We start from the raw sequence: 53,540 nt of genomic DNA, 5'->3' as shown, positions 1-53,540 counted from the left end.
GCGCAGATACGCGTCGAACGTCGCTTTCCAGGCGATTTTGTGCACTTCCGCCGTGGGAGTGAGCACCCCGTCCAGATCGAACAGGCACGCCTTGATGTGGTCCGGCAGGCCAAGCATTGGACGACCTTAAGTCATCATCCGCGGCGGTGAGTCGCCGCGGTCGAATCCCGCGTGCCGCGCGGGCCGGCGAGTCAGGCGTCCTGCCCTTCGGAGGCCGCCTCGATGTCCAGCGGCAGCGGCGTGACCTGCACCGCGTCGTCGCCAGGACGGGCGCGCCAGCGCACCACGAGGTCGGCCACCCGGCCGTGCATCGGCTGGATCAGCAGCAGCTGTTCGGCGTGTCGCGGGCCGAACTCGCGCAGGTGGGTCTCGCCCTCGGTGACGGTGAGGTCACCGGTGTCGAGCTGGACGTCGTAGGCGGGCGTGCCGCCGTCGTTGCGCAGGACGTAGCGGTGCTGGCTGAGTCGCTCCAGCCGGAACAGCGGCGCCACGCGGATGCGGCGCCGGTACCGGCGGACGCGCCCGGTACCGGACGCCGGCTGCCGCGCATAGACGACCGTCACCGTGAGGATGAGCGCCACGACCAGCGCGATGAGCAGAACGATGACCGTCACATATCGACTGTAATGCGGCGCGGGTCAGCGGAACAGGTCCGCGTGGCGCACGGCCCAGTCGGCGAAGGTCGTGGCCGGTCGGCCGAGCACCTCGGCGACAGCAGTGGTGGGCTGCTGCGGGTGCTCGACCTGTTGGCCCTCGCCGTCGACGTACCACTCGGCGTACTCGCCCATCGACGCTGTGAGCTCGGCGATCGCATCGTCGCGGCTGAGTTCGACGTAGGGGACGTCGCGGCCGAGGGCCCGGCCGATGAGCGCGACCTTCTCGGCGCGCGTCAGCGTCTCGGGCCCGGTGAGCGGGTACGCCCGCCCGACGTGGCCGTTTTCGGTGAGCGTGACGGCGGCGACCGCGGCGACGTCGTCCATCGCGATGGCGGCGTTGGCGGAGGCCGCGTAGCCGTCGCGGACCTGGCTCGTGGTGCGGATCTGGTCGGTCCAGATCGTCGTGTTCTCCATGAACTCGCCCGGCCACAGGTGCGTCCACTCGAGCCCGGACGCCTCGACGTCGTCGACGATCGAGCCCCACCAGCTCTCCCGCTCGCCGGACAGGCTGACGACGTGGCGCACGCCGCCCTTCTTGGCGCGGGCGAGGACCTCCGCGGCGGTGTCGGTGTAGGACGTGAGGTACATGCGGTCGACGCCGTCGAAGGCGGCGTCCAGCGACTCGGGTTCGGCGACGTAGCCGGTCGCGACGTCGACGCCGGCGGGCAGTGTGGCCTTCGCGGGGTCGCGGACGAGGGCGCGCACGTCGGTGGCGCCGCGGGTGAGCAGGTGGTCGACGACGAGGCGGCCGACGCTTCCGGTCGCACCGGTGACGAGGATGGTCATGGCGACAGCGTACACCGTACGCGTACGTCGTACGCACATTGCGTTCTGGGCCGGCTTGGTGCATTGTCCCGATCTGGGCCGGTGCGGTCAGCGGAGCGCGAGGCGCATCGTCACCCGGGTCGGGGACCGGCGCACCACCTCGGTGAAGCCGGCCCGCTCGAACAGCGACCGCGAGCCGACGAACATGGAGTCGGGATGGCTGCGCTCCGGCTTGTCGACGGGGTACGCCTCGAGCATGCCGGCCCCGTGGTCGCGGGCGTGCTCGACGGCGGCCGCGAGCAACCGGTGCTGGACGCCCCGGCCGCGGAACGGCCTCGCGACGAACGTGCAGACCACCGACCAGACCGGGGTGTCGTCGACCTGCTTCATGACGCGGGACCGCTCCAGCCGCCGGAAGTCAGGCCGCGGGCCCAGGCTGATCCAGCCCGCCGGCCCGCCGTCGACGTACCCGACCAGGCCGGGCGTCACGCCGGGCGTGACGCCGTCGCCGTCGACCAGGGCGCGCAGGCCGGCCTTGCTGTCCGGGTCGGGACGCGGCGCGTCCTTGGCCGGCCGGGCTCGCCGGAAGAACATGCAGTAGCAGTCGCGCACGATCGCGTTGCCCCGGACCTCGAACAGCTCCTCGAGGTCGGGCCAGGTCGCGGCGGTGAGCGGCCGGGTCTCGAACGCGTACGCCATGGTCCTCAGGCTAGAACCGGGCACCGACAGGGTCAGTCGGTCAGGTGTTCGCCGAGGTCCGGGACCGCATGCAGCACCATGCTCGTCGGCGTCCGCTCGGCGCCGCCGTGTTCGGTCAGCTCGCGCAACTCGTCGTCGAGGTCGGCGACGTCGCGGCAGGCCAGGTGGACGACGTAGTCGGCGTCGCCGGCCAGCTGCCAGGCCGCCGTCACCGCCGAGCGGCCGCTGAGCCACTTCTCGAAGATCGGCCGCTCGGTCTCCGGCGCCAGCCCGACCCGCACGACCGCCTGCAGAGGCCGGCCGACGGCGTCGAGGTCGAGCTGGGCGCGGAAGCCGGCGATGACCCCGGCCTCCTCCAGCCGCCGGACCCGCACGGACATCGCCGAGACGCTCAGCCCGGCCCGTCGCGCCAGGATGTGCAGCGGGGACCGCCCGATCCGCAGCAGCTGGCCCAGGATCACCCGGTCAACGGCGTCCAGCTCACGCCGCATGACGGGCTCCCGCCAGCGCACGGCTCGTCGTCGCCGGCACCGGGGGCGCGACGAGGGCCGGGTCGACCTGGATGCGCGAAACACCGAGGGGGGCGAGCAGCGCGCGCTCGGCGGCAAGGCTCAGCCGGATCCACGGCTGACTGCGGCCCATGGCGGCGGCGAGCGCTTCGACGCTGGTGAAGGCCAGGCCGACGCGGCCGCCCTCCGGGAGCCGGGCGGTGACGACGGCGATACATGGTGACGGCGCCGGGCCGGCCGAGCGGACGGGGACGAACAATGGCTGTGAGTGCTCCATGGCTTCGACGCTAGGGTCGCGACGGCCGGACGGGACAGGATCTTCACGCGTTCTACACGGTGGGGGCCGCAATCTTTGCGTCCGCTTGACGATCAAGGGGTTGGTTGTGTCCGAGGAGCCTGTCACGATGATCGTCGTGACCCCGACACGCGCCCGTCGGCCGTCCTCAGCTCAGCTCGACCGCGCACGGTCGGCCGCGCTGGGAGCACTCGAGGACGCCGGCGCCGTCGAGAACCTCCGCCTCTTCTACGACCGCGACTCCAACTACGCCGGCCGCAGCTTCCTCGCCGTTGGCCCGGTGGAGTACGACTCCATCACCGCCGCGGACCTCTATGCCACGTCGCTGCTCGGCATCACCGTCGGGCCGCGGGCGGGGCGGCAGCTGCTGCAGGGCGGCCCGCACCGCAACGACGTCCTCAAGGCGCTGCGCATGGTGCCCGCCGAGACCGACCTCGCCGACGCCGACGACGCCGTCCTCGACGCCGCCGAGCACCTGCACCTGCAGCTCAAGAACGCCCTAGGCGGCAACAAGTGGGTGGCGGCGTCGAAGCTGTGCGCCCGCAAGCGGCCGCGGCTGTTCCCCGTCCGCGACTCCCTCGTCACCCGCGGCCTCCTCGGCGTCGGCCAGGACCGCCGCGTCGACTGGCTCGTCTACCAGCACCTCATCACCGACGCCGACGTGCAGGGGCGGCTCAAGGAGGTGACCCAGGAGTCCGCGATCCGCGAGTCCGACCTGCACGACCCGCCCCTGCGCATCCTCGACGTCGTCCTGTGGATGCACGTCAAGACCGCCGGCTGAATTCCGTTAGCCGAACGCGCGCTGCCGCATCAGTGAGAGGCGCTTCGTCACGTCCGCGCCGACGAGATCGATCGACTGGAGCTTGCCGAGGATCTCGGCCCGGTCGCTGTCGCCGGAGGCCTCCCCGGCTTGCTTCGTGAGGATCACCTTGCGCCGCTCGACCCCTGCGGCGGCGATGCGGTCGGCGGCGATCGCACGGTCCTCGACGGTCAGGTTGGGCTCGAATTCGACCTCGACGATCGCGACCCGGACCGCGCTGCCGGCGGCCGCGACGTCGTCGTCCGACACCGCTTTGGCCAGTTGGCTCAGGGCGTCCTTGACCACCTTGGGCATCGCCCCGAGCTGCCGCCAGCGGTCGGGATGGCTGCCGGTCGTCGCCACCTCGAGGACGAAGTAGTCGAACCCGGCGGCCGGCCGCCACACCTGGTCGTCGTGCAGGACCTCGAGGCGGGCGTCGGTGACGCGGAGCCGATCCAGGCCGCCGTTCGCCGCCGGCCAGTTGGTGGCGACGTAGTAGCCGTCGCGCAGGCCGTCCGCGTTGATCGACGTCTGCAACGCGAGCAGGCCGATCGTCTCGTCGGTGCCGAGCAGCTTGTCGACCCCGGCGGTGATCTTGGTCGCCACCCCGGCGGCGGCGGTCAGCTGCGGCACCCGTGTGAGCTCCGCGAGGTCGCCCAGGAACTCGGTCGCCTTGTCCAGCAGCCCTTCTCCGGGTGCCGCCAGCAGCCCGACGACGACGTCGACGTAGCCCTCGTTCATCGGCAGGTCGCCGGTCAACGCCACGTTGCTCTGCAGGAGCTGCGCGAAGCTGCCGTCATGGAGACCGGTGAAGCTGGACGGGCCGAGCGTGCGCGAGACGGGGATGCGCTCGTTCCCGTCTGGTCACGTGACCAGCGACTGGAGGACGGGACGGCGCTCGCCGAGCCGCTGGCGGTCGTATCTGATCGCGAGGTCGAGGCAGCTGACCTGCAGATAGCGCCGGCCGGTCTCGCCCACGCCGTACGTCGTGCCGGTGCCCGGCAGCCAGCCGTGCACCACGGCGGATGCGTCGCGCTGCCACAGGTCCAGCAGCTTGTCCTTGATGCCCATGTCGTTCCCCCCTGATGGTTCGACGGTGTGCGGCGTCAGGCCGGGGCAGGGGGGATGCCGTCGCGGCGCAGCACGGTGCTGGTGGAGATCACACCACGACCCCCGGACAGAACCGCGGGGGCACCGTCGGCCTTGGAGTGCCCGGTGCGGGAGAGGGGACTTGAACCCCTACGTCCGAAGACACGACGGCCTAAACGTCGCGCGTCTGCCAATTCCGCCACTCCCGCGCATCGGCCATCGTAGGGCACCCGGGCTCCGCGGCTGGGTCAGGGGAGCGACCAGGTCATGCCGATGGGCTGCATGCGCTGCCCGACCACCGTCGCGGATCCGTCGGTGTCGACGGAGAGGATGAAGGTGGCGTTCTGGGAGATCTCCGCCTGCGAGATCTGCGAACCGCCCGGAATGGTGCCCAGGCCGGCCTCCTCGATCACCACGGAGAAGCCGGGGTTCACCGTCACCGACTGCGTGCAGCTGATCGAGGCCAGCGCGACGGCGCCGTACTCGGTCTGCAGCCAGTGGACCTCTCCGGCGTTCTCGACGGCGCAGCTGCGCGACGCGGTGCCGAACTCGGGCGGGGCGGTGTCGAGCTGCAGGCCGTGTGCGGGCAGGTTGGTGAGGCCGTCGGCGAAGGCGAGGTCGATGCCCTCGGGCTCCTCGCCGGTCTCGCCGTAGGCGCGCAGCACCTCGAGCACCTCGTCGCCGCGGGCGGCGGCGGCATCGTCGGCGACGACGGCGGCACCGTCGGCCGTGAGCGGAGCGGTGACGGACGTGCCCTCGGCGGGGTGGACGGCGAGGGTGGCCAGCCACGGCGACGCGGCGTTCTCGCGGGTGAGGAGGTACCACGACGCCGCGCCGCCGGCCGAGGCCTCGCCGGTGACGACCGCCCACATCGGGTACTCGCCGACCTGCGGCGACAGCACGACCGACGGGGTGAGGTCGGTCGGCAGCGACTCAGGCGCGACGCCGGTGGCCTGCTGCTGCTCGGCCGCGAACTGCGACGTCGCCAGTAGCGCGCCGCCCTCGACCTCGGCCAGCGGGGCGTCGCCGGTGCCGCCGGCGGCCGCGCCGACGACCTCGTTGTACTGCTCGAAGAAGCTCTCGGCGCGGTCGGTCGTGATGGCCGGGATCAGCGCGTCGCGCGCGCCCTCGTCGACCTCGCCCGGCACCTGGGCGCAGGCGGTGACCAGCCCGGTCAGCCCGAGCACGACGGCGATGCGGGCGGACGGCTTCGGCGGCGGGGCGGGCGCCGGGGGCGGCGGGGTGCGCTCGGGCAGCGGCCGCTTCGGCAGCGGCGTGACGGTCGCGACCTTCTCCTTCTCCGGCTCCTCGGCGGGCTTCTTGAAGGGTGCGTGCGGGTCGCCCGGCGGCTCGTCCTTCTTCTCCTCGGGCGTCTTCTTCTCGTCGGGGACGGCGCGCAGCTTGCGCTTGCGCCGTCGCCGCCGCAGCCAGATCAGCAGGACGCCGCCGGCGATCAGCAGGAGCCCGCCGACCCCCACCAGCACCCCGGTCAGGAAGATCCCGTCGACCTCGGCGCCGAGGCTCAGCTCGACGTCCAGCGGCTCGCCGGACGCCGACGGCGACATGACGACGACGCGGACCGGCTCGTCGGTCAGCTCGTACGAGACGCCCTGCCAGCCCGGCCCGGAGGCACGGGACTCCCACCAGTCCAGGTCGCCGGGCGGCGCGGCCGGGGCTGCCTCACCGGGCTCCGACGACGACGTGACCTCGCCGCGCAGGTCCGCCGCCGTGACCGTCTGCTGCCCGACGCCGTCGAGGTAGGAGTCGACGTGGATGCGGTGCCCGACGCCGACGAACACGTCGCTGTCGTCGGCCATCCGCGCGCTGACGTGCAGGACCGGGCCGGTGACCGTCGCGATGTCCACCGCCGTGGCCGCGACGGAGCCCTCGCCGGAGACGTCGGCGCGCGCGTACTCGACGGTGTCGTCGGGGCCGACGTAGACGGCGGTGGCCGCGCCGGCGAGCAGCAGCGGCGTGCCGAGGACGATCAGCGCGACGGCGAGGACGGTGCGCAGGCGGGCACGTGTCACGCCGCGTCGAGCCCCAGGTCGCGACGGAGCTTTGCGACGTGCCCGGTCGCCTTGACGTTGTACATGGCCTTCTCGACCTTGCCGTCGGCGTCGATGACGAACGTCGACCGGATGACGCCCTGCACGACCTTGCCGTACAGCTTCTTCTCGCCGTATGCGCCGTAGGCCTCGAGCGTCGCGCGGCTCTCGTCGCCCAGCAGCGGGAAGGTGAGGTGGTCGCGCTCGCGGAACTGCGCCAGCTTGGCCGGCGCGTCGGGCGAGACGCCGAGGACGGTGTACCCGGCGCCCTGCAGCGAGGCGAGGTTGTCGCGGAAGTCGCAGGCCTGCGTGGTGCAGCCCGGGGTCATCGCGGCGGGATAGAAGTAGAGGACGACGCGCTGGCCCCGGTAGTCGGTGAGCGAGACGGGCTTGCCGTCGGCGTCGGGAAGAGTGAACTCGGGCGCGGCGTCGCCCGGGGAGAGTCGCGAGTCAGTCACGTTCACACCGTATCCATACGACTGGACAGTCGCATCGGTACGGTAGATCCGTGTCTGCCGCGGATCAGAGCCCGACCGAGCCCGTGCTGCCGGCGTCGCGCCAGCCGATGCCGATGGCGCCCGAGGTGCAGGCCGAGCTGGCCAAGCGCGGCCGCAGCGTGCGCCAGATCGAGACCGAGATCGCCGCCCGCACCGAGCGGCTGTCCGCCAACATCGACGAGCTGACGACGCGGCTGACGCCGTCGCGGCTGGTCAAGGACGGGACGGCGGGCCTGCGGGCGCGGCTCACGACGCCCGACGGCAGCCCGCGGCTCGAGGTGCTCGGCGCCGTCGCCGGTGCGGCGCTGGTGGTCGGGCTGCTGCTGTGGCGGGCGCGGCGGCACTGATCGCCGTCCGGACGTACCCTCTACAACTGTGACCGCCCAGGACCCCGAGAAGCTGCCCATCCGCATGCTGCACGACCGCGTGCTGGTCTCCCAGGACGGAGAGGACGGCGAACGCCGCTCGTCCGCCGGCATCGTCATCCCCGCCACGGCCGCGATGGGACGGCGGCTGGCGTGGGCCCGGGTCGTGGCGGTCGGCGCCAACGTGCGGACGGTCGAGGTCGGCGACCGCGCGCTGTTCGACCCCGAGGACAAGGCCGAGGTCGAGGTGCGCGGCGAGACCTACGTGCTGCTGCGCGAGCGCGACCTGCACGCCGTCGCGTCCGAGCGGTTGTCCGACGGCCAGACCGGCCTGTACCTGTAGCCGGTTAGGCATCGGCCAGTTCCTCGGTGAGGGTCTCGACGACAGCGGTCTGGCTCTCCTCGTCGACGACGCGGGTCCGGGTCAGCTGCATCGTCATCTGGCCGTCGCTGACCTCGGTCTGGCCGCCGCCGGACTGCTCGGCGTAGGCGATGACGATCCAGCGTCCGCCCTGCCCGAAGCTGTACCGCGGGTGCTCCCAGTCCAGGTCGGGGAAGGACTCCACCGGGCTGCACGGATCCGTGACGACGACGTCGACGGCGTTCTCGCCGGCGGCCGACTGGGCGGCGGTGGCGACCTTCGGGTTGTCCGCGGAGCACGGGCTCGGCTCGGGCGCCTCGCCGCGCACCACGACCTGACCGAACGACGTCGCGGCCCCCAGCTCGTCGAGCCAGGCCGCCGCCGCGTCCTCGTCGGCGAACTCGAGCAGGTCGAGCTCGACCCGCAGGCTCAGGTCGCCCTCCGGCGGGAGGCAGAAGTCGGCGACGTAGGCCGTGTCCGGCCGCGCGCCGGGGGCGTCCGGCTGCGCTTCGCCGTACCACTCGGCGCCGGTGAGCAGGCCCTCGCCGCTCACGTCGTAGATCTCGGGCGGCGTCTCGGCGGTGCAGGACGTCGCGCCCTCGAAGTCCGGCGACAGCGACTCGAGCGCGGCCAGCAGCGGGTCGTCCGGCTCGTCCTCGGCCGGCTCGGTGGACGCTCCCGAGGGAGCCGCGGACGGCGCCGCCGTCGAGCCCGCGTCGCCGCCGTCTCCGTCGTCGGACGATCCGCAGCCGGCCAGCACCAGCGCCAGCCCGGCCGCGGTCAGGCCGCTACGCCACACTTTGCTCGTCGTCACGGCGCCGGAGTCTACGTGTCACGAGCTGCGGGCGCTCTACGATCGGGGATGTGCCCGCCGCGCCCGAGAACCCGTCCTCGCAGTGGCGTGAGGAGGCGCTCGAGGCACTGGCGCAGCGGTCCAAGGAGAGCGCCGGCACGCGGTTGCGCCGGGTCCGGCTCACGGCGCTGCCGATCGTGCAGTCGGCGCTCGGCGCGGCGCTGGCCTGGTGGCTGGCGACGATCCCGCCGATCGACCACACCCAGCCGTTCTTCGCGCCGATCTCCGCGCTGATCGTCCTCGGCGGCGGGCTGGGGCAGCGGCTGCCGCGGGTGCTGGAGCTGGTCGGCGGCGTCGCGGTCGGCGTGCTGGTCGGCGACCTGCTGGTGTCGTGGATCGGCGGCGGCGTGGTCCAGCTGGCGCTCGTCGTCGCGCTGGCGATGATCGCGGCGCTGCTGGTCAACGGCGGCCCGCTGATCGTCACCCAGGCCGGCGCGTCCGCCGTCCTCGTCGTCGCGCTGGCGCCGGCCGACCCGACCGGCCTCAACCTCGACCGCTTCGTCGACGCCCTGGTCGGCTGCGGCGTCGGGCTGGCGATCAGCATCCTGCTGCTGCCGCTGAACCCGGTCTCCGCGGCGCGGCGGCAGATCGACCCGCTGCTCACCACCGTCGCCGAGGTGCTGGAGTCGGCCTCGCACGCGCTCGCCGACCGGGACCGGACGATGGCCACCGAGGCCCTGGAGCGCGCCCGCGACACCCAGACCGACGTCGACGCGATGCACTCGGCGCTGGAAGGTGCCAACGAGGTGGCCCGCATCGCACCGGTCCGCTGGCAGAAACGCGGTCACCTCGCCGCCTACCTCGACGTCGCCACGCCGCTGGACCACATGACCCGCAACACCCGCGTGCTGTGCCGGCACGTCATCAGCCTGCTGCAGCGCGACGAGCCGGTGCCGAAGGTGCTGCCGCAGTCGCTGCGCGCCCTGGCCGGCGCCGTTCGCCTGCTCCGCATCGACCTCGAACGCGGCGACGAGTCGCGCGAGGCCCGCGTCTCCGCCGTCGAGGCCGCCCGCATGGCGACCGAGGCGCTGGACCACACCGGCGGTTTCGCCGGGCAGATCGTGATCGCTCAGGTCCGCTCCCTCGCCGTCGACGTCCTGCTGGCGACCGGCCTGAGCCGCGACGAGATGCAGGGGCTGCTGCCCGGCCTCCCCGAAGGCCCCGTCACCTACGGCTGACGGACGGGTGGGCGGACGCCCCGCCCCGCGGCCCCGTTGATCATGGAGAAGGTCGGCTCAAAACCGTCGCCAGAGCCGACCTTCTCCATGATCAACTTAGGTGCGGGCAGGCGTCAGGCGTCGTCGGGGGCGGGGAGGGCGTACGCCTCGCTCAGCATCGGCTCGAGGAGGTCGCCGTCGTCGGAGAGGCGGCCGAGGACGTCGTCGATGTCGAACTGGAGCGGCAGCCGCTTCGTCGCCGTCGAGCGGGCGCCGGCCTCGACCTCGTCCCAGGTGAGCGGCGTCGAGACGGTCGGGCGGGCCCGGCCGCGGACGGAGTACGGCGCGACCGTCGTCTTGGCGGAGTTGTTCTGCGACCAGTCGATGAAGACCTTGTTGCCGCGCGCGGCCCGTTCCATCCGCGAGATCACCAGCTTCGGGTGCTCGCCCTCCAGCCGCTGCGCCAGCCCGCGCGCGTAGGCGCTGACCTGGTCGGACGTCGCCGAGCCGTCGAGCGCGACGTACATCTGCATGCCCTTGGACCCGCTGGTCTTGGGGTACGACGGCAGGCCGGCGTCGTCGAACAGCTCGCCGAGCAGCAGCGCGACCTGGCAGCACTGGATGACGTTGGCCGGCTCGCCGGGGTCGAGGTCGACGACCAGCCGGTCGGGGTTCGTCCCCACGCCATCGGCGGACACCGTCCACTGCGGCACGTGCAGCTCGAGCACGGCGAGGTTGGCCAGCCACACCAGCGTCGGGAGGTCGTCGGCCATGACGTAGACGACGGTCTCGCGGTCCATCGTCGAGCCCGGCGACGGCAGCTCGGCCGTCCGCACCCACGACGGCGTGCCGCGGGGGGCGTTCTTCTCGAAGAAGTTCGCCTCCTCGACGCCGTTGGGCCAGCGCTTGCGGGTGACCGGCCGGTCGCGCAGATGCGGCAGCAGCGCGGACGCCGCGTGCGTGTAGTACTGGATGATCTCGCCCTTGGTCGTCCCGGTCTCGGGGTAGAGCACCTTCTCGAGGTTGCTCAGACCCAGGGTGCGGCCCTCGACGTCGACGTTGACCTTGCTCGGCATGTCTTGCAGTCTCGCGGACGGCGGGTACGTTCGCCAGCATGCTCGACGACATCCGCGCGGCGCTCGCCCGCGAGTCGCCCCGCTACGCGGGCGCGCCGGTCGTTCCGCTCGGCGCCGGCCTGGACAACATCGCCTACGAGATCGGCGGCGAGCTGGTGCTGCGCCGGTCCCGCGACGACGGGCCCGGCGTGCGGCTCGCGGCGGCCCGGCACGAGGCGGCGCTGCTGACGGCGGTCGCGGCGGTGTCCAGCCTGCCGGTGCCGGAGCCGGTGTTCGTCGACGAGCCGACCGGCATCCTCGCGTACCGCAAGCTGCCGGGCGCGCCGCTGCTGTTCCACCCGGTCGCGGACCCCGCCGCACTGGCTGCTCCGCTGGCGGAGTTCCTCACCGGCCTGCACGACGCGGACAGCGCGTTGTCCGCGCTGGTCGAGGTCGACGACGCACCGGGCGCGGAGTGGCTGGCGGCCGCGGCGACGTCCTACGAGACGGCGGCCGCGGTCGTCGCGCCGGCCGACCGGCGCCGGGTCGAGGCGTTCCTCGCCGCGCCGCCGCCCGGTCCGCCGCCGCGGCTGACGTTCTGCCACAACGACCTCGGCGCGGAGCACGTGCTGGTCGGCGGCGGGGCGATCACCGGCGTCATCGACTGGACGGACGCGGCGATCGCCGATCCCGCCGTCGACCTCGGCCGCCTGTACCGCGACCTCGGCCAGGACGTCGTCGAGCGGATCGTCGCCCGCTACGGCGGCGACGCGGACGCCGTCGGGCCGGAGCGGATCGCGTTCTACGCGCGGTGCGCGCTGCTCGAGGACATCGCCTACGGCGTCGAGAACAGCGGCGCCGCCGAGTACGCGCGGCTGGGCCTGGCCCACCTGGACCGGACGTTCGGCTGACCCCTCAGGGCTCCGGCGTCGCCTCGGGCGTCGGGGTGGGCGTGGGTGTCGGCAACGGCAGGTACGGCACCGGCGACGGGCTGGCCTGGCCGCCGCCGAGCAGGCAGAGCGCCAGCTCCAGCGGCGAGAGGTCGATCTCGAGGCAGATGCCCTCGTTCTCGTCGTCCTCGTCGTCGGACGGTTCGTCGTCGTCCTCGTTCGACGGCGTCTCCGTCGGCTTGCTGACGGTCGGCTTGTCGGTGGGCGTCGAGTCGTCGTCATCGGTCGGCGAGCCGGACGGCCGGTCGGTGGGGAAGTCGGTGCCGGGCACCTCGGTGGCGTCGTCGCTCGCCTCGTCGGACGGGTCGTTGCCGGACGGGGTGTCGCCGGGGCCGTCGGACTCGGTCTCGCCGGGGTCGTCGGACGGCTCGTCGTCGCCGGAGCCGGTGCCGTCGCCGCCACCCGGCTCGGCGTCGGGCTCGTCGGAGGAGTCGCCGCCGTCGTCGTCACCGGACTGGCCGTCGCCGCCGCCGCCGTCACCGTCGTCGTCGGGATCGGCGGAGGCGGAGTCACCGTCGGTGGGCGTCTCGTCCGGGTCGGCGCTGCCGGACGGCCGGTCGGACTCGTCGTCGGGCGAGGCGATGACCTGGTCGGCGGACGGGAACGGGCTGATGCCGAGCGCGTGGTCGATGCTGGGCACCAGCATGTTGCCGAGCGTGATGCCGAGGGTGGCCGCGAACGCGCACACGATGACGACCGGGTAGCGGCGGACCTTGTCGAACACCCAGCCGGACGGCGAGCGCCGGGACACGCCGAACCGGGGACCGCTGGACCTGGCTCCCTGGCCACGCCGGCGTCCCGTCGACTTCTCTTGCCGAGCCCTGCTGATCGACCGAGATCCCTTCTGGTTCCCGGAGGGAGATCTGGCGAAATTCGCACGAAGCCGCTACAGATCGCCCCCCAGTTGCGTAACCCTACTCAGGCGCGTGGAGGCGGCAAAAGCCGTTCGGGATATTTCGTCAGTTCAGTTCCCGAAGGTGGTCCGTTCGGACGGTAGACAGCATCGAAATGTTGCGGCAAGGGGCCTCTGGCCTGGGCAAACATAGTCTGCACGGTGCCCCCGATCAGTACCACCCGAGCTCGCGCAGCCGGGTCTCCTCGATGCCGAATGCATGCCCGATCTCGTGCCCCAGCACCTTGCGCACCCGCGCCTCGACGTCGTCGCGCGTCTGGCTGACCTTCAGGATCGGGACGCGGTACAGCTCGATGCGGTCCGGCAGGCTGCCCGGCACCCGGCCGCCGATGCGCGTCCGGGCCACCCCGTGGAACTGGCCGAGCAGCAGGCCACGGCCGTGCCAGTCGGCCGGCGGCTGGTCGTCGACCATGATCGCGATGCCGGCGACGGCGTCCTGCACCCAGTCGGGCAGTTCCTCCAGGGCCTGGTCGACCATACTCTCGAACTCGTCGAGGTCGACGGAGTCGGCGTCCACGCCGCGAGTGTACGTCCGCCCGCGCCTGCCCCGAACCTCCCGCCCCTACGGCCAAGTTGATCTTGGAGTTGTTCGGGTATCTACCGGACACTTCGCCCCGCGATTGCCGAACAACTCCAAGATCAACGCGGGAGGGCGCGTCGGAGTCGTGGGTTGGATTGTCCAACTCAGCAGTTAGAGTGGTGTCATGCGAGAAGCAGTCATCGTCGACGCAGTCCGTACGCCACTCGGCCGGGGCAAGCCGGGCGGAGCGCTGGCCGGCGTCCATCCCGTCGACCTCCATGCGACCGTCCTCCGCGCGCTCGCCGAGCGCACCGGCCTCGACCCGGCCGCCGTCGACGACGTCATCAGTGGCGCCGTCGGGCAGATCGGCGAGCAGAGCATGAACACCGCCCGCTGGGCCGTGCTGGCCGCCGGCTTCCCCGAGTCGGTGCCCGCCGTCACCGTCGACCGCCAGTGCGGCAGCAGCCAGCAGGCCGTCCACTTCGCGGCGCAGGGCGTCATCAGCGGCGCCTACGACGTCGCCATCGCGTCGGGTGTCGAGTCGATGAGCCGGGTCCCGATCGGTTCGCAGGCGGCCGGCCAGGACTTCCTCGGCGACGCCGTCGCCGCGCGGTATCCGGACGGGCTGGTGCCGCAGGGCGTCAGCGCCGAGCTGATCGCCGCCCGCTACGACCTGTCGCGCGAGCGGCTGGACGAGTTCGCGCTGGTCAGCCACCAGCGGGCGGCCGCCGCCTGGCGCGACGGCCGGTTCGCCGCCGAGGTCGTCCCCGTCCCCGGCGCCGACCTCGCCGTCGACCAGTCGGTCCGGCCGGACACCTCGGCCGAGGCGCTGGCCGGGCTGAAGCCGTCGTTCCGGGCCGACGTCTGGGAGCGGCGGTTCCCGGAGATCGGCTGGCACGTCACCGCCGGCAACTCGTCGCCGGTCAACGACGGCGCGGCGGCCGTCCTCATCGTCGAGCGCGAGACGGCGCGACGGCTCGGGCTGCGGCCGCGGGCCCGGCTGCACTCGTTCGCCGTCGTCGGCGACGACCCGCTGCTCATGCTGCTGGGCATCGTCCCGGCGACGGCGAAAGTGCTCGGCCGCGCCGGGCTGACGCCGGCCGACATCGACGCGTTCGAGGTGAACGAGGCGTTCACCAGCGTCGTGCTGGCCTGGCTGCACGAGACCGGCGCCGACCCGGCGAAGGTGAACGTCAACGGCGGCGCGACGGCGATCGGGCACCCGCTGGGCGCGAGCGGCGCCCGGCTGATGACGACCCTGCTGTCGGTGCTCGAGCAGACCGGCGGCCGGTACGGGCTGCAGACGATGTGCGAGGCCGGCGGCCTTGCCAACGCGACCATCATCGAACGATTGGACGGACCACAGTGACCCGCATCGAAGGAACCGTCGCCCTCGTCACGGGCGGCAACCGGGGCCTCGGCAAGGCGCTCGTGTCGGAGCTGCTGACGCGCGGCGCGGCGCGGGTGTACGCGGCGGCGCGCGACCCGCGGACCGTCGTCGCCGACGACCCGCGAGTGGTGCCATTGCGCCTGGACGTCACGTCGGACGACGACGCGCGCGCGGCAGTGGACGCCGCAGGCGACGTGCAGGTGCTGGTGAACAACGCCGGTGGACTGGTCAGCGCGTCGTTCCTCGACTCGCCGATCGACGACGTGCGCACCGAGTTCGAGACCAACTTCTACGGGCCGTTGCGCGTGACGCGGGCGTTCGTACCGGTCATCGAGGCCAATGGTGGCGGGCACCTGCTGAACGTGCACTCGGTGTTGTCGTGGCTGGCCATCTCGGGCTCGTACAGCGCGTCGAAGGCGGCGCTCTGGTCGCAGACGAACTCGCTGCGGCTGGAGCTGCGCGAGCGCGGCATCGGCGTCACCGGCCTGCACTCGGCCTACATCGACACCGACATGGCAGCGGAGGTGACCGCCCCGAAGTCCGCCCCGGGCGACGTGGCCCGGCTCGCCTTCGACGCCGTCGAGGCCGGCGAGTTCGAGGTGCTGGTCGACGACGTCAGCCGGCAGGTCAAGGCCGGACTGGCGGGCGACGTCGGCGCGCTCTACCCACAGCTGGCGGCGTCGTGACCGGCGCCGTCGCCGAGTGCTCGATCGCCAACGCGCTCGCCGTCGTCGGGGAACGGTGGAGCTTCCTCGTGCTGCGTGAGGTACTGCTCGGGCGGGTCCGGTTCGACGAGATCGTCGCGAACACCGGCGGCAGCCGCGACATCCTGGCCGCCCGCTTGCGCACCCTGGTCGACGCCGGCGTGCTGGAGAAGCGGCTCTACGACGAGCACCCGCGCCGCTTCGAGTACCTGCCGACGGAGTCCGGCCGCGCGCTGCGGCCGATCCTGCTGTCGCTGATGGAATGGGGCGACCGGTACGTGACGCAGGGTCCGCCGCCGACGGTGTGGGAGCACTCCTGCGGCGCGGAGCTGCACGTCGCGACCGTGTGCGCGGCGTGCGGCGCGCCGGTCGGAGGAGGCGGCACGGGCTCGTCCCGCCTGCTCCGACTCGGCGGCGTCGACGTCCCCGCCGGCTAGGCGACCGGCGTGACGCGAAGGGTGGACGTGCGGACGTCGCCGGTGATCATCATCCGCAACGAGCCGGAGTGGCCGTACTTGCTGCTGAACGCGTCGTCGACCGCGACGTTCGTCGCCTCGTCGTCGACCAGGTCGGCGGTGACGTCGTACCGGTTCCGGCCGTCGACGAACGCCGCCCGGCCGGCGCCGCGGATGCGGGGGTACCACTTCGAGGAGTCGCCGTAGCCGTTGCGGATGTACGCCTGTCCGTCGACCACGACGGCCCAGATCTTGGTGACGATCTCGCGTCCGTCCTCGGTCCGGGTGGCCAGGTGGACGGTGCCGGTGCGGGTCAGGTAGTCCAGTGCTGCACTGCTGTCGGTCATGGTGTGGTCAACCATCCGCGGGCCGCTCCTATGCCGAGGCGCGATATCTGCTGGCAGCTAAGTGCGGCGGCCGGCGGCGCGGCCGGCCGGTAGCTTGCCGCCATGCGATCGTTCAGCACCGCGGACGGCCGGACCCTCGCCGTCGAGGAGTGGGGTGTGCCTGACGGCACGCCGGTCGTCTATGCGCACGGCACGCCGATGAGCCGGCTGGCGCGGCACCCCGACGACGCGATGTTCGCCGATCTCGGGATCCGCCTGATCACCTTCGACCGGCCCGGTTTCGGCCACTCCACGCCGCGGCCGGACCGGCGGGTCGTCGACGCCGCCGACGACGTTGCCACCATCGCCGACGCGCTCGGGCTCGGCCGCTTCCCCGTCTTCGGGGTCTCCGGCGGCGGACCGCACGCGCTGGCCTTCGCCGCGCGGCACCCCGAGCGGACGACGAAGGTCGCGACCCTCGCGAGCACCGCGCCGTGCGACGCCGACGGCCTCGACTGGACCGACGGGATGATGGAGAGCAACCGGCTCAGCGCCGCCGCCGCGCTCCAGGGTCGGGCGGAGCTGGAGGCGTTCATCACCGAGAACGAGTCGGCGGACCTGCGCGAGCTGCTGCCGGCGGCGGAGCAGGCGGTGCTGGCCCGGCCCGACGTCCAGGGCATGCTGTCGGCCGCCTACACCGAGGCGCTGCGGCCCGGCCTCGCCGGCTGGGTCGACGACGAACGCGCGCTCTATGGTCTGCCGTGGGGCTTCGACCCCGCGGACATCGCCGTCCCGGTATCGCTCTGGCACGGCGAGCTGGACACCGTCGTCCCGGTCGCGCACTCCGCTTGGCTGGCCGAGCGCATCCCCGGCGCGGTGATCACCCGCGCGCCGGACGCCGCCCACGCCGGTCACTTCGACGCCACCCCGGCTACTCTCCGCTGGCTGCTGGACCGGAGCTGAGCCCGCGGGCGTAGTCGAGGACGCGAGCCAGCGCCGCGCCGGCGTCGCCCACGGCGGTGTCGAGGGCCAGGTGTTCGACGGTGAGCGGCGGGAACTCGGCGCGCATCCGCTCGACGTGCGCCCAGTCGACCTCGTGCCAGCCGGGGATCCCGCGCTTCCGCCCCTCGATGCGCCGCCGGTGGACGTCGACGTCGCCGCACCGGCACTCGACGACGGCGAGCCGCGCGCCGTGGTCGTCGGCGAGACCGCGCCACCGCGTGAGCAGCGCGTCGTCGGCCAGGCAGTCGACGACGGCGGACTGGCCGAGCAGCAACTGCCGCGTGACCAGCGTCCCCAGCAGATCGGCATAGACCCGCCGGTACGTCGCGCGGTCCAGGCCGGTCAGCACGCCGTGCGGTGCGAGCGCGCCGAGCAGCCAGTCGCCGGAGAAGGACGGCGCGCCGAGCACCCTCGCGGCCCCGTCGGCCAGCGTCGACTTGCCGGTGCCGGGCAGCCCGGTGAGGACGAGGACGGTCGGCGACGCGCACACCCGCCCCATTCTGCCCGCCGGCCGTCGTGCGCCGAGGGCGAGTCACTACCGCCGTAGCAGTAGCAACTCGCCCTCGACGCGAGCGACCTACGGACTCAGCTGGTCCCGCAGCGTCTCCGCCGCGGCCAGCAACCGGGCACGGGCGGTCGCGTCGATGACGGCGAGCGCCTCCGAGGCGAACCGCTGCACCGCCTGGTCGGCCTGCCGCACCTGCCCGCGCCCGGCCGCGGAATCGGCCGCGTTCAGGTGGGCGAGCAGCCGCAGCCGCTGACTGCCCAGCACGAGCCCGTCACCGGCATACCGCTCGACCAGCGCACTCACCGTGTCGAAGGAGACCATGACGGTGAACGCGGCGGCCGTCGTGGTCGTGTTGCCCGCGGCATCGACGGCCACGACGGCGACCTCGTGCTGTCCGGCGGTGAGGCCGGCGAGGTCCAGCGTCAGCGGCGAGTCGACGGGTTCGCCGTCGAGCCGCAGCTCCGACGACGCCAGGCCGGAGCCCGCGTCCTCGGCGGCCGCCGTCACCGTCAGCACCTCGTGCAGGCCGTGCGACGCTCCGGGCGTGACGCCGGTCAACGTGGCGGCGGGCGCCGTCGCGTCGACTTTCAGGTCGAGCGTCTTCTCCTCCTCGACGGCGCCACCGGCGTCCCGCGACCGGTACCGCACGACGTGGACGCCGTCCGGCACCGTCACCGGCCCGGCATACGTGGTCCACGCGCCGGAGCCGAACGCGTACTCCGTCGTGACGGCCCCGGAGCCGCCGGTCGCCGACAGCGTGACCGTCGGAGCGGTGACGTACCAGCCGTCGGCGCCGTCCGGAGCGGCCGGGGCCACGGTCGCGGTGGTGACCGGTGTGCCGGCCGGCTCGCCCTCGAACAGCTCCAGGACGTCGGCGTCGCTGAGCGCGTGCTCGTAGACGCGGACGTCGTCGACCAGCCCGTTGTACAGGCCGTCCGGGTAGTCGTTGTTGCCGAGGTAGTTGCTGCTGGTGACGCCGTTGACGCCGATGTCGTCGACACCCAGGGTGAAGTTGGTCCGGGTGCCCATCAGCTCGCCGTCGAAGTAGAGCTTCCCGGTCGACCCCGACATGGTGAACACGATGTGCGTCCACTCGCCGAGGGGCAGGTCGTTCGCCGCCCCCAGCGTCAGCCGTTCCTGCAGCGAGTTGCCCGGCGCCTTCAGCGTCGCCGCGAAGCCGGTCGCGCCGGCTGCCTGCGTCCGCGACTGCAGCAGCAGGAACGTGTCGGTGCCGTTGCCGACCTGGAACAGCGGCACCCAGTTGGGCAGCGCCGTCGGCCGGGCCCACAGCGACACGGTGACCTCGTCCTCCATGTTCGCGAACAGGTTGTTCGGCAGCCGGACGAAGTTGTCACTCGATCCGCCGCCGCCCGGCAGCGACACCACGCCGCCGCGCGGACCGCCGGTCGCCCACGACGTCGTGCCGCCCAGTGTCGCCGCGCCGATCGACGGGTCGTGGCCGGAGTTGGCCGCCGACGCGCCGGTGCCCTCGTCGAACGTGTAGTGGATCGGCACGCCCTCGCCCGGCGGAGGCCGCTCCACCGTGTGGGTGACGGACGCGTCGGACGCACGCCGCCCGTCGTCGCCGAGGTAGCGGACCTGGACGGTGTACTCGCCCCGGCCCAGCTCGGTCAGCGCCGGGAACGTCACCGTCCCGTCGGCGGCCAGCGGCACCGGGTCGCCCTGGCGGGCGTTGAGGTCCACTGGGTCGTCCGCGCGGACCGGCTCGAGCCACAGCTCGGCCCGCCCGGCGGCAGGAGCGCCGGACGCGTCCTCGACGGTCGCCGTAACCGTGACGGGCGCACCGAACGGCGACGGCGACGGGGTCACCGTCAGGCTCGTCGTGGTCGGGACGGCCGCGCCCTCGGTGTGCAGGACCTCGATCTCGGCCGCCGTGAGTGCGGTCTCGTAGGCGCGGACGTCGTCGAGCAGCCCGGCGAACGACGGGTCGGGCCAGTCGTTGTTGCCGAGGTAGTTGTCGGTCGTCGTCTCGCCGTTGCCGACGTCGGGCAGGCCGATCGAGAAGTCGTCCCTCGTTCCCGCCTCCTCGCCGTCGAGGTACAGCGTGCCGGTGCTGCCCCGCATGGTGAACGCGACGTGCGTCCACTCACCGGGTTCGAGGTCGACCCCGGCGCCGAGCGTCAGCCGCTCCTCGACTCCGTCGGCCTTGAACGTCGCGGCGAGGCCGGTCGAGCCGCCCGCCTGGGTCTGCGACTGCAGCAGGAAGTACGTGTCCGTGCCGTTGCCGATCTGGAACAGCGGCATCCAGTTCTTCAGCGTGTCGGCGTTGGCCCACAGCGACACCGTGAAGTCGGTCGCGTCGCCGAGCAGCCCGTCCGGCAGGTCGGCGTGGTCGCCGTCGCCGCCGGGCACGTCGAGCGCTGAGCCGAACACGCCGGACGACGTCCAGCCGGCCGCGCCGGTCAGCGTCGCGGCACCGGTCGTGTCGTCGTCGTGCCCGGTGTTCGCCGCCGAGGCGCCCTCGCCCTCGTCGAACGCGTAGTGGACGGGGACGTCGTCGGGCCCGGGGTCGACGCCGAGGATGGTGAGGTCGTCGACGATGACGCCGGCGCTGCTGCCCGACCCGGTCAGGGTCAGCGGCTCGGACGCCGCGGTCGCCGTGAACGTGCCGGTGTAGGTGGCGAACGTCGAGGGTCTGGGGATCCCGGAGATGCCGGACGGTTCGTCGCCGGTCGCCGTGATCGTGGTGTCCAGCGACCCGATGCTGAGATCGGCGCTGACGGTGTCGCCGTCACCCACCGACACCCTGCTGTCGCGGGCGTATCTCAGCGCGATCCGGTACTCCTTGCCCGGCACCAGCCCGTCGATGGTCCGGGTGAGGCTGCCCGACTCGCCGAGGTCGAGGTGGTACCCGACGACGCCGAGCCCGCCCATGCCGGGCGCCAGGCCGCGCACCAGCTCGACCCCGTCGTCGACCGACCAGGGCGCCAGGCGCCCGTCGCCGGCCTCGACCTCGATGGTCATCGGCGGGTTCTCGCCGCGCCACTCGGCCGGCACCCGCGGGTACTCGAACTGGTCGACCAGCGGGGTGCGGGTGTCCATCGGCGTCTCGGGGTCGATCTCGAGCATCGCCGCGATCGACGGCGTGCCGTCGGCGTCGAGGACGAACAGCATGTACGACCCGGGCGGCGCGTAGGTGCCGTCGGCCGGCGCCTGGACGGTGAGCGTGCCCTCGGCCGTCCGCGCGAACTCCAGCTCCTCGAAGGTCTGCGCGTTGTTGAAGCCGTGCGTCACCGAGCCGTTGCGGACCAGCGCGACCTTGGAGATCTCGCCGGCCACGTCGACGTCGAAGGTGCCGTCGTAGCCGATCTTGTCCGGCGCGTTCATGATCGCCGGGCGCTGCGCGAGCTCGTCGCCGTCGAACAGGTACGCCGGCGAGTAGAACTCGGCGTCGGTGTAGTTGCGCGGGCCGGGCGCGCCGCCGCCGGCGATCATCACGCGGCCGTCGGGCAGCAGCAGCGCCGTCGAGTGATACAGGCGGGCGTGCGCGTACGGGGCCAGGTCGCTGGTCCACTCGCCGGTGTCCGGGTTCCAGACCTCCGGGATCGTCGCGACGCCCTGGGCGCCGTTGTTCTGCGTGCCGCCGCCGGTCACCAGCACCTCGCCGGTGGGCAGGACGGTCGAGTTGGCCCAGTGCCGCGGGTAGCGCATCGGCTCGGTCGCCTCGACGGCCGGCTCGGCGGTGCCGCCGTCGGTCATGAGGTCGACGGTGAACCCGGCGCGGGCGCCGGCCGGGCCGCCGCCGTTGCCCCACCAGCCGCCGCCGACCTGCAGGATCTGGCCGGGCCGGTACATGGTGGCGGTCGACGTGGCGCCGACGGGGTTGCCGAGCGCGCCCTGGTTGGCGACGTCGGCCGGCAGCGTGCCGCGCAGTGTCAGCGTGCCCTGGCCGGACGGGTCCAGCTCGAACATCTGGGTGCCGCTGATGTTGAACAGGTTGCCGTTCTCGGGTGCGACGAACGCCCGCGGGTACCACCAGCGGTTCTCGTCCGGACCGAGGTCGCCGCCGCCGTCACCGTAGGCGGCCGCGCTCTCCGCGCCGGTCAGCAGCGTCCAGCCGGAGCCCTCGTCGGGGCTGTACCGCTCGGGCATGAGGACGCCCGGGCCGGCGACGCCGCGCACGCTGCCGCCCTGGACGACGATGTCGCCGTTGGGCATCACCGTCCCGGTCGGGTACCAGCGCGGCTCGTTCATCGGCGCCTCGGTGCGCAGCCCTGTTCTCGTCGAGTAGCTGGTGACGCCGATGGAGCCGTTGACCGGGTCGTTGCGGACGCCGAGGTTGTCGTCGCCGCCGACCGTGAGCATGGCGCGGCGGTTCGGGTCGTGCACCTGCATCGAACAGAACAGGTCGGAGTAGGTGGCGTTCTCGACGATGCCGTCGTAGAGGTTGTCCATCGTCCGCGGCGTCGCCGGATCCCACACGTCGGTCTGGAACTGGCCGCCCTGCGCGACGCAGGAGTTGCCGGTCCAGTCGTACGGGGTGTTGTCGACGCAGCCGGTCGGCGTGCTGCCGAAGGACTGGATCTTGCCGTCGTGGGTGAGCGCCATGTTGATCGCCATCAGCGGCCAGGGCGTGACGGGGCTCCACTCGCCGGCGCTGTCCCTGGCCGGCGGGGAGCAGTCCGCGAGCACCAGCCCGGCGGTGTAGGCGAGGCCGTGACGCATCTGGTCGCGCATGACCGGCTCGGAGAAGTAGGCGCCGTCGTGGCCCATCGACGTGTACCAGGACCGGCCGCCGTCGTACTCCTGGCACCAGGTGACCGGGTGGATGCTGCCGTGCCGCCCGTCGGTGTACGTCGTCTCGTCGACCTCGAGCAGGGTGCGGACGTTCGCCGCCGGGTTGACGTTCCAGTCATACCACTCGTCGCTGCGGACGAACTCGTCCGGGATGCCCGCCGTGAGCGGGTGGTCCTCGGCGCTGACCCGGACCGTCGCCTGGCGGATAGCCGGGTTCTCCGGGTGTCCCTCGGAGACCGCGCCGACCAGCCCGAGGTACCACGGGTTGACGTCGTGCTCGCTGACGGTGCCCGCCGACCAGCCGGTGTAGTGGATGCCCATCCACCCGCCGCCGCCCTGGATGTACCCCTCGAGCGCGTCGCGCTGTGCGTCGTTGAACAGGACCCCGCCGGTCTGCGCGAACACCAGCGTGTCGTAGGTGGCCAGGTTCTCCGGCGTGAACACGGAGGGGTCGTCGGTGTCGGTGATCTCGACGGTCCGGCCGTACTGCGTCCCCAGCTCCGCGGCCAGGTCACGGATCGCCTGGCGGGCCTGCACGTGGGAGGCGTGGAAGTTGGGCTTGTAGAAGAGGAGGACCCGCAGGTCGGTGTCCAGCGGTTCGGCCTGCTCAGCGGGTTGGGTCGCTGCCGAACCCGGCAGTATGGCGACCACCGGGACGGCGATCACCAGCGCCAGGAACAGCGCGAGGCGACGCAGGATCCGGTGAGTGACGCCAGTTCGACGTGAGTGGGCAGACGCTCTGTGCTCGGTCATTCGCAAACCCCATCGTTCGAGAACGGCGACTCGTGGCCGGCCCCCGCACCGGGCACTCCCGCTGGACGATAGGGGTGGGAATTGTCCAGAGTCAAGAACTCTGTCCCGGATGTGGAACAAATTTGGTGGGTGTCCACAGATGTGAACTTCTGGCGTGCGGCCTTGGGGTTCGCGGGGGGTTTGCCGAGTTGGCCGTCCCCCTGCTGCCCATGGTCTTAGCCCCGGAGGCGCGCCTCAAGTCCGCGCCCGCTGTGGTGATTGTTCGCTGTGCTTGCGGGGCTTGGACTTGACCCGCGCCTCCGGGGTCTAAGAACTCGGCAGCTATCAGGGGGACGGGGGGAGTGTGGCGACGGTCCGGGGGTGCTTCCTGGGTGTGGGGCGCGTCCTGGGTGTGAGGCGCGGTTGCGGGCCCGGATTGGCCGTTTGGCGCGCCTGAGACCCAGGTCGCGCGTCAGACCCAGGACCTCGACGGTTGGCGTGCCGGCCTGGTGTCACGTCCTGGTCCTCCGTCACGCATGGATGCCTGGTAAGCGTTTGCCGGCGTAACGGTGGACCAGGACGTGACCTGAGACCAGGACGCCGGCGAGACCCGAGTTGATCATGGAGAAAGTCGGCTTCCGAGCGCCTCCGGGGCCGACCTTCTCCATGATCAACTCGGGTCTCGGGGGCTGTGCCCGGTTCTTCCCCGTCCCAGCAGGGGGACGGCCAACTCGGCAAAACCCCCGAAGAACGGTCAGCGGGCGAACGAGTACCGAGCCTCGAACAACAGCCGGACGATCGCCTCCTGGCGCTCGTCGTCGAGGCGGAAGATCGGGACCGAGATGCTGATGGCGTCGTGGGTGGGCGCCCGCTGCGGCAGCGCGATCGCGAAGCAGCGCAGGCCCTGCGTCGTCTCTTCGTCGTCGATCGAGTAGCCGCGGACGCGGGCGCGCCGGATGTCCTTGAGCAGCAGGTCGGGGTCGGTGATCGTCTTGTCGGTGGCCGGTTCCAGCTTCGCCGGCATGCGCGCCGCGATCTCCTCGTCGGACAGCCCCGCGAGCAGGCACTTGCCGAGCGCCGTCGAGTACGCCGAGAGCCGGCGGCCGACCGCCGAGAACATCCGCAGCGGATGCACCGATTCGCGTTTGGCCATGTAGACGACGTGGTCGCCCTCGAGGCGGCCGAGGTGGACGGTCTCGCCGGTGTTCTCGGCGAGGGTGTCGAGGATGGGGCTGGTGCGGGCCACGACGTCGTCGCCGTCGACGTAGGCGGAGCCGACGAGGAGGGCGTGAACGCCGAGGCCGTACTGCTTGCCGGTGGCGTCGAGCTCCAGCCAGCCGTAGTGCTGCATGGTCCTGAGCAGGGCGTGCATGCTGCTCTTCGGCACGCCGAGCTGGTCGGCGAGGTCGCGCATGGTGCGCGGGCCGGTACTGGCGAGGACCTCCAGGAGTTCGAGCACTCTGCCGGCGGACTTCACCGGCTGGAAGTCCCCCTCATCGCCCTCTGTGTCGGGCGAGACGTCCACATCGTCGACGCTCATCACGGACAAAGCTAGCAGACCCATCCTTGACAGGTCATTCACATGCTGGTTGAGTGCGGTCGCATACAAGGACAAGTGTCCGCATATGTGAACCGTCGCCCGACGTTCGATGGGAGCGCCCATGATGGAGGTCCGCCAGGCGACCGCCCCGGCCTCGGCCGAGACCGCGACCACCGCCGAGCTGCGTGAACGCTACCTCGTCGACGACCTGTTCGCCGATGGCGAGGTGCGCGCGGTCTACACGCACGAGGATCGCCTGGTCGTGGCGGGCGCGGTACCCACCGCGGACGAGAGCCTCGCACTGCCGGCGGCGGATCCGCTGCGGGCCGAGCACTTCCTCGAACGCCGCGAGCTCGGCGTCGTCAACGTCGGCGGGCCGGGCCGGCTCATCGTCGACGACGAGCCGTACGAACTGGGCACGCTCGACGGCGCGTACGTCGGGCGCGGGCGGCGGGTCGCGTTCCGCGGCGACGGCGCCCGGTTCTACCTGGTCTCCGCGACCGCGCACGCCGACCACGGCGTCGCGGTCTTCCGGCGCGCCGAGATCGAGCCGGTCGACCTCGGCGACCAGCGCGGCGCCAGCGTCCGCCGTCTGTACCGCTACGTCTGGGGCTCCGGCGGCCACCCGTCCTGCCAGCTCCAGCTCGGCGTCACCGTCATCGCCGAGGGGTCGGTGTGGAACACCATGCCGCCGCACCGGCACGACCGCCGCACCGAGGTCTACCTGTACACGCAGCTCGACGACGACGCCCGCGTGCTGCACGTGCTGGGCGAGCCCGGCCACACCCGGCACCTCTGGGTCCGCGACGGCGAGGCGGTCATCTCGCCGTCGTGGTCGGTGCACGCCGGGGCCGGCACCGGGCCGTACGCGTTCGTCTGGGCGATGGCCGGCGAGAACACCGACTACGGCGACCTCGACCCCGTAGCGCTGGAGGCCCTGTGAGCACCGACGGCCGCCAGGCCGCGGCCGCAGCGCCCGCCGTGCAGGCGCCCGAAGCCGACCTGCGGGCGTTCTCGCTGGTCGGACGGACGGCGCTGGTCACCGGCGTGAGCCGGGGCATCGGCCGGGCGATCGCCGTCGGGCTGGCCGGCGCGGGTGCGGACCTCGTGCTCGCCGGGAGGGCCGGCAGCTTCGACGCCACCAAGGCGGCGGTCGAGGAGCTGGGCCGGACGGCGACGACGCTCGACCTCGACCTGTCGCACCCGGAGCTGATCGCGAGCGGTGCACTGGACGAGCTCCTGCCGGCGGACGTGGACATCCTCGTCAACAACGCCGGCGTGATCCACCGGGAGGAGGCGCTGACGGTCGACGCGAGCTCCTGGAACGAGGTGCTCGACGTGAATCTGACGTCGCTGTTCTTCCTCACGCAGCGGATCGCCGGGCCGATGGTCGCCCGGGGCCGCGGCAAGATCATCAACATCGCCAGCCTGCTCTCGTTCGAGGGCGGCATCGGCGTCGCGTCGTACGCGGCGAGCAAGCACGCCGTCGCCGGCGTCACCCGCGCGCTGTCCAACGAGTGGGCGCCGCGCGGGGTGCAGGTCAACGCGATCGCGCCGGGCTACATCGTCACCGACAACACGGCCAGGCTCCGCACCGACCCGGCCCGCGCGACGAGCATCGGCGACCGCATCCCCGCCGGCCGGTGGGGGCTGCCGTCCGATCTCGTCGGCGCCGCGGTCTTCCTGGCCTCCCGTGCCTCGGACTACGTGACGGGGCACGTCCTGCTCGTGGACGGAGGCTGGAGCGCCCGGTAGCGGGCCCGTGTGTCGCAGTCAGGTCCTCGCGGTCCGCACCCGCGGGCCGTCCGAAGCCGAGAGGGAACTTCAATGAGGAAACCCACGCGTCATCGCTCGACGGTCGTCGCCGGCGTCCTCGCCGGCGGGCTCCTGCTCGCCGGCTGTTCGGACGACGGGGGCAGCACGAGCGCGGAAGGGGACGGCAGCTGCAGTCCCGACGAGATCACCTTGATCGGCCAGGTCCGCAACCAGACCAACCCGTACGAGGCGGCCTGGCTGACCGGCGGCGACACCTTCGCCGAGTCGGTCGACCTGGAACAGCAGCACCTCACGTACGACGGCGACTCGCAGCGCCAGCAGGAGCAGATCCGCCAGGCGCTGGCCGGCAGCGGCATCGAGTGCACCGTCTTCAACGTGCTCCCGAACGGCGACGCCGACACCGCGCCGATCGTCGCCGCCGCGAACGAGGCCGGCGCGTTCCTCGTCACCCAGTGGAACAAGCCGGTCGACCTGAACCCGTGGGACGGCTTCGACCGCTGGGTCGCGCACATCACCTACGACGGCGAGGAGTCCGGGTACCTCATCGCCAAGGCGCTGTTCGACCGGATGGGCGGCAGCGGCGGCGTCATCGCGCTGCAGGGCATCCTCGACACCTCCGCCGCGCAGGATCGCTTCGCCGGCCTGGAGCGCGCCCTGGCCGAGTACCCGGGCATCACCCTGCTCGACGAGCAGACCGCCAACTTCGATCGTGCCGAGGCGCTGACGGTGACCCGCACGCTGCTGACCGCGCACGCTGAGCACGTCGGCGGCGTCTGGGCGGCCAACGACGACATGGCGCTCGGCGCGGTGCAGGCGCTGGAGGCGGTCGGGCTGGACAACGTCGGTGTGGTCGGCATCGACGCGGTGCCGGAGGCGATCGCCGCGATCGAGGCGGGCACCATGACGGCGACGGTGTCCAGCGACGGGCCGTGGCAGGGCGCGATCGGCCTGGCCATGGGGTACTGCGCCGCGACGGGCGAGCTGGACCCGGCGTCGATCGAGAACGACGACCGCGCGTTCTTCGCCGAGCAGTTCCTCATCGACCAGAGCAACGCCGCGGAGTTCGCCGCGCCCGAGCTGGACCTGGCCGACTTCGAGTGCGGCAGCCTGTTCGATCGCGCCACCGGGCCGATCGGCTGATGACGTCGCCCGACACGGCTCAGCCGCGCGCCGCCGCCGGCCCGGCCCCCACGCGGGGACCGGCGCCGGCGGCGGGCGGACGCTCGCGTCTGAACTGGCGCCCGAGCGGGACCGACGCCGTCCAGACGACGGCGTCGCTGGCCGCGCTGGTGCTGATGATCCTGGTGTTCTCGGTCCTCGACGCGCAGTTCCGCAGCCTCGACAATCTGGTCGCGGTGGTCGACGCGGCCGCGGTGCTGGCCGTCATCACCGTCGGGCTGACGTTCGTGCTGCTGCTCGGCGCGATCGACCTGTCCGTCGAGGGGGTGGTGGGCGCCTGCGCGCTCACGGTCGCGCTGCTGGTGGCGAACTCGCGCACCGGGCTCGACCTCGGCGTGCTCGGGGTGGCCGCGACGGTGGCGCTGGGCGCGGTGTTCGGGCTGGCCAGCGGGCTGTTGTCGACGCGCCTGCGGATCCCGTCGTTCCTGACGACGTTGGGCGTCTACGCGATCGGGCTGGGCGTGGCGACGATCCTGTTCGCCGGCGAGCGGCCGATCGTCGAGGACGCGTGGCTGAGCGGCTGGGCGTCGTCGAAGTTCCTCGGGTTCGCCGTGGCCAGCTGGGTCGCGGCGGGCGCCGTCCTCGCCGGCTGGCTGATCCAGCGCTACACGCGGGTCGGCCGGTACGCGTACGCGATCGGCGGCGCCGAGGACATCGCGCGGTTGTCCGGCGTCCCGGTCGCGCGGTACAAGACCGCCGCGTTCGCCGTCGCCGGCGCGTTCTACGGACTCGGCGCCGTCATGGCGTCCGCGCAGCTGGGCTCCGGCGTCGTCACGGCGGGGAGCGGGCTGAACTTCTCCGCCATCGCGGCGGCGGTGATCGGCGGGACGCTGCTGGTCGGCGGGCGGGGCGGCGTCCTGCAGTCGATGATCGGCGTGTTCGTCCTCACGGTCCTGCAGAACGGGCTGATCCTCGCCGGCGTCAGCCCGTACGCGCAGCAGGCGGTCCAGGGCGTCATCGTCGTCGTCGCGGTGGCCGCCGCGACGTGGCCGGTCCGGCATCGGCTGGGGGTGGTGAAATGAGCGCTCCGGTGCTCTCCGTCGAGGGCCTCACCAAGCGCTTTCCGGGCGTGACGGCGCTCGACGGCATGAGCTTCGAGGTGCGCCCGCACGAGGTCGTCGGACTGATCGGCGAGAACGGCGCCGGCAAGTCGACGCTGCTGAAGTCGCTGGTCGGGCTGGTCGCGCCGGACGCCGGGACGATCCGGGTCGGCGGCGAGGCGGTCCGGCTGCGGGGCGTGGCGCACGCCGGTTCCGTCGGCATCGGCATGGTCTTCCAGGAGCAGTCGCTGGTGCCGAACCTCACCGTCGCCGAGAACATCCTGCTCGGCGCGGAGCGCTCGGCCGTGCGCGGCGGCGTCTACCGCTGGCGGACGCTGCGGGCGCTGGCCCAGGAGCAGCTGGACAAGATCGGCTCGACGATCGACCCGGGTGCGCGCACCGACACGCTGACGTTCGCGCAGCGTCAGCTGGTCGAGGTCGCGAAGGTTCTCACCATCGAGGAGCGCATCACCGGTGAGCCGGTCGTGCTGCTGGACGAGCCGACCAGCGTGCTCGAGCGCGACGAGATCGCGACGCTGTTCGCGCAGATCGAGCGGCTGCGCACGCGCGCGTCCGTCGTATTCGTCTCGCACCGGCTGGACGAGGTGCTGGAGGTGTCCGACCGCGTCTACGTGCTGCGCAACGGCAAGGTCGTGGCCGAGGTCGACCCGCATGAGGTCGACGCCACCGACCTGCACCACCTGCTGATCGGCCGCGAGTCCGGCGGCAGCCACTACCACGACGACGCGCAGCGCGACTGCGACGGCGCACCCGTCCGGCTGCGGGTGGACCGGCTCTCGACGGCCGGCTGCAAGGACGTCAGCCTCGACATCCGCGCCGGCGAGGTGCTCGGCGTCGCCGGCGTCCAGGGGTCCGGGCGCGAGGACGTCTGCCGCGCGCTGTTCGGCGCGATCCGGGCGTCCGGCGGCCGCGTCACGCTGGACGACCGGCCGTTCCGGCTCGGCTCGCCGCGGTCCGCCGTCCGCGCGGGCATCGGGTACGTCCCGTCCGAGCGGCGCACCGACGGCATCATCCCGCCGATGTCGGTGGCCGAGAACCTCTCGATGGCGCACGTCGGCGAGGTGTGCTCGGGGCCGGTGCTGCAGCCGCGGCGGGAGCGCGGCCTGGTCGAGCAGTGGGTCCGGCGGCTGGGCATCAAGACGCCGTCGCCGCAGACCCCGATCGGGACGCTGTCGGGCGGCAACCAGCAGAAGGTCGTGCTGGCCCGCTGGATGATCGACGACGACCTGCGGCTGCTGATCCTCGACCACCCGACCCGCGGGCTCGACGTCGGCGCCAAGTCTGACGTGTACGCCCTGATCAGAGACCTGGCCGCGGCCGGCTGCGCCGTGCTGCTGCTCTCCGACACGCTCGAGGAGACGATCGCGCTCAGCCACCGCGTCGTGGTGATGAAGGACGGTGCGGTCGTGACGACGGTCGAGACCCCGAAGGGCGCCAAGCCGGACCCCGTCGTGATCCTCGAGGAGATGGTATGAGCACCGACACCGCGCCCGAGGTCACGTCGGCGGGGCCGCCCGCGCCGGACGGGCCGAGCCGCGTGCGCCGCGAGCTGGTCCGGTTCATGCCGCTGCTGATCCTCGGCGCCCTGCTGGTCCTGCTGTCGCTGCGCAACCCCGACCTGCTGACCCAGCGCAGCCTGACCACCATGGCCGACTCCGCTGCGCCGTTGATGGTGCTGGCCATCGGGATCACCGTGGTGATCCTGTGCGGCGGCATCGACCTGTCCATCGGCGCGCTGGCGTCGCTGGCCTCGGTGCTGACCGCGCTGTGGGTGCCGACGATGTCCGGCGCAGTGGTCGTGCCGGTCGTGCTGGTGTGCGCGGCCGCGGGCGCCGTGCAGGGCTGGATCCACGTGGCCGCGCGGGTGCCGTCGTTCATCGTCACGCTCGGCGGGATGTCGCTGTGGACCGGGCTGGCGCTGGCGTTCTCGGGCGCCAGCACCATCGCCGTCACCGACCTCGGCGCGCTGCGCTGGGCGTTCACCCGGGTCGGTGGCGTGCCCAGCGCGATCCTCGTCGCGCTCGGCGTCGTCGCCGTGCTGGGTGCGGTGCTGAAGTTCACCCCGTTCGGCCGCTGGGTGTCCTCGATCGGGCACGCGGAGCCGGCGGCGCGGCTGGCCGGACTGCCGGTGAGCCAGGTGAAGATCGCGGCGTTCGCGATCTCCGGCGCCTGCGCCGGGCTGGCCGGCGTCCTGCTCGTCGCGCGCACGTTCAGTGGTGCGCCGACGCTCGGCGACAGCCTGCTGCTGCCCGCCGTCGCGGCGGTGATCGTGGGCGGGACGGCGATCACCGGCGGCCACGGCGGCCTGTTCCGCACCGTCGTCGGCGCGCTGATCGTCGTGCTGCTGCGCGTCGGCCTCTCGCTGATCGGCGTCGACGCCGGCTTCGAACCGATCTTCTACGGCCTGCTGATCATCGTCGCCGTCACCGTGACGATCGACCGCTCGAAGGTGGCGGTCCTGAAATGACTCTCTCCTGTGCAGAAAGGCGCCCTCGATGACCACGACCGATGCCACCCGCGACCACCTGCTGCCCGCCGTCGCCGAGTTCATCGCGGCCGAGCGCCCGTTGCTGATCGGGGGCGTCTGGACGGCCGCGGCGTCCGGCCGCACCTTCGAGACGCTCGACCCGGCGACCGGCACCGTCCTGGCCCGGGTCGCCCACGGCGGCGAGGAGGACGTCGACCGTGCGGTGGCCGCCGCCCGGGCGGCGTTCGAGCCGGGGTCGGCGTGGCGGCGCACCACACCTCGTCAGCGGGCCCGGCTGCTGTGGCGGATGGCCGAGCTGATCGACCAGCACGCCGACGAGCTGGCCCAGCTGGAGACGCTGGACAACGGCAAGCCGTTCGCCGGAGCCCGGGACGGTGACGTCGCGACGGCCGCCGAGCTGTTCCGCTACTTCGCCGGCTGGGCGACGAAGATCGAGGGCACGACCATCCCGATGTCGGCCGACGCCCCGTACTTCGCCTACACCGTGCGCGAGCCGGTCGGCGTCGTCGCCGGGATCGTGCCGTGGAACTTCCCGCTGCTCATGGCCTGCTTCAAGGTGATCCCGTCGGTCACCGCCGGCAACACCGTCGTGCTGAAGCCGGCCGAGCAGACCCCGCTGTCCGCGCTGCGGCTGGGCGAGCTGTTCCTGGAGGCCGGGTTCCCGCCCGGCGTGCTCAACGTCGTCCCCGGCTACGGCGACGCGGGCGCCGCGCTGGTGCGTCACCCCGGCGTCGACAAGGTCGCCTTCACCGGCTCGACCGCGGTCGGCAAGAAGATCGTCGAGGCCGCGGCCGGCAACCTCAAGAAGGTGTCGCTGGAGCTGGGCGGCAAGGCGCCGAACATCATCTTCGCCGACGCCGACCTGCCCGCGGCGATCGCGGGGTCCGCGCACGCCGGCTTCTTCAACCAGGGCCAGTGCTGCGTCAACGGCTCGCGCCTTTACGTCGAGCGGTCGGCGTTCGACGAGGTCGTCGCCGGCGTGGCCGCGATCGCCCGGGGCACCCGGCTCGGGAACGGCTTCGACCCGGCGACGGACATGGGGCCGCTGATCACCGAGGAGCAGCAGTCGATGGTGCTCGGCTTCGTCGAGGGTGGTCTGCGCGACGGGGCGCGCGCGCTCGCCGGGGGCGGGCGCGGGCTGGAGACCGGGTTCTTCATGCAGCCGACGCTGCTCACCGACGTCGCCGAGGACGCCGAGATCCAGCGCAACGAGGTGTTCGGCCCGGTCGTCACCGCCGTCCCGTTCGACTCCGAGGACGAGGTGTTCCGGCTGGCCAACGACACCCGCTACGGCCTCGCCGCCGGCGTCTGGACCCGGGACGTCGCGCGGGCGCACCGGGCCGGCTCGGCGCTGCGTGCGGGCACCGTCTGGCTCAACACCTGGCACGCCGACGACGTCGTGCTGCCGCGCGGCGGGTTCAAGGAGTCCGGCTGGGGCCGCGAGCTCGGCTCGTTCGGTCTGGACGACTTCACCGAGCTCAAGACCGTCATCACCGCTCTCTGAAGGGACTGATTCCGATGCCGAGCATCACCGTCCAGCTGCTGCGCGGGCGCACCGTGGAGCAGAAGCGCGCCTTCGCGGCCGCCGTCACCGAGGCCGCCGTCGCCGAGCTGGGGGCGCGGCCGGGCGACGTCCGCATCGCCTTCGAGCACATCGAGCCCGACGACGTCGCCAACGGCGGCGTGCTGGCGTCGGAGGACTCCAGCCGCTCGTCCGTCCTGTCGAATCTGGGGCACGAGCCGGCCGCCGTCGTCGATTAGACGTCTCGGACGCCGTCGTCGTCGAGGAGAGCGCGGACGGCGGCTCGGGACGCGAGCAGGGCCAGGACGAGCAACGTCACCGGGATGAAGCCGCCCAGGCTCACGGCGTCGCCGAAGACGAGGTCGACCAGCTCGAGGACGACGAGCTTGCTCCCGGCCGCGACCACCCACAACGACAACGCGGCGACGACCTTGCCGCGCCGCGTCGTCGCCGCGTGGAACCTGGCGACGATGCTCCCCTTGACGGCGATGACGACTTCCAGGGCGAGCTTGAGCAGGACCGCGGTCAGCAGGGAGAGCGTGAAGCCCTCGCTGATGACCGAGGGGACGTATTCGATCGCGAGGTTGAGGACGACGACGTAGACGAAGAGATCGATGATGTGGCCCGGACGCGCACGAATCCATCGGACCGCGGCCTGCCCTGCAGCGGGGAGCACGCCACCATCATGGCGAGCCGAACGCCGTCAGGTCGAGCCGGCCCAGGCGAGCGGGGTCGGCGAGGACGTCGATCTGGGTGATCCGGCCGCCCCGGACGGTGAACGCCATGACCGACAGTGGCTGCCCGTCCGGGGCGGTGACCAGCCCCGGCACGCCGTTGACCAGCACCGGGCGGGAGTGCAGAGCGGCCTCGGCGAAACGGACCGCGCCCTCGGCGACGTTGCGGGCGCCGCGGATCAGCTCGGACGGCCGCAAGTCGCCGAAGTCGCCGCGGAGCACGACATCCGGGTCGAGGACGGCGACGAGCGCGTCGAAGTCGCCGCCGCGGGCTGCGGCGAGGAAGGCGTCGGCGGCCCGACGCTGGCGGGGGAGGTCGGTGTCGGGGACCGCGTTGGCGTCCTCGACGCGTCGGCGGGCGCGGCTGGCCAGCATCTTCGCCGCGTCCTTCGAGCGGCCCACGATCGGGCCGATCTCGTCGAACGGCACCGCGAACATGTCGTGCAGCACGTAGGCGAGCCGCTCGGCGGGCGACAGCGTGTCCATGACCACCAGCAGCGCCAGCCCGACCGAGTCGGTCCGCACCGCCTCCTGCTCGGGGTCGGTTCCGTCGGCCGAGGCGATGATCGGGTCGGGGATGCGGACGTCCAGCGGCTCCTCCCGCCGCGACGCGCGTGAGCGCAGCAGGTCCAGGCAGATCCGGCCGATGACCGTGGTCAGCCAGCCGCCGAGGTTGCGCACGTCGCTCACGTCGGAGCGACTGAGGCGCAGCCAGGTCTCCTGCACGGCGTCGTCGGCCTCGCTCAGCGACCCCAGCATGCGGTACGCCACCGCCCGCAGGTGCCCGCGGTGCGCCTCGAACCGCCCGGTCAGATCCTCCACCGTTACCTTCCTCCGTCGCGCTCCGTCAACGCTACGTACCCGCATCGAAGGAGCAGACATGAGGATCGCAGTCGCCGGCGGCACGGGCCGCCTCGGCCAGCACATCGTCGACGTCCTGAAGGCGTCCGGGCACGACCCGGTGCCGCTCTCGCGCGGCACGGGCGTGGACGTCATCACCGGCGACGGTCTCGCCGCGGCGCTGGCGGGGGCGGACGTCCTCGTCGACGCCGCCACCGGGCCGTCGCCGGACCGCGAGCAGGCCGCCGCCTTCTTCCGGACGTCGGTGGCCAACCTGCGGCGCGAGGCCGAACAGGCCGGCGTGCGCCGCGTCGTGGTGGTGTCGATCATCGGCGTGGACCGGCTCACCACCGGCTACGGCGCCGCCAAGTTCGAGCAGGAGAGGGCCTGGCAGGCCGGGCCGATCCCCGTCAGCGTCGTGCGCTCGGACCTCTTCCACGAGTTCGTCGAGCCGATGATGGGCTGGGGCCGCCAGGGCGACGTCGTCCATGTCGCGAGGACCGTCCGCCGGCCGGTCGCCGCCCGCGCCGCCGCCGAGACCGTCGCCCGCCTGGCGACCGCGGACGAGGCGCCCGCCATGACGGAGGTCGCCGGCCCGCGCGTGGAGAAGGTCGTCGACCTCGCCGCGTTGGTCGCGGCCCGCAACGGCTCCGCCGTCCGCATCGAGGGCGTCAGCTCTCCTGACGCGGACGACGTGCTGTACGAGGCAGGCGCGATCCTGCCCGGCCCGGACGCCGTCCTCGCCGGCCCGTCCTTCGCCGACTGGCTGTCGGGGGAGTCGCGATGAGCGACCTCCATGCGGCCGCCGACCGGGTCGAGATCGAGGCGCTGCGCGGCGAGTTCACCGACGCCGGCATGATGCGCGACTACGACCGCTTCGCCGCACTGTTCACCGACGACGCCGTCTGGCGCGTCCCCGCCGTCGGCGTCGAGTTCGCCGGGCGCGCGGAGATCCGCGCCGGCATCGAGCGGCTGCTCGGGGAGCTGTGGAACTACCTGCTGCAGGCCACCCACCCCGGCATCGTGCGGCTCGACGGCGACACGGCGACCGGGCGCGCGTACGTCCTGAGCTTCGGCGGCCTGCGCGACGGCGCATCGCACCTCAACTACTCCGTCTACCACGACCGTTACCGCCGCACCCCCGATGGCTGGCGCTTCGCCGAGCGCGTCGACGAGGTGAAGTACCTGGACACCGCGCCGCTGACGGGCGCGCCGCCCGATCACTCAGGCGATGTGCCGCCGGCGGGTACCGAGCCGGCGAGCGCGTCGAGGATGAGGTCGAGCCCGAACTCGAACTCGTCGCCGAAGTCGTAGCCGGGCTGGAGGACGAACTCGGTCGCCATCTCGGTGAGGTGGGGATACTCCCCGGTGGGAAACCGCTGCATCATCGGTTCGGCGACCTCGGCGACGGTCTCCTGGCCGTCGAAGGGCAACGACGCCTCCTGCAGCGCGAACCCGTACACGTAGCTGTCGAGCAGGGCGTAGATGTGGGCGGTCAGCTCGACCGAGAAGCCGGCCCGGCGCAGAGTGCCGATGGTCACGTCGTGGTGGCGCAACGTCGCGGGGCCGGGACTGGTGCGCGACTCCATGAGCCCGATCGCCCAGGGGTGGCGCCTGAGTACCCGGCGGGCGGAGTGCGCGCGCCGGCGCATCTCCGAACGCCAGTCGTTGCCCGGTATCGGCAGGTCGATCTCGCCGTGGACGACGTCGACGATGCCGTCCAGGATCTCGTCCTTGTTGGCGACGTAGTGGTAGACCGTCATCGGTTTGACGCCGAGCTCCTGGGCGAGCGATCGGATCGTCAGCGATCTGACCCCCGCCGCGTCGGCGACCGCCACGGCGCTGCGCAACACGCGTTCACGGGTGAGCCGGGCGGATCGCTGCCGGCGATCGTCGAGCGGTACGGACATATCTCTCCTGGCCATCGTAATTTCGTACTTAGTACGGTAGCGTACCCGTACTAAGTACGAAGGCGCTGCCGGGCACACGGGAACGCCACCTCGTCAGAGAGGCGCACCCATGTCCACCACCGCAACGACGCACCGGGCGATCGTGCAGGACGGCTACGGCTCCACCGACGTCTTCCATCTCGCCCAGGTCGCGCGGCCCGAGATCGCCGCCCACGAGGTACTGGTGCAGGTGCACGCCGCCGGCCTGGACCGAGGGACCTGGCACCTGATGACGGGCAAGCCGTACGCCGTGCGGCTCGCCGTCGGGCTCCGCCGGCCCCGGAACCCCGTGCCCGGGCTCGACGTCGCCGGCACCGTCGTCGACGTCGGTCCCGAGGTCACCAGGTTCGCCCCGGGGGACGACGTGTTCGGCATCGCCAAGGGCTCGTTCGCCGAGGTCGCCGCCGCCCGCGAGGACAAGCTCGCCCACAAGCCGGCCGGCCTCTCCTTCGACCAGGCCGCGGTCGTGCCGGTGTCCGCGCTCACCGCCCTGCAGGGCCTGACCGATGTCGGCCACCTCGCGGCCGGGCAGCGGGTGCTGATCACCGGCGCGTCCGGCGGCGTCGGCAGCTATGCCGTGCAGTTCGCCAAGGCGCTCGGTGCGGAGGTCACGGGCGTGTGCAGCGCCTCGAAGGCCGACCTCGTGCGCAGCCTCGGCGCCGACCGCGTCCTCGACTACACCCGGCAGGACTTCGCCGACGACGCGCACCGCTACGACCTCATCCTCGACATCGCCGGCGGCGCCTCGCTGTCGCGGCTGCGCCGAGCGCTCACCCCCACCGGCACGGCCGTCCTCGCCGGCGGCGAAGAGGGCGGCAGCATCATCGGCATCGGCCGCTCCCTGCGGGCGACCGCCCTCTCGCCGTTCGTCCGTCAACGCCTGACCTTCTACGTCTCCAAGGAGCGCGCCAGCGACCTCGAGCGGATCACCGAGTTCCTCGAGGCGGGCACCGTGACACCGAGCCTCGACCGGACCTACCCGCTCGACCAGGTCCAGGACGCGATGCGCCGCCTCGAAGCCGGCGAGGTGCGCGGAAAGATCGCCATCACCATCTGATCGACTCGCCGTATCGCTCGTTGCTGCCTTATGCGCCCTGAGGCGGGTTCCCCTCCTCGTGCAGGCTGGTGAAGACCAGCCACGGCCAGGAGCCGGCGACCTGCCCGTGGCCCAGGATCGAGCTGGTGGTGTTCTTCAGGAACGCCATCGAGTAGGCGTAGGCCGATGACGTGTCGTGGTCGATGCCGACCAGGACGTTGGTCGAGCCTTCGCTGCAGTCCGCCACTGCGAGGTGCTCGAACCCTTGCCAGGTGCGGGTCCTGATCACGGTCCGGGTGGCGGTCATCGTCGACGTCGTCGGGATCTTGATCACGACGAGCTGACCCGAGGTGGTGTTGGCCAGGAGTGCGTGGTAACTCGAGGTGACACCGATCAACGCGATGGTCTTCAGGTCGGAGAATCCGGCGACGGATCCGGCGCCGGTGACCACTCGCTGTCCGCCTGCGCCGGCGGCGACCCGGTAGCGGTAGATCGATCCGTTGTCGTGCAGACCGTAGAGGCTCACGGGGCTGGTGGATTCCACGGCCTCCCCAGAGGACACCAGGCGTCGGAAGCCGCCCCAGCCGCGACCCATGGACGTGACGGTGATCTCTTTGCTGTCCTCGTCGTCGCGAGCGGAGAGGCTGAACAGTGAGGTCGAGGTGTTGCCCAAGTGGTAGCGGAGCTTGAAGCCGAAGTCGGCGTGGAAGTGGCCGGTGGCCAACGAGCGGACCGAGCGTCCGCCGGGCACCTCGCCGAAGTCGGTGACGGTGCGCGGGCTTGTCGTGTCGCTCACGCGGATCTCTCGGTACCTTCCGGCGCCGATGATCGACATTTCGATGCTGCAGGGCAAGGTCGACGACGCGGCGGCGCGGACCTCGGGGATGTCCGGGGTGGCCGGCGTCGAGCTCGCGGCCGGTGCCGCGGCGACGCCTGCGCCGACGAAGACGCTGGCGGCGATGATGGCGAATCGTGGTTTCACATGATCACGCTCCCCGTGGGATGGTGTCGAAGGGAAAGCTGTTGGAGCTGTGGCGGTCATGGTGGCCGTCGTGGTGAATGTGGTGCCCCTCACAGCCATGACGCTCCCGCAGCGCGCACGGTTGCCTCGGAGCAAGGTGCCGCTGGCCGACGTTGGGGCCGAAGACGACGAAGCGGCGGGCCCGCCGGGCTCCGCCGCTGATCAGGGAGTGTTGAGGAAGTGCGCCATCAGGGACTCGAACCCCGAACCCGCTGATTAAGAGTCAGCTGCTCTGCCAATTGAGCTAATGGCGCAACGACGCTGAAGATTACCATCCCCACGTGGGGAAGCTGAAATCGTGAACCGATGCGGCCCCGGCGTGCGTCTTCAACTGATGTGACGGCTGGAGAGGGCTCCGACGACGAGCTGCTGCGCTCGCCGGGCTCGTTCTCTGTGCGCGCAACGGCGCGCGGGTGACGGCCGACACGGAGGCCTGAACGGGCGGTCGCCCTGTGGCAGGGTAGAACGCATGGCCAACCCGCCCGAACGCCGTGAGTACGACATCGACATCCCGGCCGAGGTGGAGCCCGGCACGTACGCCGACTTCGCCTCCATCTGGCACACCGCCGACTCCTTCGTCCTCGACTTCGCCGTCCTCAAGCGCCCACCGAAACCGTCCGTCGGAGAGGACGGCAGCCGGGTGCTGAAGGTGCCGACCCGCGTCGTGACGCGCGTGCGGGTGCCACCGAGCCAGGTCTTCGAGATCATGAAGGGTCTGGAGAAGCAACTGTCCATGTGGGAGCGCAGCCACGGCGTCAAGCGCCGGTCGCCGGAAGACACCTAGCGCGTATGGGCAACATCCTGCGCATCGTCATCGGCCTGGCCGGACTGGCCGCGGCGGCGTGGTCGATGTCGCGCACCATGCGCCTACGCCGCGACGGGCGGCTCGCCGACGCCGTCGTCACGGAGTCGACGCTGAAGCATCGCACCGGCGGGCAGGGCGAGCGGAGCAGCCGCTGGGTCTCGACGGTCGCGTTCCTCGACGAGGACGGCGCCGAGCGGACGTCGTCGCTCCCCGGGCGGTTCACCGTCGGCCAGACGGTCCCGATCCGCTACCTGCCGGACGGCTCGGAGCGGGTCGCGCGCGCCGGCAAGGGCTCCTTCGCCGAGATGTTCGCGATCCTGGGCGCCACGGCCGGCGGCATCGCCCTCACCCTGCTGATCTGAGACCCGCGCCGAGACCGGCGCCCGCCCCCGCCGGGCGTGCGTAGCGGGGGCGGACGTGTCTCGCGCGGCGTCGCGGTGTCAGCGCTTGAAGGCGTCCTTCACCTTCTCGCCGGCCTGCTTCAGATCGGCCTTCGACTGGTCGGTCTTGCCCTCGGCCTCGGTCCGCTCGTCGTCCGTGACCTTGCCGAGTGCCTCCTTGGCCTTGCCGGTGGCCTTCTCGGCGGCGTTGCTCATCTTGTCGTCCGCACCCATCGGTACTCCCTCCCTCGTGTGTTCTCTTCGGCCCGTACCCAGGGCCGGGCGAACTACTCGGAGGGGCAGGTGTCGGTCGCCTCGACGCGGGCGATGACGCGGCCGGCGATCGAAGTCAGCGCCTTGACGTCGTCGTCGGTGAGGACGTCGAAGAAATGCCGGCGGACGGCGTCGACGTGCGACGGCGCGGCGGCCTCGATGGCGGCCCGGCCCTCGGGGGTCAGGACGATGAACGCGCCGCGGCCGTCGGACGAGCACTCCTCACGGCCGATGAGGCCGCGCTTCTCCATGCGGCTGAGGTGGTGCGAGAGCCGGCTCTTCTCCCAGCGCATCGCCCTGGCCAGCTCGGACACCCGCAGCCGGGCGTCGTCGACGTCGGTGAGATGCACGAGGACCTCGAAGTCCTGCATCGAGAGCATCGACTCGGTCTGCATCTGACGGCTGAGGGCGGCGCCGAGGACGGTGTTCATGCGCAGATAGGCGCGCCAGGCGCCCTGCTCGTGGTCGTCGAGCCACCGTGTCTCTGCCATGCCGCCAAGTCTACGGAATAGTTGACACGTCATCCAAGTTCGATAATCTGTGATGCGTCAACAAAGTTAGTTGACCACAGACCCCCCGGCAAGGAGCAGACATGACCACGACGACCGACCTGACCCAGCTGACCGGCGACTACGTGCTGGACCTGGCGCACACGCGGCTCGGTTTCGTCGCCCGGCACGCGATGGTGACCAAGGTGCGCGGCGCCTTCAACGAGTTCGAGGGCACGGCCCGCATCGACGGCGGCGACCCGAGCCAGTCCTCGGTGAACATCGTCATCAAGACCGCCAGCGTCGACACCCGCAACGAGCAGCGCGACGGCCACCTGCGGACCAACGACTTCTTCGAGATCGAGACCTACCCCGAGATCACCTTCGCGTCGACGGCGATCGGCCAGTCGGATGAGACGACGTTCCAGGTCACCGGCGACCTCACCATCAAGAACGTCACCAAGCCGGTCACCTTCGACCTCGAGTTCACCGGCGCGGCGACCGACCCGTTCGGCAACCAGCGCGTCGGCTTCGACGGCGCCCTGGTGATCAACCGCAAGGAGTGGAACGTCACGTGGAACGCCCCGCTCGAGGCGGGCGGCGTCCTCGTCAGCGAGAAGGTCACGCTGGAGTTCGAGATCTCGGCCATCAAGCAGGCCTGAGCTCGCCTTCCGCGGTTCCTCCGGCGCCGCGCCCGGTTCGTGCCGGACGCGGCGCCGTTTCACGTCCAGGGGTCGTTCCATTGACATGGAACGGTGTGCCGTATTGCATGATCGGCACCCTCGCCCTGGAGGAACCATGAGAACCGTTCCCGTCCTGTTGGCCGGCGTCGTCGCGCTCGGCCTGCTGAGCACCCCCGCGAGCAGCGCGCCTGACGTCGTCAGCGGCGGCCCGACGTGGTCACCCGGCACCCCGGACGTCGTGATCGCGCAGGCCGCGCCGGGCAAGAAGCTGCACTTCCCGAACGCCGAGCGGCTGGCCGACGGGTCCGTCGTCGCCGTCGCCCGCGAAGGCGCCGGCCACACCGGCCAGGACGGCCGGCTGCTGATGCTGACCAGCGACGACGGCGGCAGCACCTGGTCCGCGCCCGAGGTCGTCCACGACAGCCCGTACGACGACCGCGACCCGATGATCACGCAGCTGTCCTCCGGCCGGCTGTTGCTCAGCTGGTTCCAGAACGACTACTCCGTCACCCCGCCGGAGCCGATGGGCACGTTCGTGGCGCACAGCGACGACGGCGGCCAGACGTGGTCCGCGCCGGTCGCGGTGCAGTCGATGCTCAGCGGCGAGTCGGACATCGTCGACACCTATGAGCTGGGCTGGAACGCCAGCCACGGCCAGGTCAAGGAACTGCCGGGCGGGGACCTCATCGTCCCGCTCTACGGCACCGTCCCCGACGACAAGTGGCAGAAGGCGACCGTCGTCCGCAGCAGCGACGGCGGCGAGACCTGGTCGGCGGCGACGGAGTCGCTGATCGCCTCGGCGACCGGCACGCACTACCAGGAGCCGGTGCTGACGGTGCTGCCCGGCGGCGTCGTGCACGCGCTGCTGCGCATCGGCACCGCCGCGTCGACGATGGGCGCGGTGCACTCGCAGGAGTCGTGGTCGCGCGACGGCGGGCGGACGTGGTCCGCGCCGGCGGAGATCGACCTGGTGACGTCGTCGGCGCACACCGAGGTGCTGCGGGACGGTTCGGTGTTCCTCGCCTACGGCGACCTGTCCGGGCACTTCACCGACCGGCGGGGGACGGTGGGTGCGGTGATCCGGTCGCCGTTGTCGCCGTGGAGCGGGGCCGCGCGCGAGTTGGTGTGGGACTCCGGCACCGGTGACCAGGCCAACCCCGCCGTCGTCGAGGCGCGGCCCGGCCGGGTGCTCGTGATCGGCTTCGACTCGGCGGCCAGCCGGCTGGTCGGCACCTTCGTCGACGTGTCGGACGTGCGGCCGGACCGCCCCGATCCGCGGCGGGTGGACCTGGCCGCGCTGGTGGCGTCCGGCGCGGCGTCGGTGTCGACCGACATGACGCACGTGCAGGCGGGCCGGCCCGGGGTGGGCGTGCTGGGCGCGATCGACGGCGTGGTCGGCTACTGGGACGCCGCCTGGGCGCCGCGGGCCGCGCCGGCGTCGTACACCGTCGAGTTCGACCGCCCCCGCCGGCTGTCGTCGGTCGGGGTGGCGTTGAAGCCCGGCTATGCGTCGGCGGCCGTGGTGTCCGTGCGGTCGGCCTCTGGCGGGTGGCGCGACGTCGGCAGCTTGGACTCGGTCGTGCGCTGGGGCGACGACCTGACCTGGTTCCGCTCCGCCGGCCCGGTCGACGCCGTCCGCGTCTCCATCACGTCGTCGAGCGGCTGGGCCGTTCTCGCCGAACTCGGCGTCCGCGCCCCGGGCGGCTGAGACCTGACGGACGGAAGCGGCCCCGCCGGACCGGCGGGGCCGCTTCCGCGCGTCGATGTGTCCGAGGTCACTGCCACTATGACTCATCGGCCGCCGGCCGACGCCGACTCGGTCGCACGGGTGGGACTGCGCGATCGCCCGGCGAGTCCGGCGCGGCCTCATGCTGCCGCGCCGCAGGTGGGGGAGCAGAGTCATGAGCGATGTCCAGCAACCATTCGAGCCCGCGCCGCCGCGACGGCCCAGCCGCGCGCCGATCGTCCTCGGGCTGGTGTTCGCGCTCGCGGCCGGTGCCGGAATCGGTGGGGCCGTCGGCGTGAACGTCGCCTCCGACGACGGCGCCGACGATCTCGAGCAGCGCCTGAGCGAGGCCGAGGCGCAGCGCGACGATCTCGCCCGTCAGTTGGACGACGCTCGAGCCGCCGTCGACGAGGCGCCCGCCGACGATCCGTCGCCCGAGGAAGCGCCGTCCGAGGAGCCGCCTGCCGAGGAGCCGCCGGCGGACGAGCCTGCCGAGGAGCCGGCCGCCGAGGCGCCCGATGGCAGCCGTGACCATCCGTTCACGGTCGGGACCCCGGTCGGCAACGAGGACTGGGAGGTCGTGATCGGCCAGCCGCGCGAGGCGTGGGCAGAGATCCAGGACGAGAACGAGTTCAACGAGCCGCCGCCGGACGGCATGGAGTTCTACCTTCTGCCCGTCACCGCGACGTACACCGGCGACGAGAGCGGCCACGCCTGGGCGGACCTCACGATCCAGTTCGTCGGCAGCGACAGCGTCACCTACTCGGACTACTGCGGCGTGATCCCGGGCGACCTGTCCGACGTCGGCGAGTTGTACGCGGGCGGCGTCGCCGAGGGCAATGTCTGCGTGGTGGTGCCGGCCGGCGCCGACGGCTTGTGGACGGTCTCGACACTGTTCGGTGAGCCGCTGTTCCTCACGGCCGGGACGGCGGCCGCGGGCACCTGACGGACGGAAGCGGCCCCGCCGGACCGGCGGGGCCGCTTCTGACTGGGGTGAGTGACGGGACTTGAACCCGCGACTTCCTGGACCACAACCAGGTGCTCTACCAGCTGAGCTACACCCACCATGCGCGCCGGGAGCGGCGCGGCTGAACAAGTATACGGTGCCGGACGGAGTGGTCGGGAACGGGCTAGTCCGACGCGGTTTGGGCGGCGCGCGCCTCGTTCATGATGGCGACCGCCGCGGCCCGCGAGTTCGTGCTGTCCGGCCCCGGCAGCGGGACGAACACCGTGCGCCGGTAGTACCGCAGCTCGTCGATGGAGTCCTTGATGTCGCCGAGCGCGCGGTGGTTGCCGGTCTTCGTCGGGCTGGCGAAGTAGACGCGCGGGTACCAGCGGCGCACCAGCTCTTTGATCGACGACACGTCGATGTTGCGGTAGTGCAGCCAGCCCTCGACCTCGGGGAGGTCGCGAGCCAGGAACAACCGGTCCATGTGGACGGTGTTGCCGGCCAGCTGGGCCTTCGACGGCTCCGGCACGTGCGCCTTGATGTACTGCATGACCAGGGTGTTCGCCTCGTCCATGGTGACGCCGCCGGCCAGTTCGGTGAGCAGGCCGCTGGCGGTGTGCATCTGCCGCACGACGTCGTTCATCTGCTCCAGCGCGTCGTCGGGTGGGCGGATGACGACGTCGACGCCGTCGCCGAGGACGTTGAGCTCGGCGTCGGTCACGAGCACGGCCACCTCGACGAGCGCGTCGCGCTGGAGGTCGAGGCCGGTCATCTCGCAGTCGATCCACACCATTCGATCGTTGGTCACGCGGACCACCTTATGGGCACATCGGCGATTCCCCCTCTTCCTTGTGGAACTCGCCGCTGCCTTGAACCTTCGCGGTCGGCGCCCAGTTAGGGACGCCTGCGCCGACGCCCCGTGGAGCCCGGCCGTGTCGGGTCGCCGGGGTCGTCGTCGGTCCGCTCGGGCCGCGATCGGGCCGCCACGAACGACACCAGGACGATGACCGCGGCCGCCGCCGCGACCACCGCCGCGGCCTGCCAGTACGGCCGTCCGTTCACGATCATGACGGCGACGGCGACCGCGGTCGCCAGCGACCCGTAGACGGCCAGTTCGGCGACCGACGGGATCACGATCGGCAGCTGGCGGCGGGGCACGGGATCCGGCGGCGTGTCGGCGGCCGGGACGTGCCGGATGTCCCGCTGAGCCGGCGGCGCCGACGGGGTCGCCGGCGTGGCCGGCGGGGCGGACGGTCTGGGCGGCGGAGTCGATGGGGTGGACGGCGGGCGGGTGGCGCGGCGTGGCCGCGGGGGTGCGTCGGGGAAGGCCGACCACGGCTCGGCGCCGGGGCGCACCGTCGTGGTGTCCTGTCCCGGCGCGACGACCTCGGGCGCCGCCGGTGCGCTGTAGCCGGCCGCTTGCCGGCCGGCCGCGAGCCGCTGGGCCGCCCGTCCGGAGGCGGCGGCTCGTGCGGCCGCCGCGGCATCGAGCCGCCCCGCCTCGCCACCGCCGGCGGTGTCGTCGCTCGCAGCATCGTCGGGCGGCGTGTCGGGCGCGTCGAGGTCCGGGGCGTCCCCGGGTCGGCCCGCCCGCCGGCCTGCCTGACGGCGCTTCGCCACCGGTACTCCTCGCAGCGTGGAACGGACGATCGCGTGTGCCGAACACCCTAGTCCCGAACGATCGACTGAACCCACCCGAAGCGAACTTGAGTTTGAGAACCGTTCTCGAATAGGCTGGCGAGCCATGACCACACCACGCATCGCCGCCACTGCCACCGTCGCGCTGTCCGCGCTCCTGCTCACCGCCTGCGGGGGCGACGACCCGCCCACCCGCAGCCAGAGCACGTCCTCGCCGCGCGAGGACGGCGCGCAGGAGGTGCAGGAGGCCGAGTCCCGGCTGGTCGCGACCTACGACGGCGGCGTGATGGTGCTCGTCGGCGAGTCGCTGGAGGTCGTCGAGACGTTCGAGCTGGACGGCTTCACCCGGGTCAACCCGGCCGGCGACGGCCGGCACGTGCTCGTCTCCGCGGGCGACGCGTTCCAGGTGCTCGACACCGGCGCCTGGAGCACCGCGCACGGCGACCACGAGCACCACTACGTCGGCGACCCCGCGCTCACGGGAGTCGAGTTCGAGGCCGACCACCCCGGCCACGTCGTCCGGCACGCGGGCACGACCGTGCTGTTCAGCGACGGATCCGGGCGCATCGAGATCTTCCAGCCGGACGAGCTCGCCGACGGCGCGCCGGAGACCGAGGTCGTCACGGCCGATCTGCCGCACCACGGTGTCGCCGTGCAACTGGCGAACGACGAGCTCCTCGTCACGCTCGGCGACGAGACGACCCGCACCGGCGCCAAGGTCCTCGACGCCGGCCGCGCCGAGATCGCCCGCAGCGAGGACTGCCCCGGCGTGCACGGCGAGGCGGTCGCCGACGACGAGACCATCGTCGTCGGCTGCGAGAACGGCGTCCTCGTCTACCGCGACGGCGCGTTCACGAAGATCCCCAGCCCCGACCCGTACGGCCGCATCGGCAACCAGGCCGGCACCGACGACTCCACGGTCGTCCTCGGCGACTACAAGGTCGACCCCGACGCGGAGCTGGAGCGGCCCGAGCGGGTCTCGCTCATCGACACGGCGACGAACACGCTCCAGCTGGTCGACCTGGGCGTCAGCTACACGTTCCGGTCGCTCGCCCGCGGCCCGCAGGGCGTGGCACTGGTGCTCGGGACGGACGGCGCGATCCACGTCATCGACCCGGCGTCGGCGCAGGTCACCGGCTCGATCCCGGTGATCGGCGCATGGACGGAGCCGGCGGACTGGCAGCAGCCGCGACCGGCCCTCGTCGTCGACGGCGAGACCGCTTACGTCACCGACCCCGCGGCGAGTGAAGTGCATGCCGTCGACCTCGCCGCCGGAGCCGTCGTCGCCTCCGAAACTTTGCCGCAGATCCCGAACGAATTGGCCGGCGCGAAGGGGTAATATTTTGCGTCGATGAGCTTCCAGCCCCTGCCGCCGGCGCCGCCGCCACCCCCGCCGCCGGTCGAGCGCCGCCGGCGTGGGTGGGTGTGGCCGCTGGTGGCCGTGCTCGCGCTGATCGCGGGCGGCGGCGCCGGGGTGGCCGTCGGCATGGCCATCGACGACGACGAGTCCGACCCGGTCGCGCAGGAGACCTCCGCGCCTGACGAGACCGAGGGCGGCGACAGCGACGAGTTGGAGCAGCTGCGCGAGCGCCTCGAAGCGGTCGAGCAGCAGCGCGACGACCTCAAGCAGCGGCTCGACGAAGCCCGCGCTGAGCTCGACGAGCGCGAGACGGAGCCGCCGGCGGAGGAAGAGCCGTTGGAGTCCGAGCCCACGCCGTTCGAGGGCGAGTTCACCGACGGTGTCTTCACGTTCACGGACGTGCAGGTGCTGCGCGACTTCGCCGGCGACTTCGAGGTCCGGGCGACGGTGACGAACACCGGCGACGAGACCGTCGACTTCGCCTCCTGGACGGCGACCGTCCTCTACGAGGGCGAGCAGGTCTCGACGCTGACCACGACCGCCACGGAGTTGGCGGCCGGCGACTCCGTCGACGCCCAGTTCATCGGCTTCGACGACTACGGCGACTGGGACGCCGTCGAGTTCGCCGTCGACTCCGACACCGACCAGACGTAGGGCCCTGACGCAACCGTTCGCGTAGACGTCGTCCGGCGGTCGCGAACCAGACATTGACTCGTTGTCAATCGCCTCGACGGTAGCGGTCATGAGCGATCGGTCCCGTTTCCGTCGAATCGTCCGCGCCGTCGTGGCGGTCCCGCTGGCGGCCGCCCTCGGCGTCGCCGTCAGCGCCGCCGCACACGCCGTCACCGGCCCCCACGACCCCGCCCACGCCCACAACGACTACGAGCACGAGCGCCCGCTCCTGGACGCGCTCGACCACGGGTTCACCAGCGTCGAGGCCGACGTCTGGCTCGTCGACGGCGAGCTGCTGGTCGCGCACGACGCCTGGGAGGTACAGCCCGGCCGGACCCTGGAGTCGCTGTACCTGGACCCGCTGCGCGACATCGTCCACGCCAACGGCGGCTCGGTGTACCCGGAGTGGGACGGCTCGCTGCAACTGCTCATCGACATCAAGAACACCGGCGAGGCGACCTACGCGGAGATCGACTCCGTGCTGCGCCGGTACCAGGACATGATGACGCGGTTCATGGGCGACCGGGTCCAGACCGGCGCCGTCACCGCCGTCATCAGCGGCGACCGGCCGCGCGCGACCATGCAGGCCCAGCGGCTGCGGTTCGCCGGCTACGACGGCCGGCTCGGCGACCTGACGAGCGGCCTGCCGGCCAGCTTCATGCCGCTGCTCAGCGACAACTGGGGCAACCACTTCACCTGGCGCGGCGTCGGCCCGATCCCGGAGGCGGAACGGGCGAAGCTTCAGCAGATCGTCACGACGGCGCACGCCGCCGGCTATCGCGTCCGCTTCTGGGCGACGCCGGACACCCCCGGCCCGGCGCGTGACGCGATCTGGTCCGAGCTGCTCGCCGCCGGCGTCGACCACCTCAACACCGACGACCTCGCCGGGCTGGACGCGTTCCTGTCCGCGCGCTAGGCCCGACTGCGGGCACTAGTCCCGCTTCCGCGCGCTGACCTGCAGGGTCGGGCCGGCCCCGTCGATCGTGACGTCGGCCAGCCCGGCCGCGGCGCGCAGGGTGGCGGCGACCAGCGACCCGGTGTCGCGGCCGCTGCCCGCGCCGTCGCCCGGCCCGTAGCCGTAGAACAGCCGCAGCCGGCCGCCCGGCGCCAGCAGCGCCGCGAGCGCGTCGACGTTGGCCTTGCGCGGGTGCGTCCAGAACACGTTGACGTTCGACGCGAAGATCAGGTCGAACCGGCTGGGCGGCTCCGGCGCGAGCGTCGTCAGGTCCTGCTCGACGACGCTGACCCGGCCGGCGTCGACGAGGGCCTGGTTGCGCTCGCGGATCCGCCGGGCGCCGACGGCGGACCGGTCCAGCGCCGTGACGTGCCCGTCGCCGCTGAGGATCGGGCCGATCTCCGCGACCGCGACGCCCGGCGCCGCGCCCAGTTCGAGGATGCGCTCGGTCCCCGTCAGCTCGAGCCGGGGGATCAGCCGGGCGATGTGTGCCGGCGGCTGTTCGCTCATGGATGAGAGTGTCGCAGCCGATCACTGACAAGGGGCGTCAACAGCCCCGTTTCGCGATACGGTGCGCCCGAGTAGTTCCCGGTTGCCTCGTCATCCAGACTCCGGCACAGCGGGACCGTCGGGGGACGGGACCTCCCGGCAGGTTGCCGCCGGCGCCCCGGGAGGGATCGTGCCCGCACCACGTTCCGGCCCGTTCGCGTGGTCGTCGTTCGGCGACGGCTACTTGGTCGCGTCCGCCGGTGAGCCCGGCGAGCCGATCATCGACCTCCTCCTGCCGTCGTCGGACGGGACGCTGCGCTGGGTCACGGCGTTCGGCCGCGGCGAGGTGGAGTGGCTGGCCGACCTGACGTCGTCCGACTCGCCGGCGAGCGTGCGCGACGGCGTCGCCGCGCTGGAGGCCGCCCTGCGTGCGCTCGCGGACGGCGACGCCGCGGCCGCGGACGACGCCGTCGGCGCGGTCGACGACCTGATGCGGCGGCTCGCTCAGCTGCGTGGCGAGCTGGCCATGGGCAGCGGGCCCGACGCCGGCGCGCCGTCGGCCGCGTCGCGCCTGGCCGCCGGTCCGGACGATGCGCACGTCCTGATGACCGGCCCGGCCCGCTCCCGCGCCGCCGACCGCCGCTTCACGACGATGGGCGGCCTTGCGTTGGCACTCGGTATAGTGGCGCTCTTCTGGGCCGCCCTGGGGGTGCTGCTGTGGCTGCTGCTGACGTGAGACTGCGGCGTCTGGACTCGCTGCACGCCTACCTCTGTGCCGCGGTGCCGATCCTCCTGGTCGTCTTCGTGTGGATGTACGGGCTCTTCCTCTGGGGCTCGATCAGCGAGTTCGACGAGCGGTGCAGCCACGGGATCGAGTACGACGGCGCGCCGTTCGTGGAGATGCGGCACTCCTACGTGCCGATGGAGAACGCGTGCGTGTTCGAGGACGGCACGGTGGTCGGAGGCGTTCCGTGGGCGTACAACCTGGTCGCCTTCGGTGCGCTGGGCGGCGCCGGCGCGTCCGCCGTCGCCGCCGTCCGCCTCGGTCGGCGGATCGACCGGGTCAGCGCAGCCGCGTCACCTGGATGAGCGGCCGGTCCCACAGCCCGAGCAGCTCGTTCGCCGTCGCGACGACCACGGCCAGGTCGTCGTCCCCGCCGGCGACCCGGGCCGCGAGCAGCTGACGCGGCACCTCGCCCGCGTCGAGCAGGATCCGCCAGTCGTCCGCGCCCATCGACAGGTACTCCAGCCCTGGGAACCGCGCGGCCTGGCGCGGGTCGGCGAGCGTCCCCGGCAGCGCGTCGAGGGTGCGGACGCGCGGCCGGTCGAGCAGCGGCGTCAGGTCGGCTGGGGCGTCGAGCAGGCCGAGGCTGACGACCTCCAGCTCGGCGTTGCCCGCGGCCGCCGCGACCGTGGTGCCGTTGCGGTCGTTGACGTGCGCGGTCCCGGCGCCGCCGACCGGCCCGGTCGGTTCGCCCTCGCGTCCGTGCACGAGCAGCTCGGTGAGCGACTCGCCGACGAGGGTGGCGCCGGCGTTCTGCTCGTGGTCGAGGAAGACGACCTGGCCGCGGTGCCCGTCCACGTCCGGCACCAGGTCGACGGCGTAGGTGTTGCCGCCCCAGTCGTGCCCGACGGGGAACCAGAGCGGCGTGGCGCCGAGCGGCCGGACCTTGCGCCGCGGGTCCGGCCCCAGCGTCTCCTTCGCGCCGAACCGCCACTGCGACATCCGCGCGCCGGGCAGGTACCAGCCGCGCGTCTCGTCGTCGTCGAGCGGGATCAGCGCCATGCCGTAGAACCCGTCCTCGCCGCCGACGATCAGCTCGCCCGCCGCCGCTGCCAGGTAGAGCGCCCTGACCTCGTCGGTGAGCGGCACACCGAGCCGCTCCTCGACGGCGGCGAGCTGGGCGGCCGGTGCGCCGGCGGCGTCCGGGAGCTTCTGGTGGACCAGCCGCGTCAGCGCCGCGGGATCGGCGGAGGCCGCCGTCGGACGAGGATTCGCGCCGGGCTCCGTCTGGCGCCGGTACAGCCCCGGCAGTGCGCCGTCGACCAGCACGAGGTCGCCGATCATGTCGCCCATGCCGTACGACGCACCCTCCGGCAGCTCGACGACGTCGGCCTCGCGCCGCCCGCTCCGGCTCGCCCGCAGGACGACGCCCACCTGCTCGCCGCCGATCGCGCTCGCCGCTCCGTGCAGCGCGTCGAACAGCTCGGTGCCCTCCGGCCGGTGCCGCGGCCGCTCGCCGTCCAGCCGCTGGCTCCCGCCGACCGACCCGGTCCCGACGGTGCCGGTGAACTCCACCAGCTCCACCCCCGCCGGCGCGTCGCGCAGGAGCGCCTCGAGGACGGGCATCCAGATGCTCAGCTCACGCGCTGTGGCCACCCGCCGAGGCTACGGCTCGCCCGTGACGCCCCGGCGACACGCGGCTGAACTGTCCGACCCCGGGCGTAGTTTGCCCGGCACGCGAGAAACGATCTCGCCGAATCTTGGGGGGTTCACCATGTCTGACGTCACGCCTGCAGCGCCACCGCCGAATCCGAGTGGTCCGCCCGTTCAGGGCCCGCCACCGGGGTACTACCAGCAGCCGCCGATGCCACGGAACGGACTCGGCCTGGCGGCGATCATCGTCGCGATGGCCGGGCTGGTGTTCGGGCTCGTGCCGTTGACCGGCTTCATCGCCGTGATCCTGGGCCTCACCGGTCTCGCCCTGGGCCTGGCCGCCCTGGCCCGGGTCCGTCGCCGTCAGGCCACCAACAAGTGGACCACGAGGATCGCCGTGCTGCTCAGCGCGGGCGCGCTCGCGCTCGGCATCTGGGGGATCGCGATCGTGTTCGGTGCGTTCGAGGATCTCGACGAGGGCCTGGACTGCATCGCCGAGGCCGACACCAGCGCCGAGCTGGACGCTTGCGAATAGGTGGCCGCCGTGGACACGAGTGCCGACGTCCCGCCGCCTCCGCCGCCGCCCGAGGGAGCGTCCGATTCGCAGCGGCGGAGGCGTGTGCCGTGGATTCCGGTCGCGATCGGCGTTGTTCTCCTGCTCGCCGCCTTCGCCGCCGGTTGGGGACTTCGCGACGACCGTGCCGGCGAACGGGAGGCCGAACTGCAGGCGTCGGCGGCCGAGCTCGCCGCCGACGGCCAGAGCGCTGATGCGCGCGCCGACCAGCTCGAGGCCGACCTCCAGGAGACCCAGGTCCAGCGGGACGACCTGAAGCGTCGGCTCGACGCGGCCGAGCAGGCCAACACCGATCTGGAGGAGCGATCGGCCACGCTCGATCTGCGTGAGTCCGAGCTCGACGAGCGGCAGGCGGCCATCGAGGCGACCGAGGCCGGCATCGAGGCGAACACCGTCGCCGACGGTGTCTGGACGGTCGGCCTCGACATGGCGCCCGGCACCTACCGCGCCACCGAGGTCTCCGGCTCGTGCTACTGGGCCATCCTCAGGACCGGGAGCAACGGCGACGACATCATCGCGAACGATCTGCCGAGCGGCGGCAACCCGCAGGTCACCGTCGAGGACGGCCAGGACTTCGAGACCGCCCGCTGTGGCGAGTGGGTCAAGGTCGAGTAGGAGATCGCCAGCTATCGTGGCCCGTCGTGAAGGTGCTCATCGTCGGCGGCAGCGGTTTCTTGGGCGGTGAGCTCGTGCGTCAGGCCCGGGCCGCCGGCCACGACGTCGCCGCGACCCATCTGACCCGCCCGGGCGACGCCGACGGGGTCCAGTGGCGGCCGCTGGACGTGCGCCGGCGGGACGAGGTCGCCGCGCTGGCCGACGACGTCTGGCCGGACGTCGTGGTCAACGCCGCGTACCGCCAGTCCGACTGGGCGATCACCGCCGACGGCGCCGCCCACGTGGCGCTCGCCGCCGCGGCGACCGGCGCCCGCCTCGTCCACGTCTCCAGCGACGCGGTCTTCTCCGGCGCCGCCGTCCACTACGACGAGACGTGCGAACCGGACCCGGTCAACGCGTACGGCGCGGCGAAGGCGGCCGCCGAGACGGCGGTCAAGGCGATCGCGCCGCGGGCCGTCATCGCCCGGACGTCCCTCATCATCGGCGACGGCGGTTCGCCCCAGGAGACGCGCGTCCACGACCTCGCCGCCGGGCGTCGAGAGGGCGTCCTGTTCACCGACGACATCCGCTGCCCGGTCCACGTCGCCGACCTCGCGGCCGCGCTGCTGGAGCTCGCGGCCTCGGACCGGGCCGGCGTCCACCACGTCGCCGGGCCGGACGCCGTGAGCCGCTACGAGCTCGGGCTGCTCATCGCCGAGCGGGACGGACTCGACCCGGCCGCGCTGCGGACCGGCACCAGAGCCGCCGACGGCCCGCCCGGCCCGCTCGACGTGCGCCTGGACTGCCGCACGACCCAGGCGCGGCTCCACACAACCCTCCGCGGCGTCCGCGAGTTCCTGACGCAGCGCGGCTGAACTGTCCGACCCCGGGGCTAGCCTCCGGCGCAGCAGGGGGAGATCGACCAAGGGGCGGGCGACATGACGGAAGAGACCTGGCACGAGGCGCGGCTGATCCCGACGTCGGGCATCAGCGGAGCCGAGGAGCAGGAGCGCCGGGCCACCTCG

62 protein-coding genes and 3 tRNA genes (2 of these 65 only partly in view) are annotated in these 53,540 nt (G+C 72.4%); 34 read left to right on the top strand and 31 right to left on the bottom strand.

Annotated features, from left to right (window positions below; translation table 11 throughout):
- The 6 genes from BLV05_RS31945 to BLV05_RS31920 all read right to left on the bottom strand — a co-directional run.
- Positions 1-117, bottom strand: partial view of a beta-phosphoglucomutase family hydrolase gene (locus BLV05_RS31945; RefSeq protein WP_046768639.1) — the start only. 630 nt of this gene lie to the left of the window's left edge; the window shows 117 of its 747 coding nt (coding positions 1-117); its start codon is at positions 115-117; its stop codon lies beyond the left edge, outside the window.
- A 74-nt stretch (positions 118-191) separates the two neighbouring features.
- Positions 192-614 carry a hypothetical protein gene (locus BLV05_RS31940; protein WP_046768640.1) on the bottom strand — a complete coding sequence of 141 codons (423 nt, stop codon included), beginning with the start codon at positions 612-614 and terminating at the stop codon, positions 192-194.
- Positions 615-638: 24 nt separating this feature from the next.
- The gene (locus tag BLV05_RS31935) at positions 639-1,442 is read right to left on the bottom strand and encodes an NAD(P)H-binding protein (protein WP_046768641.1); all 804 of its coding nucleotides are present in this window, start codon (positions 1,440-1,442) and stop codon (positions 639-641) included.
- A gap of 87 nt (positions 1,443-1,529) precedes the next feature.
- Positions 1,530-2,120 (bottom strand): GNAT family N-acetyltransferase, encoded by a 591-nt coding sequence (locus tag BLV05_RS31930; protein ID WP_052762419.1) that lies wholly within the window; start codon positions 2,118-2,120, stop codon positions 1,530-1,532.
- 32 nt (positions 2,121-2,152) lie between these two features.
- On the bottom strand, positions 2,153-2,611 hold the full coding sequence (locus BLV05_RS31925) for an Lrp/AsnC family transcriptional regulator (protein WP_046768743.1): 459 nt from the start codon (positions 2,609-2,611) through the stop codon (positions 2,153-2,155).
- The gene (locus BLV05_RS31920; protein WP_046768642.1) at positions 2,601-2,906 is read right to left on the bottom strand and encodes an SAV_915 family protein; all 306 of its coding nucleotides are present in this window, start codon (positions 2,904-2,906) and stop codon (positions 2,601-2,603) included. The genes BLV05_RS31925 and BLV05_RS31920 overlap by 11 nt, the downstream gene beginning before the upstream one ends.
- Positions 2,907-3,042: 136 nt before the next feature.
- Between BLV05_RS31920 and BLV05_RS31915 the strand changes: the two genes are divergently transcribed.
- A complete protein-coding gene (locus tag BLV05_RS31915; protein WP_152690729.1) occupies positions 3,043-3,705 on the top strand; it encodes a DUF6308 family protein in 663 nt (220 codons plus the stop codon).
- A gap of 6 nt (positions 3,706-3,711) precedes the next feature.
- Here BLV05_RS31915 and BLV05_RS31910 read toward each other — a convergent pair whose 3' ends face one another.
- The 5 genes from BLV05_RS31910 to bcp form a co-directional block, all read right to left on the bottom strand.
- Positions 3,712-4,488 (bottom strand): hypothetical protein, encoded by a 777-nt coding sequence (locus BLV05_RS31910; protein WP_046768643.1) that lies wholly within the window; start codon positions 4,486-4,488, stop codon positions 3,712-3,714.
- Positions 4,489-4,587: 99 nt separating this feature from the next.
- Positions 4,588-4,794 carry a hypothetical protein gene (locus BLV05_RS31905; protein ID WP_046768644.1) on the bottom strand — a complete coding sequence of 69 codons (207 nt, stop codon included), beginning with the start codon at positions 4,792-4,794 and terminating at the stop codon, positions 4,588-4,590.
- 145 nt (positions 4,795-4,939) lie between these two features.
- Positions 4,940-5,021 (bottom strand) — tRNA-Leu (locus BLV05_RS31900).
- 39 nt (positions 5,022-5,060) lie between these two features.
- Positions 5,061-6,842 (bottom strand): hypothetical protein, encoded by a 1,782-nt coding sequence (locus BLV05_RS31895; RefSeq protein ID WP_046768645.1) that lies wholly within the window; start codon positions 6,840-6,842, stop codon positions 5,061-5,063.
- The gene (bcp, locus tag BLV05_RS31890; protein ID WP_046768745.1) at positions 6,839-7,318 is read right to left on the bottom strand and encodes a thioredoxin-dependent thiol peroxidase; all 480 of its coding nucleotides are present in this window, start codon (positions 7,316-7,318) and stop codon (positions 6,839-6,841) included. Before bcp ends, BLV05_RS31895 begins: the two co-directional genes overlap by 4 nt.
- 50 nt (positions 7,319-7,368) lie before the next feature.
- Here bcp and BLV05_RS31885 point away from each other — a divergent pair, with 50 nt between their 5' ends.
- A complete protein-coding gene (locus tag BLV05_RS31885; RefSeq protein WP_083421454.1) occupies positions 7,369-7,704 on the top strand; it encodes a DUF3618 domain-containing protein in 336 nt (111 codons plus the stop codon).
- A 64-nt stretch (positions 7,705-7,768) separates the two neighbouring features.
- Positions 7,769-8,065 carry a GroES family chaperonin gene (locus BLV05_RS31880; RefSeq protein ID WP_046768746.1) on the top strand — a complete coding sequence of 99 codons (297 nt, stop codon included), beginning with the start codon at positions 7,769-7,771 and terminating at the stop codon, positions 8,063-8,065.
- A 4-nt stretch (positions 8,066-8,069) separates the two neighbouring features.
- On the opposite strand, the gene BLV05_RS31875 is transcribed toward BLV05_RS31880, so the two are convergent.
- Positions 8,070-8,897 (bottom strand): hypothetical protein, encoded by an 828-nt coding sequence (locus tag BLV05_RS31875; protein ID WP_157524364.1) that lies wholly within the window; start codon positions 8,895-8,897, stop codon positions 8,070-8,072.
- A gap of 50 nt (positions 8,898-8,947) precedes the next feature.
- Between BLV05_RS31875 and BLV05_RS31870 the strand changes: the two genes are divergently transcribed.
- Positions 8,948-10,114 (top strand): FUSC family protein, encoded by a 1,167-nt coding sequence (locus BLV05_RS31870; protein ID WP_046768648.1) that lies wholly within the window; start codon positions 8,948-8,950, stop codon positions 10,112-10,114.
- Between the two features lie 113 nt (positions 10,115-10,227).
- Here the strand turns inward: BLV05_RS31870 and ligD are convergent, their stop codons facing one another.
- The gene (ligD, locus tag BLV05_RS31865) at positions 10,228-11,169 is read right to left on the bottom strand and encodes a non-homologous end-joining DNA ligase (RefSeq protein WP_046768649.1); all 942 of its coding nucleotides are present in this window, start codon (positions 11,167-11,169) and stop codon (positions 10,228-10,230) included.
- 38 nt (positions 11,170-11,207) lie between these two features.
- Between ligD and BLV05_RS31860 the strand changes: the two genes are divergently transcribed.
- Positions 11,208-12,059, top strand: a complete 852-nt coding sequence (locus tag BLV05_RS31860) for a phosphotransferase family protein (protein WP_052762422.1) — start codon at positions 11,208-11,210, stop codon at positions 12,057-12,059.
- A gap of 4 nt (positions 12,060-12,063) precedes the next feature.
- On the opposite strand, the gene BLV05_RS31855 is transcribed toward BLV05_RS31860, so the two are convergent.
- The gene (locus BLV05_RS31855; protein WP_046768650.1) at positions 12,064-12,849 is read right to left on the bottom strand and encodes a hypothetical protein; all 786 of its coding nucleotides are present in this window, start codon (positions 12,847-12,849) and stop codon (positions 12,064-12,066) included.
- A 313-nt stretch (positions 12,850-13,162) separates the two neighbouring features.
- Positions 13,163-13,528, bottom strand: a complete 366-nt coding sequence (locus tag BLV05_RS31850; protein WP_052762423.1) for a metallopeptidase family protein — start codon at positions 13,526-13,528, stop codon at positions 13,163-13,165.
- A gap of 187 nt (positions 13,529-13,715) precedes the next feature.
- Here BLV05_RS31850 and BLV05_RS31845 point away from each other — a divergent pair, with 187 nt between their 5' ends.
- The 3 genes from BLV05_RS31845 to BLV05_RS31835 are packed head-to-tail and all read left to right on the top strand — an operon-like array spanning position 13,716 to position 16,062.
- Positions 13,716-14,900 carry a thiolase family protein gene (locus BLV05_RS31845; RefSeq protein ID WP_046768651.1) on the top strand — a complete coding sequence of 395 codons (1,185 nt, stop codon included), beginning with the start codon at positions 13,716-13,718 and terminating at the stop codon, positions 14,898-14,900.
- Positions 14,897-15,607, top strand: a complete 711-nt coding sequence (locus tag BLV05_RS31840; protein ID WP_046768652.1) for an SDR family oxidoreductase — start codon at positions 14,897-14,899, stop codon at positions 15,605-15,607. Before BLV05_RS31845 ends, BLV05_RS31840 begins: the two co-directional genes overlap by 4 nt.
- A complete protein-coding gene (locus tag BLV05_RS31835) occupies positions 15,604-16,062 on the top strand; it encodes a winged helix-turn-helix transcriptional regulator (protein ID WP_046768653.1) in 459 nt (152 codons plus the stop codon). Before BLV05_RS31840 ends, BLV05_RS31835 begins: the two co-directional genes overlap by 4 nt.
- Here the strand turns inward: BLV05_RS31835 and BLV05_RS31830 are convergent.
- Positions 16,059-16,427: a DUF2255 family protein gene (locus tag BLV05_RS31830; RefSeq protein WP_046768654.1), complete on the bottom strand. Its 369-nt coding sequence runs from the start codon at positions 16,425-16,427 to the stop codon at positions 16,059-16,061. The genes BLV05_RS31835 and BLV05_RS31830 overlap by 4 nt on opposite strands.
- A gap of 102 nt (positions 16,428-16,529) precedes the next feature.
- Between BLV05_RS31830 and BLV05_RS31825 the strand changes: the two genes are divergently transcribed.
- Positions 16,530-17,369 carry an alpha/beta fold hydrolase gene (locus BLV05_RS31825; protein WP_046768655.1) on the top strand — a complete coding sequence of 280 codons (840 nt, stop codon included), beginning with the start codon at positions 16,530-16,532 and terminating at the stop codon, positions 17,367-17,369.
- Here BLV05_RS31825 and BLV05_RS31820 read toward each other — a convergent pair.
- The 3 genes from BLV05_RS31820 to BLV05_RS31810 all read right to left on the bottom strand — a co-directional run bounded on the left by BLV05_RS31820 (position 17,338) and on the right by BLV05_RS31810 (position 24,946).
- Positions 17,338-17,898 carry an AAA family ATPase gene (locus BLV05_RS31820; protein ID WP_160312738.1) on the bottom strand — a complete coding sequence of 187 codons (561 nt, stop codon included), beginning with the start codon at positions 17,896-17,898 and terminating at the stop codon, positions 17,338-17,340. The two genes, BLV05_RS31825 and BLV05_RS31820, sit on opposite strands and share 32 nt — an antisense overlap.
- Positions 17,899-17,985: 87 nt before the next feature.
- A complete protein-coding gene (locus BLV05_RS31815; protein WP_052762424.1) occupies positions 17,986-23,427 on the bottom strand; it encodes a LamG-like jellyroll fold domain-containing protein in 5,442 nt (1,813 codons plus the stop codon).
- Between the two features lie 733 nt (positions 23,428-24,160).
- Complete coding sequence (locus BLV05_RS31810; RefSeq protein WP_082155208.1) at positions 24,161-24,946, bottom strand: IclR family transcriptional regulator; 786 nt, start codon at positions 24,944-24,946, stop codon at positions 24,161-24,163.
- A gap of 124 nt (positions 24,947-25,070) precedes the next feature.
- On the opposite strand from BLV05_RS31810, the gene kduI reads away from it, so the two are divergent.
- The 8 genes from kduI to BLV05_RS31770 all read left to right on the top strand — a co-directional run bounded on the left by kduI (position 25,071) and on the right by BLV05_RS31770 (position 33,211).
- Positions 25,071-25,889 carry a 5-dehydro-4-deoxy-D-glucuronate isomerase gene (gene kduI / locus BLV05_RS31805; RefSeq protein ID WP_172860823.1) on the top strand — a complete coding sequence of 273 codons (819 nt, stop codon included), beginning with the start codon at positions 25,071-25,073 and terminating at the stop codon, positions 25,887-25,889.
- A 59-nt stretch (positions 25,890-25,948) separates the two neighbouring features.
- Positions 25,949-26,701, top strand: a complete 753-nt coding sequence (locus BLV05_RS31800) for an SDR family oxidoreductase (protein WP_046768751.1) — start codon at positions 25,949-25,951, stop codon at positions 26,699-26,701.
- Positions 26,702-26,773: 72 nt separating this feature from the next.
- Positions 26,774-27,862 carry a sugar ABC transporter substrate-binding protein gene (locus BLV05_RS31795; protein ID WP_052762425.1) on the top strand — a complete coding sequence of 363 codons (1,089 nt, stop codon included), beginning with the start codon at positions 26,774-26,776 and terminating at the stop codon, positions 27,860-27,862.
- Positions 27,862-28,923: an ABC transporter permease gene (locus BLV05_RS31790; protein WP_197683425.1), complete on the top strand. Its 1,062-nt coding sequence runs from the start codon at positions 27,862-27,864 to the stop codon at positions 28,921-28,923. The genes BLV05_RS31795 and BLV05_RS31790 overlap by 1 nt, the downstream gene beginning before the upstream one ends.
- Positions 28,920-30,437 carry a sugar ABC transporter ATP-binding protein gene (locus BLV05_RS31785; protein ID WP_046768658.1) on the top strand — a complete coding sequence of 506 codons (1,518 nt, stop codon included), beginning with the start codon at positions 28,920-28,922 and terminating at the stop codon, positions 30,435-30,437. Before BLV05_RS31790 ends, BLV05_RS31785 begins: the two co-directional genes overlap by 4 nt.
- Entirely contained in the window at positions 30,434-31,429 is a 996-nt protein-coding gene (locus BLV05_RS31780; RefSeq protein WP_046768659.1) for an ABC transporter permease, read from the top strand. The genes BLV05_RS31785 and BLV05_RS31780 overlap by 4 nt, the downstream gene beginning before the upstream one ends.
- Positions 31,430-31,457: 28 nt before the next feature.
- On the top strand, positions 31,458-32,954 hold the full coding sequence (locus BLV05_RS31775; protein WP_046768660.1) for an aldehyde dehydrogenase family protein: 1,497 nt from the start codon (positions 31,458-31,460) through the stop codon (positions 32,952-32,954).
- A gap of 14 nt (positions 32,955-32,968) precedes the next feature.
- Complete coding sequence (locus BLV05_RS31770) at positions 32,969-33,211, top strand: tautomerase family protein (RefSeq protein WP_046768661.1); 243 nt, start codon at positions 32,969-32,971, stop codon at positions 33,209-33,211.
- On the opposite strand, the gene BLV05_RS31765 is transcribed toward BLV05_RS31770, so the two are convergent.
- Positions 33,208-33,648 (bottom strand): hypothetical protein, encoded by a 441-nt coding sequence (locus tag BLV05_RS31765; RefSeq protein ID WP_082155209.1) that lies wholly within the window; start codon positions 33,646-33,648, stop codon positions 33,208-33,210. The two genes, BLV05_RS31770 and BLV05_RS31765, sit on opposite strands and share 4 nt — an antisense overlap.
- A gap of 7 nt (positions 33,649-33,655) precedes the next feature.
- Positions 33,656-34,528, bottom strand: coding sequence for a sigma-70 family RNA polymerase sigma factor (locus tag BLV05_RS31760; protein ID WP_231948645.1), 873 nt, complete (start codon positions 34,526-34,528; stop codon positions 33,656-33,658).
- A gap of 58 nt (positions 34,529-34,586) precedes the next feature.
- On the opposite strand from BLV05_RS31760, the gene BLV05_RS31755 reads away from it, so the two are divergent.
- Together BLV05_RS31755 and BLV05_RS31750 are read left to right on the top strand one after the other, a co-directional pair.
- A complete protein-coding gene (locus tag BLV05_RS31755) occupies positions 34,587-35,333 on the top strand; it encodes an NAD(P)H-binding protein (RefSeq protein ID WP_046768663.1) in 747 nt (248 codons plus the stop codon).
- Complete coding sequence (locus tag BLV05_RS31750) at positions 35,330-35,860, top strand: nuclear transport factor 2 family protein (protein ID WP_046768664.1); 531 nt, start codon at positions 35,330-35,332, stop codon at positions 35,858-35,860. Before BLV05_RS31755 ends, BLV05_RS31750 begins: the two co-directional genes overlap by 4 nt.
- On the opposite strand, the gene BLV05_RS31745 is transcribed toward BLV05_RS31750, so the two are convergent.
- Positions 35,767-36,456, bottom strand: a complete 690-nt coding sequence (locus tag BLV05_RS31745) for a TetR/AcrR family transcriptional regulator (RefSeq protein ID WP_046768665.1) — start codon at positions 36,454-36,456, stop codon at positions 35,767-35,769. The two genes, BLV05_RS31750 and BLV05_RS31745, sit on opposite strands and share 94 nt — an antisense overlap.
- A 109-nt stretch (positions 36,457-36,565) precedes the next feature.
- On the opposite strand from BLV05_RS31745, the gene BLV05_RS31740 reads away from it, so the two are divergent.
- Positions 36,566-37,552, top strand: coding sequence for an NAD(P)-dependent alcohol dehydrogenase (locus BLV05_RS31740; protein ID WP_046768666.1), 987 nt, complete (start codon positions 36,566-36,568; stop codon positions 37,550-37,552).
- Between the two features lie 28 nt (positions 37,553-37,580).
- Here BLV05_RS31740 and BLV05_RS31735 read toward each other — a convergent pair whose 3' ends face one another.
- Both BLV05_RS31735 and BLV05_RS31730 read right to left on the bottom strand, forming a co-directional pair.
- On the bottom strand, positions 37,581-38,573 hold the full coding sequence (locus tag BLV05_RS31735; protein WP_152690731.1) for a hypothetical protein: 993 nt from the start codon (positions 38,571-38,573) through the stop codon (positions 37,581-37,583).
- 160 nt (positions 38,574-38,733) lie between these two features.
- A tRNA-Lys gene (locus tag BLV05_RS31730) sits at positions 38,734-38,806 on the bottom strand.
- A gap of 215 nt (positions 38,807-39,021) precedes the next feature.
- Here BLV05_RS31730 and BLV05_RS31725 point away from each other — a divergent pair.
- Positions 39,022-39,336, top strand: coding sequence for a DUF3467 domain-containing protein (locus BLV05_RS31725; protein WP_046768668.1), 315 nt, complete (start codon positions 39,022-39,024; stop codon positions 39,334-39,336).
- 5 nt (positions 39,337-39,341) lie between these two features.
- Positions 39,342-39,719, top strand: a complete 378-nt coding sequence (locus tag BLV05_RS31720; protein WP_046768669.1) for a DUF3592 domain-containing protein — start codon at positions 39,342-39,344, stop codon at positions 39,717-39,719.
- Positions 39,720-39,797: 78 nt separating this feature from the next.
- Here BLV05_RS31720 and BLV05_RS31715 read toward each other — a convergent pair whose 3' ends face one another.
- Together BLV05_RS31715 and BLV05_RS31710 are read right to left on the bottom strand one after the other, a co-directional pair.
- The gene (locus tag BLV05_RS31715) at positions 39,798-39,971 is read right to left on the bottom strand and encodes a CsbD family protein (RefSeq protein ID WP_046768670.1); all 174 of its coding nucleotides are present in this window, start codon (positions 39,969-39,971) and stop codon (positions 39,798-39,800) included.
- A gap of 53 nt (positions 39,972-40,024) precedes the next feature.
- Positions 40,025-40,501 carry a MarR family winged helix-turn-helix transcriptional regulator gene (locus BLV05_RS31710; RefSeq protein WP_046768671.1) on the bottom strand — a complete coding sequence of 159 codons (477 nt, stop codon included), beginning with the start codon at positions 40,499-40,501 and terminating at the stop codon, positions 40,025-40,027.
- A gap of 101 nt (positions 40,502-40,602) precedes the next feature.
- Between BLV05_RS31710 and BLV05_RS31705 the strand changes: the two genes are divergently transcribed.
- The 3 genes from BLV05_RS31705 to BLV05_RS31695 all read left to right on the top strand — a co-directional run bounded on the left by BLV05_RS31705 (position 40,603) and on the right by BLV05_RS31695 (position 43,853).
- Complete coding sequence (locus tag BLV05_RS31705; RefSeq protein ID WP_046768672.1) at positions 40,603-41,160, top strand: YceI family protein; 558 nt, start codon at positions 40,603-40,605, stop codon at positions 41,158-41,160.
- Between the two features lie 136 nt (positions 41,161-41,296).
- Entirely contained in the window at positions 41,297-42,889 is a 1,593-nt protein-coding gene (locus BLV05_RS31700; RefSeq protein WP_160312739.1) for a sialidase family protein, read from the top strand.
- 193 nt (positions 42,890-43,082) lie between these two features.
- Positions 43,083-43,853, top strand: a complete 771-nt coding sequence (locus BLV05_RS31695) for a hypothetical protein (RefSeq protein ID WP_052762426.1) — start codon at positions 43,083-43,085, stop codon at positions 43,851-43,853.
- Positions 43,854-43,896: 43 nt separating this feature from the next.
- Here BLV05_RS31695 and BLV05_RS31690 read toward each other — a convergent pair.
- From BLV05_RS31690 to BLV05_RS31680, 3 genes are all read right to left on the bottom strand, one after another.
- Positions 43,897-43,972: transfer RNA gene (locus tag BLV05_RS31690), tRNA-His, on the bottom strand.
- A gap of 65 nt (positions 43,973-44,037) precedes the next feature.
- Positions 44,038-44,649 (bottom strand): oligoribonuclease, encoded by a 612-nt coding sequence (gene orn / locus BLV05_RS31685; protein WP_046768674.1) that lies wholly within the window; start codon positions 44,647-44,649, stop codon positions 44,038-44,040.
- Between the two features lie 101 nt (positions 44,650-44,750).
- Positions 44,751-45,476 carry a hypothetical protein gene (locus BLV05_RS31680; RefSeq protein WP_046768675.1) on the bottom strand — a complete coding sequence of 242 codons (726 nt, stop codon included), beginning with the start codon at positions 45,474-45,476 and terminating at the stop codon, positions 44,751-44,753.
- Between the two features lie 124 nt (positions 45,477-45,600).
- Here BLV05_RS31680 and aztD point away from each other — a divergent pair, with 124 nt between their 5' ends.
- The 3 genes from aztD (at position 45,601) to BLV05_RS31665 (ending at position 48,442) form a co-directional block, all read left to right on the top strand.
- Positions 45,601-46,833, top strand: a complete 1,233-nt coding sequence (gene aztD / locus BLV05_RS31675) for a zinc metallochaperone AztD (protein ID WP_046768676.1) — start codon at positions 45,601-45,603, stop codon at positions 46,831-46,833.
- 12 nt (positions 46,834-46,845) lie between these two features.
- Positions 46,846-47,508, top strand: a complete 663-nt coding sequence (locus tag BLV05_RS31670) for an FxLYD domain-containing protein (protein WP_046768677.1) — start codon at positions 46,846-46,848, stop codon at positions 47,506-47,508.
- 88 nt (positions 47,509-47,596) lie between these two features.
- Positions 47,597-48,442 (top strand): phosphatidylinositol-specific phospholipase C/glycerophosphodiester phosphodiesterase family protein, encoded by an 846-nt coding sequence (locus BLV05_RS31665; protein WP_046768678.1) that lies wholly within the window; start codon positions 47,597-47,599, stop codon positions 48,440-48,442.
- A gap of 15 nt (positions 48,443-48,457) precedes the next feature.
- On the opposite strand, the gene BLV05_RS31660 is transcribed toward BLV05_RS31665, so the two are convergent.
- On the bottom strand, positions 48,458-48,991 hold the full coding sequence (locus BLV05_RS31660; RefSeq protein ID WP_052762427.1) for a class I SAM-dependent methyltransferase: 534 nt from the start codon (positions 48,989-48,991) through the stop codon (positions 48,458-48,460).
- A gap of 169 nt (positions 48,992-49,160) precedes the next feature.
- Between BLV05_RS31660 and BLV05_RS31655 the strand changes: the two genes are divergently transcribed.
- Together BLV05_RS31655 and BLV05_RS31650 are read left to right on the top strand one after the other, a co-directional pair.
- Positions 49,161-49,706, top strand: a complete 546-nt coding sequence (locus tag BLV05_RS31655) for a hypothetical protein (RefSeq protein ID WP_046768679.1) — start codon at positions 49,161-49,163, stop codon at positions 49,704-49,706.
- Positions 49,703-50,059, top strand: a complete 357-nt coding sequence (locus BLV05_RS31650; RefSeq protein WP_052762428.1) for a hypothetical protein — start codon at positions 49,703-49,705, stop codon at positions 50,057-50,059. The genes BLV05_RS31655 and BLV05_RS31650 overlap by 4 nt, the downstream gene beginning before the upstream one ends.
- Here the strand turns inward: BLV05_RS31650 and BLV05_RS31645 are convergent.
- Positions 50,034-51,350 carry an SMI1/KNR4 family protein gene (locus BLV05_RS31645; protein ID WP_083421453.1) on the bottom strand — a complete coding sequence of 439 codons (1,317 nt, stop codon included), beginning with the start codon at positions 51,348-51,350 and terminating at the stop codon, positions 50,034-50,036. The two genes, BLV05_RS31650 and BLV05_RS31645, sit on opposite strands and share 26 nt — an antisense overlap.
- A gap of 208 nt (positions 51,351-51,558) precedes the next feature.
- Here BLV05_RS31645 and BLV05_RS31640 point away from each other — a divergent pair, with 208 nt between their 5' ends.
- The 4 genes from BLV05_RS31640 to BLV05_RS31625 form a co-directional block, all read left to right on the top strand.
- Complete coding sequence (locus BLV05_RS31640; protein ID WP_046768680.1) at positions 51,559-51,882, top strand: hypothetical protein; 324 nt, start codon at positions 51,559-51,561, stop codon at positions 51,880-51,882.
- Between the two features lie 84 nt (positions 51,883-51,966).
- Positions 51,967-52,536 carry a hypothetical protein gene (locus tag BLV05_RS31635; RefSeq protein ID WP_052762430.1) on the top strand — a complete coding sequence of 190 codons (570 nt, stop codon included), beginning with the start codon at positions 51,967-51,969 and terminating at the stop codon, positions 52,534-52,536.
- A 26-nt stretch (positions 52,537-52,562) separates the two neighbouring features.
- Entirely contained in the window at positions 52,563-53,390 is an 828-nt protein-coding gene (locus BLV05_RS31630) for a sugar nucleotide-binding protein (RefSeq protein ID WP_046768681.1), read from the top strand.
- Positions 53,391-53,453: 63 nt separating this feature from the next.
- Positions 53,454-53,540: the 5' end (the start) of a hypothetical protein gene (locus BLV05_RS31625; protein WP_046768682.1), read on the top strand. The gene runs 1,260 nt beyond the window's last position; only the first 87 of its 1,347 coding nucleotides appear in the window; it begins with the start codon at positions 53,454-53,456; its stop codon lies beyond the right edge, outside the window.

This window comes from Jiangella alkaliphila (assembly GCF_900105925.1).
Lineage (GTDB): Bacteria > Actinomycetota > Actinomycetes > Jiangellales > Jiangellaceae > Jiangella > Jiangella alkaliphila.
This window is presented reverse-complemented; position numbering and strand designations above follow the sequence as displayed.

Bases quoted from the DNA above. Each gene is read 5' to 3' on its own strand.
- BLV05_RS31935 (WP_046768641.1), bottom strand. From the start codon at position 1,442: ATGACCATCCTCGTCACCGGTGCGACCGGAAGCGTCGGCCGCCTCGTC.
- BLV05_RS31930 (WP_052762419.1), bottom strand. From the start codon at position 2,120: ATGGCGTACGCGTTCGAGACCCGGCCGCTCACCGCCGCGACCTGGCCC.
- BLV05_RS31925 (WP_046768743.1), bottom strand. From the start codon at position 2,611: ATGCGGCGTGAGCTGGACGCCGTTGACCGGGTGATCCTGGGCCAGCTG.
- BLV05_RS31920 (WP_046768642.1), bottom strand. From the start codon at position 2,906: ATGGAGCACTCACAGCCATTGTTCGTCCCCGTCCGCTCGGCCGGCCCG.
- BLV05_RS31905 (WP_046768644.1), bottom strand. From the start codon at position 4,794: ATGGGCATCAAGGACAAGCTGCTGGACCTGTGGCAGCGCGACGCATCC.
- BLV05_RS31880 (WP_046768746.1), top strand. From the start codon at position 7,769: ATGCTGCACGACCGCGTGCTGGTCTCCCAGGACGGAGAGGACGGCGAA.
- ligD (WP_046768649.1), bottom strand. From the start codon at position 11,169: ATGCCGAGCAAGGTCAACGTCGACGTCGAGGGCCGCACCCTGGGTCTG.
- BLV05_RS31860 (WP_052762422.1), top strand. From the start codon at position 11,208: ATGCTCGACGACATCCGCGCGGCGCTCGCCCGCGAGTCGCCCCGCTAC.
- BLV05_RS31845 (WP_046768651.1), top strand. From the start codon at position 13,716: ATGCGAGAAGCAGTCATCGTCGACGCAGTCCGTACGCCACTCGGCCGG.
- BLV05_RS31830 (WP_046768654.1), bottom strand. From the start codon at position 16,427: ATGACCGACAGCAGTGCAGCACTGGACTACCTGACCCGCACCGGCACC.
- BLV05_RS31825 (WP_046768655.1), top strand. From the start codon at position 16,530: ATGCGATCGTTCAGCACCGCGGACGGCCGGACCCTCGCCGTCGAGGAG.
- BLV05_RS31815 (WP_052762424.1), bottom strand. From the start codon at position 23,427: ATGACCGAGCACAGAGCGTCTGCCCACTCACGTCGAACTGGCGTCACT.
- BLV05_RS31810 (WP_082155208.1), bottom strand. From the start codon at position 24,946: ATGAGCGTCGACGATGTGGACGTCTCGCCCGACACAGAGGGCGATGAG.
- kduI (WP_172860823.1), top strand. From the start codon at position 25,071: ATGGAGGTCCGCCAGGCGACCGCCCCGGCCTCGGCCGAGACCGCGACC.
- BLV05_RS31795 (WP_052762425.1), top strand. From the start codon at position 26,774: ATGAGGAAACCCACGCGTCATCGCTCGACGGTCGTCGCCGGCGTCCTC.
- BLV05_RS31790 (WP_197683425.1), top strand. From the start codon at position 27,862: ATGACGTCGCCCGACACGGCTCAGCCGCGCGCCGCCGCCGGCCCGGCC.
- BLV05_RS31785 (WP_046768658.1), top strand. From the start codon at position 28,920: ATGAGCGCTCCGGTGCTCTCCGTCGAGGGCCTCACCAAGCGCTTTCCG.
- BLV05_RS31780 (WP_046768659.1), top strand. From the start codon at position 30,434: ATGAGCACCGACACCGCGCCCGAGGTCACGTCGGCGGGGCCGCCCGCG.
- BLV05_RS31775 (WP_046768660.1), top strand. From the start codon at position 31,458: ATGACCACGACCGATGCCACCCGCGACCACCTGCTGCCCGCCGTCGCC.
- BLV05_RS31770 (WP_046768661.1), top strand. From the start codon at position 32,969: ATGCCGAGCATCACCGTCCAGCTGCTGCGCGGGCGCACCGTGGAGCAG.
- BLV05_RS31755 (WP_046768663.1), top strand. From the start codon at position 34,587: ATGAGGATCGCAGTCGCCGGCGGCACGGGCCGCCTCGGCCAGCACATC.
- BLV05_RS31750 (WP_046768664.1), top strand. From the start codon at position 35,330: ATGAGCGACCTCCATGCGGCCGCCGACCGGGTCGAGATCGAGGCGCTG.
- BLV05_RS31745 (WP_046768665.1), bottom strand. From the start codon at position 36,456: ATGTCCGTACCGCTCGACGATCGCCGGCAGCGATCCGCCCGGCTCACC.
- BLV05_RS31740 (WP_046768666.1), top strand. From the start codon at position 36,566: ATGTCCACCACCGCAACGACGCACCGGGCGATCGTGCAGGACGGCTAC.
- BLV05_RS31735 (WP_152690731.1), bottom strand. From the start codon at position 38,573: ATGACCGCCACAGCTCCAACAGCTTTCCCTTCGACACCATCCCACGGG.
- BLV05_RS31725 (WP_046768668.1), top strand. From the start codon at position 39,022: ATGGCCAACCCGCCCGAACGCCGTGAGTACGACATCGACATCCCGGCC.
- BLV05_RS31720 (WP_046768669.1), top strand. From the start codon at position 39,342: ATGGGCAACATCCTGCGCATCGTCATCGGCCTGGCCGGACTGGCCGCG.
- BLV05_RS31715 (WP_046768670.1), bottom strand. From the start codon at position 39,971: ATGGGTGCGGACGACAAGATGAGCAACGCCGCCGAGAAGGCCACCGGC.
- BLV05_RS31710 (WP_046768671.1), bottom strand. From the start codon at position 40,501: ATGGCAGAGACACGGTGGCTCGACGACCACGAGCAGGGCGCCTGGCGC.
- BLV05_RS31705 (WP_046768672.1), top strand. From the start codon at position 40,603: ATGACCACGACGACCGACCTGACCCAGCTGACCGGCGACTACGTGCTG.
- BLV05_RS31700 (WP_160312739.1), top strand. From the start codon at position 41,297: ATGAGAACCGTTCCCGTCCTGTTGGCCGGCGTCGTCGCGCTCGGCCTG.
- BLV05_RS31695 (WP_052762426.1), top strand. From the start codon at position 43,083: ATGAGCGATGTCCAGCAACCATTCGAGCCCGCGCCGCCGCGACGGCCC.
- orn (WP_046768674.1), bottom strand. From the start codon at position 44,649: ATGGTGTGGATCGACTGCGAGATGACCGGCCTCGACCTCCAGCGCGAC.
- aztD (WP_046768676.1), top strand. From the start codon at position 45,601: ATGACCACACCACGCATCGCCGCCACTGCCACCGTCGCGCTGTCCGCG.
- BLV05_RS31670 (WP_046768677.1), top strand. From the start codon at position 46,846: ATGAGCTTCCAGCCCCTGCCGCCGGCGCCGCCGCCACCCCCGCCGCCG.
- BLV05_RS31665 (WP_046768678.1), top strand. From the start codon at position 47,597: ATGAGCGATCGGTCCCGTTTCCGTCGAATCGTCCGCGCCGTCGTGGCG.
- BLV05_RS31660 (WP_052762427.1), bottom strand. From the start codon at position 48,991: ATGAGCGAACAGCCGCCGGCACACATCGCCCGGCTGATCCCCCGGCTC.
- BLV05_RS31640 (WP_046768680.1), top strand. From the start codon at position 51,559: ATGCCACGGAACGGACTCGGCCTGGCGGCGATCATCGTCGCGATGGCC.